Raw genomic sequence first — 54,951 nt, forward strand, 5'->3', positions numbered from 1 at the left:
GGATCAGTGCATCCGCCTGGGCGATGCCGTAGGCGTACCCGGCGCAGGCGGCGTTCATGTCGTAGGCGGCGGCCGGGTTGGCGCCGACGCGGTCGGCCAGAACTGCGGCGATGGAGGGCGTCTGCTGCACGTTCGAGACGGTCGCGACGATGACCGCGTCGATCAGCTTCGGGTCGACGCCAGACTTCTCGATGGCCTCCTTCGACGCCTCGGTGGCGAGGTCGACGGCGAGCACGTCGCGGCTGGCCCGCGTGCGGGTGACGATGCCGGTCCGCTGGCGGATCCACTCGTCGGACGAGTTGATCGGGCCGACCAGGTCGTCGTTCGGCACGACCAGGTCTCCGCGTGCCGCGCCGATCGAAAGGATGCGGGTGTACTGCGGGCCGTGCGACTGCTGCAGGGTGGGGTGGGTCATCGGGGGAGCTCCTTGCGGCCTTACGCGGCCTGGTCGATGAGGTCGAAGGCGGCCGGCAGGTCGTCGGGGGTCTTGATCGCGACGGTCGGCACGCCCTTCAGGCCGCGCTTGGCGAGGCCGACGAGGGCGCCGGCGGGGGCGACCTCGATCAGGCCGGTGACGCCGGCCTCCTCGAAGGCCTTCATGTCGAGGTCCCAGCGCACCGGCGAGGAGACCTGGCCGACGAGCAGCCGCAGGAACTCGGCACCGTCGGTGACCTCGGAGCCGTCCTTGTTCGTCCAGAGCCGCAGCGTCGGGTCGTTCGTGGTCAGGGTGGCGGCGAACGCCTCCAACGCAGGGACGGCCGGAGCCATGTAGCGGGTGTGGAAGGCGCCGGCGACCTGCAGCGGGATGACGCGAGCGCGCGCTGGGGGGTTCTCCGCCAGCTGGGCCAGCGCATCCACGGCGCCGGCGACGACGATCTGGCCGCCGCCGTTGTAGTTCGCGGGGGAGAGGCCCAGCTCGTCGAGGCGGGCGAGCAGTTCGGTCTCGTCGGCGCCGATGACGGCGCTCATGCCGGTGCTGACCTCGGCGGCGGCTCGCGCCATGGCGGCGCCGCGCTCGCGCACGAACGCGACGGCGTCCGTCTCGCTGAGAACGCCCGCGCCCGCGGCCGCGGTGAGCTCGCCGACCGAGTGGCCGGCGATGCCACCGACGCGCTCGCGCCGCCCGTCGGCCAGCAGGGCGGACAGCGTCAGCAGTCCGGCGGACACGATGAGCGGCTGGGCCACCGCGGTGTCGCGGATGGTGTCCGCGTCGCTGACGGTGCCGTGGGCGACGAGGTCGATGCCGACCGCGTCGGAGATGCCGGTCAGCTGATCGCGGAACGAGGACTCGGCGAGCCAGGGCTCCAAGAAGCCGGGGGTCTGGGATCCCTGCCCCGGGCACACGATGACGATCACGGTTTCCAGTCTGCCAATCTTCCGCGACGCGGATGTGTCGATTCGATACGAAGTATTCGGGTATTGCTTGTGGTTGTCTACAACTCAGCTGCTGCGGCGCGACGAATCCGGCTCGTTGATGGAGCCGACGATGAGCGCCGCCTGGAGGATGAGTGCCTCGCGCGCTCCCGTCGCATCCCAGCCGATGACCTCCGACACGCGCTTCAGGCGGTACCGCACGGTGTTCGGGTGGACGAACAGCTCGCGCGCCGTCGCCTCCAGCGATCGGCCGTTGTCGAGGTAGCACCAGAGCGTCGTCAGCAGCTCGGTCGAGTAGCCCTGAAGCGGGCGGTAGATCCGGCTGATCAGCGTCGCTCGGGCGAGCCCGTCGCCGGCCAGCGCCCGCTCGGGCAGCAGGTCGTCGGCATGCACCGGACGCGGGCAGTTGCGCCACGCCTTCGCAACGGCGAATCCGGCGAGGGCCGCCTTCGCGCTCTTGGAGGCGTCCACCAGGCTCGGGACCTCGTGACCGAGGACCAGGTGGCCTGGACCGAACCCGGGCTCCAGCTGCTGGGCGATCTCGAGGAACGAGACGACCGGCGCGGGGCCGATGGCGTCCTCCGGCGTGCTGTTGCTCGGCCAGGCGCGGCCGATGACCAGCACGAGCCGGCTGCCCTGCACGCCGATCAGCACGTCCGCCGACATGTGGCGGGCGGTGCGGCGGAGCTGGTCGACGTCGAGCATCTTCGGGGCCGTGCCGACGAGGACGCTCACCTCGCCGTGCCCGTGCCAGCCGAGGGCCGCGATCCGGCTCGGGAGTTCGTCGTCGTACTCGCCGGTCAGGATGCTGTCGACGACCAGAGCCTCCAGCCGCGCGTCCCAGAGCCCGCGGGCCTCGGCCGCGCGGGCGTAGACGTCGGCAGCGGCGAAGGCGATCTCGCGCGAGTAGAGCAGGATCGCCTCCCGCAGGTCCTCGCCGCCCGCGCTCTTCACCCGCTCCTCGACCACCTCGACGGTGATCTTGATGAGCTGCAGCGTCTGCTGCAGGCTCACGCTGCGGAGCAGCTCGCGCGGGGCCGCGCCGAACACGTCGGCGGCGATCCACGGCGTCGACCGAGGGTCGTCGTACCAGGAGATGAAGGACGAGATGCCCGCCTGGGCCACCAGGCCGACGGCGCTGCGCCGGCCCGGTGGCATGTCGCGGTACCAGGGGAGGGTGTCTTCCAGCCTCTTGAGCGTGGTCGTCGCCAGCTCACCCGAGATCTTGCGCAGCCACGCGAGCGTCTCGGGCTTCGTCCTCTCCACCGGCTTGCCGGCCACGGGAGGCGTTACGCCTCGCCGCCCGCCGTGCCGGTGGTTCCGGCGTTGACGTCGTGCAGCAGGTACTTCTCGATCGCCCAGGCCGGCGCGTTCGGGTCGACCCTGCCCTGCGCCGCGAGCAGCTCCAGGGTTCGGACGACCATCGACGGCCCGTCGATCTTGAAGAACCGGCGCGCGGCCGGGCGGGTGTCCGAGAAGCCGAAGCCGTCGGCTCCGAGGGTGGCGTACTCGCCGGGGACGAACTGACGGATCATGTCCGGCACCGCGTGCGAGTAGTCGGTGGCGGCGACGAACGGACCCTCGGCCCCCTGGAGCTTGCGGGTGACGTACGGCACCTGCTTCTCCTGCTGCGGGTAGAGGAAGTTGTGCTCCTCCGCGTTCAGGCCGTCGCGGCGCAGCTCGCCCCACGAGGTGACGCTCCAGACATCGGCCGACACGCCCCAGTCCTGCGCGAGCAGGTGCTGGGCCTCGAGCGCCCACGGAACCGACACGCCGGAGGCGAGGAGCTGGGCCTTGGGGCCCTGCTCCTGACCGGCGCGGAGCAGGTGGATGCCGCGGACGATGCCGTCCACATCCACGCCCTCCGGCTCGGCCGGCTGCACGATCGGCTCGTTGTACACCGTGAGGTAGTACATGACGTTCGGGTCGGGGTGGTTGCCGCCGTACATCCGCTCCAGGCCGGCGCGCACGATGTGGCCGATCTCGTAGCCGTACGCCGGGTCGTACTGGACGACCGCGGGGTTCGTCGACGCGAGCAGCGGCGAGTGGCCGTCGGCGTGCTGCAGGCCCTCGCCGGTCAGCGTGGTCCGCCCTGCGGTGGCGCCGATCAGGAAGCCGCGGGCCATCTGGTCCCCGGCCGCCCACAGTGCGTCACCGGTGCGCTGGAAGCCGAACATCGAGTAGAAGACGTAGACCGGGATGAGCGGCTCGCCCTGCGTCGAGTACGACGTGCCGACGTTGGTGAACGCGGCCAGTGCGCCGGCCTCGTTGATGCCGACGTGCAGGATCTGCCCCTGCGGGCTCTCCTTGTAGGCGAGCAGCAGCTCCCGGTCGACCGACGTGTAGTGCTGGCCGTTCGGGTTGTAGATCTTCGCGTTCGGGAAGAAGGCGTCCATCCCGAAGGTGCGTGCCTCGTCCGGGATGATCGGGACGATCCGGTGGCCGAACTCCTTCGACCGCAGGAGGTCTTTCAGCAGGCGGACGAACGCCATGGTGGTGGCGACCTCCTGCGTGCCCGACCCCTTCTTCGAGATCGCGTACGCCGAGTCGTCCGGGAGGTTCAGCTGCGTGTACTTGACGCGGCGCTCCGGCACGTAGCCGCCGAGCGCGCGGCGGCGGTCGTGCAGGTACTGGATCGCCTCGTCCTCCGGACCCGGGTTGTAGTACGGCGGGAGGTACGGGTTCTCTTCGAGCTGGGCGTCCGAGATCGGGATGCGCATGGCGTCCCGGAACGTCTTCAGGTTGTCCAGCGTCATCTTCTTCATCTGGTGGGTCGCGTTGCGGCCCTCGAACGACGGGCCGAGCCCGTAGCCCTTGATGGTCTTCGCGATGATGACGGTGGGCTGGCCCTTGTGCTCGACGGCCGCCTTGAACGCCGCGTAGACCTTGCGGTAGTCGTGGCCGCCGCGCTTCAGGTTCCAGACCTGGTCGTCGGTGTAGTCCTTGACGAGCTCCAGCGTGCGCGGGTCGCGGCCGAAGAAGTTCTCGCGGACGTACGCGCCGTTCTCGGTCTTGTACGTCTGGTAGTCGCCGTCCGGCGTCTCGTTCATGAGGTTGACGAGGGCGCCGTCGTTGTCGCGGGCGAGCAGCTCGTCCCACTCCCGGCCCCAAATCACCTTGATGACGTTCCAGCCGGCGCCGCGGAAGAAGCTCTCCAGCTCCTGGATGATCTTGCCGTTGCCGCGCACCGGGCCGTCGAGGCGCTGCAGGTTCGCGTTGATGACGAAGGTCAGGTTGTCGAGCTTGTCGTTCGCCGCCACCTGGAGCTGGCCGCGCGACTCCACCTCGTCCATCTCGCCGTCGCCGAGAAACGCCCAGACGTGCTGGTCGGAAGCGTCCTTGATGCCGCGGTTGGTGAGGTACTTGTTGAGCTGCGCCTGGTAGATCGCGTTGATCGGGCCGAGACCCATCGACACGGTCGGGAACTGCCAGAACTCGGGCATGAGCCGCGGGTGCGGGTAGCTGGACAGGCCGCCGCCGGCGTGCGATTTCTCCTGGCGGAAGCCGTCGAGCTGGTCGCCGCTGAGGCGGCCCTCGAGGAAGGCGCGGGCATAGGTGCCGGGGGAGGCGTGGCCCTGGATGAAGATCTGGTCGCCGCCGCCCGGGTGGTCCTGGCCGCGGAAGAAGTGGTTGAAGCCGACCTCGTAGAGCGCCGCGCTCGATGCGTAGGTCGAGATGTGGCCGCCGACGGCGATGCCGGGACGCTGCGCACGGTGGACGAGGACGGCCGCGTTCCAGCGGATCCACGCCCGGTAGCGGCGCTCGATCTCCTCATCGCCCGGGAAGTCGGGCTCGTTCTCCGGTGAGATGGTGTTGATGTAGTCCGTCGTCGGGACCATCGGGACACCGACGTGAAGCTCTTTGGAGCGCTTGAGCAGGCTGAGCATGATCTCGCGAGCACGCTCGTGGCCATGGGCCGCAACCAGTTGGTCGAGGGATTCCCGCCACTCGGCGGTCTCCTCCGGGTCCGAATCGATGTTGTTCATCGAGTACGGGTCCTGGTCGTTTACAGTCACCCTCGACCTCTTTCTTGTGTCGGATGGATCGTGGACGTGCCGGAGTGCTGTCGGTTCTCGACAAGCGCGGGCACCACCTTTCAGCCTAGCCGCACTCCGGGACTCCTGTTGACCGTCGCTTGGCCCTCCCGGCGAGCGGGTCTAAGCTGTGGCTTCGTGCCTGCGGCGAGTCACGTCACGCAGGCGTGAAAGGACGACCGATGGCCCTCGAGAACGACACCCAGGCACCCGACTTCGAGCTGCTGAACCAGTACGGGGAGGCGGTGCGGCTCAGCGACTTCCGCGGACGGAAAGCGGTCGCGCTGGTGTTCTTCCCTCTCGCGTTCTCCGGCACCTGCACCGGCGAGCTGTGCGCGCTCCGCGACAACCTCGGCCTGTTCGAGGACCACCGCGTCGAGATGCTCGCGATCTCCGTCGACTCCAAGTTCACGCTCCGCGCGTGGGCGGAGCAGGAGGGGTACGGGTTCTCGCTTCTCGCCGACTTCTGGCCGCACGGTGAGATCGCGAAGGAGTACGGGGTCTTCCTGCCCGAGAAGGGCTTCGCGAACCGTGCGACGTTCCTCATCGACGAGCGCGGCATCATCCGTGCCTCGTTCATCACCGCCCCCGGCGAGGCCCGCTCCATCGACTCCTACCGCGCCGCGCTGGACCGCCTCCCGGCCCACGTCTGACCGCCACGTCCACTAGGCTGGACGGGCATTACGGGCCTTTAGCTCAGCTGGTAGAGCGCCACGTTTACACCGTGGATGTCGTCGGTTCGAACCCGGCAGGGCCCACTTTCCGAGACGGAGTCGTCGGTTCGATGCTGTGCCCGAAGGCGGGGCCCACTTTCCGAGACGGAGTCGTCGGTTCGATGCTGTGCCCGAAGCCAGGGCCGACTTCCCGAGACGGAGCGGGTGCGGCAGCCAGCAGGGCGAAGAGGGCGTCGAGGGTGGCGGCCATGTCGACCGTCGGGTCCTGCAGCCACTGCAGCTGGAGGCCGTCGGCGACCGCCTGCAGGATGCGCGCCAGGGTGTCCGCATCCAGTGCGGTCGTGACCCGGCCCTCCTGCTGCTGCCGCTCCAGCGCGCGGGCGAAGGTGTCGCGCAGCGCGAGGCTGCGCTCGGAGAAGTAGGCGTGGGCGGGGTGCTCGGGGTCGCCGGCCTCCACGGCCAGCCGGGAGAACAGCTGCACCAGCCCGGGAACCTCCGCGTTGTGGCGGACGATGCCGACGAATCCTTCGCGTAACCGCTCGGGCGTCGTCTCGTCGTCGATCACCCCGAAGCGGCGGGTGTCGACCTCGTCGCGTTTGCGCAGGATGGCCGTGAACAGCTCGTCCTTGCTGTCGAAGTAGTGCAGGAGGCCGGCCTGGCTCAGCCCGACCGCATCGGCCAGTTCTTTCACCGATGCGCCGCGGTAGCCCTCGCGCGCAATCACGTCGAGCGCGCGCTCCAGGATCTCCTCCCGCTTCGCCACGCCTTTCGCGTACGCCCCTCGCCGTGCCATGTCACGAGGATAAACCGAACATCGCTTGATTTCTGAAAACCGAGTGTCGTAAGGTTTTGCCACCCGTCCACGGTGGACGGTGAGAGGACCCGCACGACAATGACGTCAGACACCTCCGTCCCGACCGGCGAACCCGCCGCCGACCCGGCCGCCCCGATCACCACCAGCACCTTCGTCGGAACCGCCTCCGGCAACGACGATCCGCCCGCTCCGATCAGGGGCCTCCGCCGCCTGATGGCGTGGATCCTTCCCGCCAACATCGGCATCTACCTGATCTGGGGAGCGCTGCCCGGCATCCTCCTGCCGCAGCAGATCACCGTCCTGTTCGGCAAGGAGGACCAGGTCGCCAACCTCACGATCGTCGCGACGATCGGCGCGTTCGCCGCCATGGTCGCGCAGCCGATCGCCGGACAGATCTCCGACCGGACGCGGTCGCGGTTCGGCCGGCGCGCGCCGTGGATCCTGATCGGCGCCCTCGCCGGCGGTCTCTCGCTGGTCGGGCTGGCATTCGCGAACACTCTGATCGGCGTGACGATCGCCTGGACGCTGGTGCAGATCAGCTACAACTTCGCCCAGGGACCGCTCACCGCCGTGATGCCCGACCGCGTTCCCCTCAAGCGCCGCGGCACCTTCGCCGCTTTCATGGGCATCGGCCTGATGGTCGGCGCCCTCGGCGGGACCATCGTCGGTGCGCTCTTCTTCAACAGCATCGCCGTCGGCTACGTCTTCTTCGCGGTGTTCGCCCTGCTCATGCTGAGCCTGTTCGTGGTGATGAACCCGGACTACCCGAGCACGAAGCTGGAGCGCGAGCCGTTCACCTTCGTCGAGTTCCTCAAGACGTTCTGGGTGAACCCGGTCGCGCATCCCGACTTCTTTTGGGCGTTCACCGGCCGCCTCCTGCTCTACACGGGCTACTTCGCCGTCACCGGATTCCAGCTGTTCCTGCTGACCAACTACTTCCACGTCGCTCACCCGGAGCAGGTCATTCCGATCCTCGGCCTGCTGAGCCTGGTCGGCATCCTCGTCTCCACCATCGTCGCCGGCCCGCTCTCCGACCGCTTCGGCCGCCGCAAGCCGTTCGTGTTCGCCTCCGCCGCGGTCGTCAGCCTCGCGTTCCTGCTGCCGTGGATCTGGCCGGACATCACTGCCTGGGTGATCATGACCGTCATCTCCGGCTTCGGTTTCGGGATGTTCCAGGCCGTCGACACCGCGCTGATGAGCGAGGTGCTCCCGTCGGCGAAGTCGTTCGCGAAGGACCTCGGCGTCGTCAATATCGCCGCGACGCTTCCGCAGACGCTCGCTCCGGGCGTCGCCGGCGCGATCGTCCTCACCCTCGGGTACGCCGCGCTCTTCCCCATCGGGATCGTGCTGGGCATTCTGGGGGCATTGGCCGTCTGGCCCATCAAGGCGACCCGCTGACCCGATTCTCGACCCCGCTTCACGCGACACACACCACGCACCACGCAGCACACGAAAGGAACCCCATGACCGACACCACCACGACGGCTTCCGCAGACCTCTCCGCCCTGTCCCTCGAGCAGAAGGCGTCCCTGCTCAGCGGGGAGAGCTTCTGGCGGACCAAGGCCGTCGGCGACGTCCCGTCCGTCATGCTGACCGACGGGCCGCACGGCCTGCGGAAGCAGCGGGAGGGCGGTGACCACCTGGGCCTCGGCGACAGCGTGCCGGCCACCTGCTTCCCGCCGGCGGTCGCGCTGGGGTCCGCGTGGGATGCGGAGCTGGCCGAGCGGGTCGGCACCGCCCTGGGCGTCGAGTCGTCCATCGAGGATGTCGCGGTCATCCTCGGGCCCGGGATCAACATCAAGCGCTCTCCGCTGTGCGGCCGCAACTTCGAGTACCTCAGCGAGGACCCGATCGTGTCCGGCGTGCTCGGAGCCGGCCTGGTCCGGGGCATCCAGTCGCAGGGCGTCGGCGCCTCGCTGAAGCACTTCGCGGCGAACAACCAGGAGGACGACCGCATGCGGTCGTCTTCCGACGTGGACCCTCGGCCGCTCCGCGAGATCTACCTGCGCGGGTTCCAGCGCGTCGTGGAGGATGCGCGGCCGCACACGGTGATGTGCTCGTACAACCGCATCAACGGGGTGTTCGCGTCCGAGAACCGCTGGCTGCTGACGGATGTGCTCCGCGGGGAGTGGGGCTTCGAAGGGCTGGTGGTCTCCGACTGGGGCGCGGTGAGCGACCGGGTCGCCGCATTGCGGGCGGGCCTCGACCTGGAGATGCCGGGATCGGGCGGCGACACGGACGCCCGGGTGGTGGCGGCTGTGGCCGACGGCAGCATCGACGCGGCACTCGTGGATGCGTCGGCGCAGCGGAACGCCGACCTCGCCGTGCGCTGGGCGGCGACGCCGCGGGTCGACGGCCCGCTCGACGTGGATGCGCACCACGCGCTCGCGCGCGAGGCGGCCTCCCGGTCGATCGTGCTGCTGAAGAACGACGCGCCCGAGCAGGGCGGACAGCCGCTGCTTCCCCTCCGTGCCGGGCAGTCGCTCGCGGTGATCGGAGCCTTCGCCGAGAAGCCGCGGTATCAGGGCGCCGGGTCGTCGATGATCCGCCCGACCCGGCTGGACGACGCGCTCACGTCGATCCGCGTCGCCGCCCACGACGTGACGTACGCGCCGGGCTTCTCGCTTGCGGCCGATGCTGCGGAGGAGGAGACCGCGCGCCTGCGCGGGGAGGCGGTGTCGGCCGCCGCCGCCGCCGACGTCGCGGTCGTCTTCGCAGGCCTGCCCGCACGGCTCGAGTCGGAGGGCTACGACCGCGAGGACATCGACCTCCCGGCCGAACAGCTGGCGCTCATCGACGCGGTGGTCGCGGCGAACCCGCGGACCGTTGTCGTCCTGTCGAACGGGGGAGTCGTGGCCCTGCCGTTCGCCGGGCGTGTCCCCGCGATGGTCGAGGCGTGGCTGCTCGGCCAGGCGGGCGGATCGGCGACAGCGGACGTGCTGTTCGGTGCGGTGAACCCGTCCGGCAAGCTGGCCGAGACCATCCCGAACCGACTGGAGGACACCCCCGCGTTCCTCGACTTCCCCGGCGAGGAGGGGCACGTCCGCTACGGCGAGGGCCTCTTCGTCGGCTACCGCTGGTACGACGCGCGCCGGATGGACGTCGCGTTCCCGTTCGGCCACGGACTGTCGTACACGACCTTCGGGTACGGGGAGGCGACGGTCACGGCGGTCGACGGCGGGGATGTGGAGGTGCGGGTCACGGTGACGAACAGCGGCGACCGGGCCGGCCGGGAGGTCGTGCAGGTGTACACGTCGCTTCCGGGATCCGCGGTGCAGCGGCCGACGCGCGAGCTGAAGGGCTTCGCGTCGCTGGAGCTCGCGCCGGGGGAGTCGCGGGACGTCGCCATCCGGCTCCGGCGCGCCGACCTGGCGTACTGGCACGTCCGCGCCGAGCGCTGGGTCGTGGAGGGCGGCGAGTACGTGGTCGAGGTCGGTGCGAGCAGCCGCGACCTGCGTTCCCGCGCGACCGTCGCGGTGGCCGGCGATGAGCTGCGGCTTCCGCTGACCCGCGAGTCGTCCCTCGGCGAGGTGCTCGCGCATCCCGTCGCCGGCCCGATGGTGCAGGCGGCGATGGCCGGGATGGCGCAGATGCTGGAGGGCGCCTCCGCGATCATGCCGGAGGGAGTGTCGATGGAGCGGATGATGGCGTCGTTCCCGATCGGGCGGATCGGCATGATGGCGGGCGGCCAGGTCACGCCGGAGATGATCGACGGACTGATCGCGGCGGCGAACGCCCCGCAGGGCTGAGCACGCATCCACTGGTCCCGACATGCCGCCACGCTCGGTGCGATGACGGCATGTCGGGACCACTCGTTCGCGCGACCCGCTAGCCTTGCCGCATGCCCGAGGGAGCGTACCGCTGGTTCGTCTACGCCGAGCTCGCGCTGGCCCTGGTGACGTTCGTCGCCCTGCTGTTCATCGTCGCGCCGTACGGCGGCCGTCACGGGCGCACGGGCTGGGGAGCCACCGTTCCGGCGCGCGTCGGCTGGGTCGTGATGGAGGCGCCAGCGGCCGTCCTCTTCGTCGTCTTCTACGCGCTCGGCACGCACCGCTTCGACCTCGTACCGCTGCTGTTCCTGGCGCTGTGGCTGGTGCACTACGTCTACCGGGCCTTCGTGTACCCGTTCCTGATGCGCTCGGGATCGCGGATGCCGGTGCTGGTGATGCTCCTCGCCATCGCGTTCAACCTCCTCAATGCGTGGGTGAACGCCCGCTGGATCTCGGAGTACGGCGTCTACCCGGCGAGCTGGCTCGCGGACCCGCGATTCTGGATCGGACTCGTCCTGTTCGCGGGCGGGCTGACGCTGAACATGCGGTCGGACCGCACGCTGCGGCGTCTGCGCGGGGACGGCTCGGGCGGCTACCGCATTCCGCACGGCGGCGGCTTCCGCTACGTGTCGAGTCCCAACTATCTGGGCGAGATGGTGGAGTGGACGGGCTGGGCGATCGCGACCTGGTCGCTCGCCGGAACGGCGTTCGCGCTGTACACGATCGCGAATCTGGCGCCGCGGGCGTTCGCCAACCACCGCTGGTACCGCGAGACCTTCGCGGACTATCCGCCGGAGCGCCGGGCGCTGCTGCCGTTCGTGCTCTGAAGGGTCGGCGCGCCTCCCGCCCTCGGCCTGCCGCGCACTGCCGGTCCTCCGATGACGGTGGTCGTGCCTACGCTTGCCCTCGGGAGAAGGGATGCGCTGTGCCGGAGAGCGTCGAGCAGTGGTGGGCGCGCCGCCGATGGTCGAAAGGCGCCGCAGTGCCGTACCCCATCGGCAGCTACCGCACCGATTGGGAGCGCTACCCCGTGCTCATCCGGCAGTACCATCCCGACCTCAACCACGGCATCACGCTGACCCAGGTGCCGCCCGCGGCCGACGTCTACCTGGTCTGGGAGTGCGACGCGGGGCACCGCTTCGTCGCGACGCCGGAGGAGCAGCGCTCGCGTCCGGGCGGTACGCGGAGGCGGTCGGCCTGGTGCCCGCAGTGCGCCGAGCTGGCGGCCCCGCGACCGGTGCGGCAGCCGGAGCCGGACGCGGGGACGCACGTCTGCGGCCATGCCCGCGACCCTCGCCGGATCGAGGCCGACCCGGCCGACGACCGCTGCTACCTGTGCAGGAGGCTCGACCGCGAGAGCCTGACGCGCGAACAGCTCGTCAGCATGGCGGCCCCCGGCTCCCGTGTCGCGGTGTCGGCCGAGAACGGCACGGCGGGCGCTTATTCATGGCAGTGCCCGGACGGGCATCCCACCTACCAGGCGAAGATCGAGCGCATCCTCGGCGGGAAGAGGTGCCCGGTCTGCCGCCACGCCCGCGCCGGAGCGGACCGGGTCGCGGTCGGGGAGGCGTTCGTCAGCCGGTGGGCGCCCTCGCCGGCCTCCGCTGCCGAGCCGGAGCTGAAGCGGCGCCTGACGGAACGCCTCCAACTCGATCTCGGGATGAACGCCGTCCGCGTCGCGACGCCGTTCCACTCCCACCTGGAGGTGTGGCCCGACATCCTCCTGCCCGAACTCCGCGTCGCGGTCGAATACGACACGACCGGGCGGCACGGCCTCGAGCACGTCGGCCCGCGCGAGACCTCGGATCGCCGAAAGGACCGGCTGCTGCGCGCGGTCGGCTGGGAGGTCGTGCGGGTGCGCTGCGGCAAGCTGCAGCCGATCGGACCCTACGACCTGCAGGCAGGCAGCGTGACGGACACGCTCGTGGACCGCATCGTCGACCGGCTGGGGGAGATCCGGGGCGAGCTGTTCGTGGCGGCCTATCTGCGCTGATCGCAGCCGCCACCTCTGGCCAGTGCGGTGCGCCCCTCGCTACCCTGGACGGCGAACCGAGGAGGACACCATGCCGTCGATCCTGAACCCCTACCTGAACTTCCGTGCCCAGGCGCGCGAGGCGTTGGACTTCTACCAGTCGGTGTTCGGCGGGGAGGTGCAGCGCAGCACGTTCGCCGAGTTCCAGCTCGCGCAGGACCCGGCCGACAACGACCTGATCATGCACTCGCAGCTCACCACGCCGGGCGGCTTCACCCTGATGGCAGCCGACGTCCCCGCCCACATGGAGCTGAATCCAGGCTCGAACATCTCGATCTCGTTGAGCGGCGACGACGAGACGGAACTCACCGGCTACTGGAAGAAGCTTGTCGAGGGCGGCACCGTGCTCGAGCCGCTGAACAAGGCGCCCTGGGGTGACAGCTTCGGGATGGCGATCGACAGGTTCGGCATCCAGTGGCTCATCAACATCGCGGGGAGCCCACGTGAGGAATCCGCCGTCTGAGCCGGCCGCTCGGAGTCGGCGGGCGTACCGATTCCCCCGCGCGACGCTTCAGCCGTGCAGTTCGTCCAGCGCGGCGTCGAACGACCGGAAGTAGGTGCGGCGGCCCGGCCGGCCGATCTGCGTCACCTCGAACATCGCGTCCAGCTGGAGGATGAACCCGACGACGGGAGGGGCGCCGAGCGCGGCGACCCGGGTATCGCTGACCCGCCATTCGTGGTCTGAGATCTCCGACACCTCCAGCCCCTGCCGGACGAACCTCACGTGCGTTTTCATGACTCAAGTGAAGTAGACCGGCTGGTCCGCGGCCAGGGCTTGACACCGCTGCTCCGGAGGAGTCGCCGACGGATTGCTCCCTTCCCGAAGCGCTCGGAGCGGAGCTAGGGTTCAGCCGTCCGCATCCGGATCTCGAGGAGGAAGTCATGTGCCGCTGGCTCGCATACACAGGGGAGCCGCTGAAGCCCTCCGAACTCATCCTGAACACGCAGCATTCGCTGGTGGCGCAGTCGCTCAACTCCGAACTCGGAGTGGAGACGGTCAACGGTGACGGTTTCGGCTTCGGGTGGTACCCCGAGGATGCGTCTCACGGCAACATCCCGGCACTGTTCCACAGCATCGAGCCGGCCTGGAACGACGAGAACCTGCGGGAGCTGGCGGGCGCCGTCGCCAGCCCGCTGTTCTTCGCGCACGTGCGCGCGGCGGCCGGGCCGCCCATCCAGCAGACCAACTGCCACCCGTTCCGCTACCAGAACTGGCTGTTCATGCACAACGGCTTCCTCGACGGCTTCGCCGAGATGAAGCGAGACCTGGCCTTCGCCATCGACGCGTCGCTGTACCCGCTCATCCACGGCACCACCGACACCGAGGTGCTGTTCTACCTGGCCATCTCGCTCGGCCTGCTGGACGACCCGGTGGCCGGGCTGAGCCGGGCGGTGCGGATGGTCGAGGAGGTGGGCCACGCCAAGGGGATCCGCTTCCCGATGCAGGGCACTGTGGCGGTGTCCGACGGGCACACACTGTGGGCGTTCCGCTACTCCACCTCGCACAACAGCCGCAGTCTGTTCCACTCGGTGGCGCTCCCAGAGCTGCGCGAACTGTATCCGGACGCCGACCGGCTGAACGTCTTCGGCGACAAGGCGAAGGTCGTCGTCTCGGAGCCGTTCGCCGACGTGCCCGGGGCGTTCCTGGAGGTGCCGGAGTCGACCGTCGCCATTCTGGACGACGACGGCTACCACCACGAGCCGTTCCTGGAGGAGGTGGTGGCGGCCTGAGCGGCCGCCACCACCGGCCTCAGTCGCCGTCCATCACCCTGCGGACGAACGCGTCGACATGCTCCCGGAGCGCCTCGATGCGGTGCTGCCGGGCGGCCTCGACATCGAAGCCGACGTACGCGGTCGGCTGCCGCCGCCTGACGTTCGCCGAGCACTCGAAGCCGGCGCAGACGAGCGTGCCCAGGGTGTTGCCGCTGCGGCCGGCCTTCCCCGCGCGCTTGGCGATGAAGAACAGGACGTCGTTCGGCAGGTGCACGTCTTCGCACCAGGAGCACTGCGGGCGGGAGCGGGCCCGGCCCTCGGCCTGCCGGAGGAGGACGCCGACGGGCGCGCCGTCGATCTCGGCGACGACGTAGCCGACGGCGGGCTGCTTGCGGTCGCGCCAGCCGAGGTAGTCGAGGTCGTCCCAGCGCAGCTGCGCCAGGTCGGGGAGGGTGAGCTCCTTGCGTTCGCGCTGGGACGCGTTGACGAAGGAGGAACGGAGCTGCTGCTCGGTCAGTGGAAGCATGGGTGAAAACCTGACTGTCGTGAATCGGTCGTTGACGGACGGATCGTCCGCGAAGGCGTCGCCGGGCAGGCCGGATCGACGGGAGCGCGCCGGAGCGGCGGAATGCGCCGTGGCTGCGATGCGCAGTGGCACGGGATGTGCTCGCGCGGGAATGGCCGGGAAGGGACAGCGCTATCTCGCGCCGGCGCTGAGCGCGCCGACGACCTCCAGACGCCCGGCGGAGGACCGCGTGGGCTGCGAGATGAGCGGATTCACGCTCTCCACTGTAGCGCGGCGATGTCGGTGGTGCAGGGGAGGCTGAAGCCACACGACCGAAGGGATGCATCATGTCCGCCGAACCGACGCCCGTCGACCCGCCGCAGCTGTACCGGAGCCCCGCCTTCGCGCAGGGGATGATCATCCCGGCCGGCCCGGTGCTGGTCGTCGGAGGGCAGAACGGAGTGGATGCCGAGGGCGCCCTGCTCGACGGCCTGCAGGCGCAGACGGAGCAGGCACTGCGGAACCTCCTCGCCGTGCTGGCCGAGGCGGGATGCGGCCCCGAGCACGTCGCCCGGCTCACCATCCACCTGGCGCCCGGCATCGACCCGACCGAGGCGTACGGCGCCACCCGCACCGTGTGGGGCGACCACCGCACAGCGGTCACCGTGCTGACGGTCGCGCCGGCCCGCCCCGGCGCGCTCGTCGAGATCGACGCTCTGGCCTCCGTCCCCGCCTGATCCCGGCGTATGCTCGCCGGGCACGAGCGGAGAGGATGACGGATGGTCTCGTTCGCACGCAGCCGGCCGGAGCCGGAGTCCACCGTCCCCAGCGGGGTTCGGGCGGCATCGGAGTGGTCGTGGCGGCTGCTCGCCATCGTCGCTCTTGCGGCGGTGGTCGTATACCTCGTGACGATCTTCTCGGACATCGTCATTCCGCTGCTCGTCGCGCTGCTGGTGACGGCACTGCTGCAGCCCACAGTGGCCTCACTGATCCGGCGGCACTGGCCGAAGTGGCTCGCGATCCTGGTCTGCCTCGTCGCATTCGCCGCCGTGGTCGCCGGGCTGGTCCTGCTCGTGGTCTGGCAGGTCCGTGCCGGTCTCCCACGGCTGGAGCACGAGTCCGTCGCTGCCTACGACCGAGCACGCAGCGCGCTGCGGCAACCGCCCTGGAACGTGAGCGACCGCGACTTCGCCGGCTATATCTCCAGCGCCGGCCAGATGCTGCAGAGGGACAGCGGCGCACTGGTCGGGGGAGCGGTGCGCGTCGGCTCGACGGCCGGTCACCTCCTCGCAGGCACGTTGATCGCCCTGTTCGCCACGATCTTCCTGCTGATCGACGGCGGCGGCATCTGGCGCTGGATCACGCGGCTGCTCCCGCGCAACGGGCGCCCGGCGCTGCAGGCCGGGGGAGAGGCCGGGTGGCGCACGCTGACCAGCTTCGTGCGCGTCCAGATCCTGGTCGCGGTCGTCAACGGCGTGGGGATCGGACTGGTCGCGTTCTTCCTCGGGCTGCCGTTGGCCATCCCGATCGGGGTGATCGTGCTGCTCGCGTCGTTCATCCCGGTGATCGGTGCGATCGTCTCGGGGATCATCGCGGTCGCGATCGCGCTCGTCTTCGCCGGGCCCGTCCAGGCGCTCATCATGCTGGCCGGGGTGCTCCTGGTCCACCTGCTCGAGGCGCACGTCATGCAGCCCCTCCTCGTCGGAGGCGCCGTCAAGGTGCACCCACTGGCCGTCGTGGTCGCTGTCGCGGCCGGCACGGGGATCGCCGGGGTGGCCGGCGCGCTGTTCGCGGTGCCGCTCATCGCCGTCGGCAACGCGATGGTCAGCGCCATGCTGCGCACGGTCCGTGGACGTCCTCCGGCGAACGACCCGGGGCCCTCACCCGTCCGGGCCGCGGGTCCGGATGCTCCGCCCGGTCCGGCGCGGGCTCAGGCCGTCATCCGTCGCGGTCGCGTCTTGCTCGTCGCGGTCGCGTCCCACTGGTCGCGGTCGCGTCTTACTCGTCCCGGTCGTCGGGGCCGTCGAACTCGCTCAGCTCCTCGACGATCGCCTCACCCTCCGCACCGGTATCGTCGCGGCCACCGTCGTCGGCCGCCTCGTCGCCGGTCGGACCCTCCTGGAACGCTCCGGTTCCCTCGTCGAGGGTTCCCGAGCCGTCGGGGTAACCGGCGTCGTCGGGGTACTCGCCGTCGCGCCGGTTCGCTGCGGAGTCCTGGGTGTCGCCTGCGTCGCTCATGCCGCCTCCTGATCGGTTCGGTTGCTCTCGACGGCATCATCCACCCCTGCGGCGCCGTCGCACACCCCTGCCCGGCAGCGGCGACCCTGTCGATCCGGAGCCTTCCCGTTCGACGTCTGGGCAGGAGATGATCCGATACAAGGAGGCAGTGCACATGAGTCAGTTCATGATCCTGATCCAGGGCGACGAGTCGCGCTGGGGAACGATGACCGAGGCCGAGCGGGAGGAGATCGACTCCGCCCACCGTGAGTTCCGGCGGCAGGCGGGAGATGCGATCGTCGCGTCCGGCGAGCTGGAGCGCTCCGCGACAGCAGTCACGGTGCGCCGCGGGGACAACGGGGAGCCGACCACGGTCGACGGCCCGTTCACCGAAGCGAAGGAGGTCGTCGGCGGGTTCTACCTGCTCGACGCACCCGAGCGGGAGGCGGCCGTCCGGCTGGCGACCCTGCTGGCGGAGGCGCGGCACGATCACAGCGGTGTCCAGGTGCAGCCGCTGGTCGATCACAGCGCCGGCTGAGGGAGGGTTCCCCCGGGATGCCGATCCGTTCGCGTCGGGTTGAGACGTCTTCGTTTGAAAGAATTCGTTTCCGCGTCGGTTCCGGCATCCCCGGGCCTCGACCACGCTAACCGGCCGGGGCCCGTGTCCTCAATTCTGCGGACAGAAACCGTCAACAGTTGACGGGGAGCCTGTCATCGGCAAGCCCGCTCACCGGCCCAGCCGGTCGAGCGCGAGGTTGAGCTGCAGGACGTTGACGACGGGCTCCCCGAGGTAGCCGAGGTCGCGCCCGATCGTGTTCTGCGCGACCAGCACCTCCACCTGTGCGGTGGTGAGACCGCGGGCCTCGGCGACCCGGCGCACCTGGATGGCCGCATACGCGGGACTGATGTGCGGGTCGAGACCGGAGCCGGAGGCAGTGACCGCATCGGCGGGAACCTGCGCCTCGCTGACGCCGTCGAAGGCGGCGACCGCGGCCTTCCGCTCGCGGATGGCCTTCACCAGGTCCGGGTTCTCCGGCCCCAGGTTCGACCCCGAGGACGCCGCGCCGTCGTACCCGGAGCCTGCGGCCGAGGGCCGCGGCTGGAAGTACTGCGGCAGGGGCTTCCCCTTCGCGTCGGAGAACGACTGACCGAGCAGCGCGGAGCCGACGACCTTCCCCTCCTCGTTCTTCACGAGGGAGCCGTTCGACTGCGCCGGCAAGGCGAGCTGGCCGATCCCGGTCATCACGACGGTGTAGCCGACGCCGAGGGCGACGGTGAGCAGGAGCATGGCGCGGATCGCGACCCACGTGATGCGACCGGTGGAGCGTGTGGTGATGTTCATCGGAGATCTCCTCGAGTCTCAGAAGCCGGGGATGAGGCGCACGACCAGGTCGATGAGCCAGATCCCGATGAAGGGCGCGACGATGCCGCCGACGCCGTAGACGAGCAGGTTGCGGGTGAGCGTCGCGGAGGCGTCCGCCGCCCGGTAGCGCACCCCGCGCAGCGCGAGCGGCACCAGCAGCACGATGATGATCGCGTTGAAGATGATCGCCGAGAGGACCGCGGACGCAGGGGAGTGCAGCCCCATGATGTTGAGCACGCCCAGCCCTGGGAAGACGCCCATGAACATCGCCGGGATGATCGCGAAGTACTTGGCGACGTCGTTGGCGATGGAGAAGGTGGTCAGTGCACCGCGGGTGATGAGCAGCTGCTTGCCGATGCGGACGATGTCGATGAGCTTGGTCGGGTCGGAGTCGAGGTCGACCATGTTGCCCGCCTCCTTCGCCGCCGAGGTCCCGGAGTTCATCGCGACCCCCACATCCGCCTGGGCCAGCGCTGGCGCGTCGTTGGTGCCGTCGCCGGTCATCGCGACGAGGTTGCCGCCCTCCTGCTCCTTCCGGATGTAGGCGAGCTTCTGCTCCGGCGTCGCCTCGGCGAGGAAGTCGTCGACGCCGGCCTCCTTCGCGATCGCCGCAGCGGTCAGGGGGTTGTCTCCGGTGATCATCACCGTGCGGATCCCCATGGTCCGGAGCTCGGCGAAACGCTCGACGAGGCCCGCCTTGACCACGTCCTTCAGGTGCACGACACCGAGCACGCGACCGTCGCCGGTGGCGCTCATGGTGGCGACGACCAGTGGAGTTCCGCCGGTCTGCGAGATCCGCGAGACCTGCTCGTCGAGCTCGGCGGTCACCGCGGCGGACAACTGCTGCCCCTCGTCGCGCAACCAGGCGACGACGGCGGACCCCGCGCCCTTGCGGATGCGGGAGCCGTCCGGGAGGTCCAGCCCGGACATGCGCGTCTGGGCGGTGAACGGGACGATCAGGCCCGGAGCCGTGCTGCCGACGTCGACGCCCTCCTGCACCGCGAGCTCGACGATGGAGGTGCCCTCCGGCGTCGGGTCGGCGAGCGACGAGAGGGCGGCCGCGCGGATCAGCTCCTGCTCCTGCACGCCTCCCAACCGCACGAACGCGCTGGCCCGCCGGTTTCCATAGGTGATCGTCCCCGTCTTATCCAGGAGAAGCGTCGTCACGTCGCCCGCGGCCTCCACCGCTCGGCCCGACATGGCGAGCACGTTGCGCTGCACGAGCCGGTCCATCCCGGCGATGCCGATCGCGCTGAGAAGGGCGCCGATGGTGGTCGGGATGAGGCACACGAGCAGCGCCACCAGCACGGTGATGCTGACCGGCTTGGCGGCGTACGACGCGATCGGGTTCAGCGTCAGCGCGACGACCACGAAGACGATCGTCAGGGCCGCGAGCAGGATCGACAGCGCGATCTCGTTCGGGGTCTTCTGCCGGGCTGCACCCTCCACGAGGGCGATCATCCGGTCGACGAAGGTCTCGCCGGGCTTGGAGGTGATCCGCACCACGACCCGATCGGAGAGCACCCGGGTGCCGCCGGTGACGGCGCTGCGGTCTCCGCCGGACTCGCGGATGACCGGAGCCGACTCACCGGTGATCGCCGACTCGTCCACCGACGCGATGCCCCAGACGATGTCGCCGTCGCCCGGGATGAGGTCGCCGGCGGTGACCACGACCATGTCGCCGAGCCGCAACTCGCCGGACGGTACTTCTTCGGTGACGCTGCCCTGGGCGGACGCGTCCTCCGATGGGTCGTACGAGACGACACGGCGGGCCAGCGTGCTGGTACGGGTCTTCCGCAGCGTGTCGGCCTGCGCCTTGCCCCGGCCCTCGGCCACCGCCTCCGCCAGGTTGGCGAAGAGGACGGTCAGCCAGAGCCAGATCGCGATCGCCGCGGTGAACGACCAGGGCACCGCCGTTCCGCCGGAGGTGCCGGGGCCGCCGATGAACGGCTCGGCGATGGCGAGCGCCGTCGTCAGCACGGCCCCGACCCAGACGACGAACATGACCGGGTTGCGCCACTGCTGCCGAGGGTCGAGCTTGCGGAAGGTTCCGGGAAGGGCGCCGACCACCTGCTTCCAGGAGAATGCGCCGCCGGGTGTGCGGGTCGAGCCGTGCTCCGGAGTCCGCGTCGCGGTGGAGTCGTCGGTTGTGATGGTGGACATGGTCAGTGCAGCCCTTCCGCCAGGGGACCCAGCGTGAGAACGGGGAAGAAAGTGAGCGCCGTCACGAGGATCGAGACGGTGGTGAGGAGGCCGACGAACTGCGGCCGGTGCGTCGGCAGAGTGCCCGCGGTGGCCGGGACGCGGTCCTGGGCGGCGAGCGAGCCGGCGAGGGCCAGCACGAAGACGATCGGGACGAAGCGCCCGAGCAGGACGGCGACGCCGAGCGAGGTGTTCATCCATGGCGTGTTCGCCGTGAGCCCGGCGAAGGCGGAGCCGTTGTTGTTCCCGGCCGAGGTGAACGCGTAGAGCACCTCGGAGAGGCCGTGCACGCCCGGGTTGAGGATGGATGTCTTCTCCACGCTCTCCCGGACGCCGGGGATCGCGAAGCTGAGCGCGGTCCCGGCGAGGACGATGGTCGGCGTCACCAGGATGTACAGGCTCGCGAGCTTGATCTCCCTCGGCCCGATCTTCTTGCCGAGGTACTCCGGCGTGCGCCCGATGAGGAGCCCGGCGATGAAGACGGCGATGACGGCGAGGATGAGGATGGCGTACAGCCCCGACCCGACCCCGCCCGGCGCGATCTCGCCGAGCATCATGTTGACCATCGGCATCATCCCGCCGAGGGCGGTGTACGAGTCGCCCATCGAGTTGACCGCACCGGTCGATGTGAGGGTGCTGCTCGTCGCGAAGAGGGTGGATCCGGCGATGCCGAACCGGTCCTCCTTGCCTTCCATCGCCGCTCCGGCCAGCTGTGGAGCAGTGCCGAGCCCGGCCTCCTCGAGCGCCGTCAGAGCGGTGAGGGAGGCGACGTAGAGGATTCCCATCACGCCGAGGATGGCGTAGCCCTGCTTGTGGTCGCCGACCATCTTGCCGAACGTGCGGGGGAGCGTGAACGGGATCAGCAGCAGGAGCACGATCTCGAGGATGTTCGTCCAGGCCGTCGGATTCTCGAACGGGTGCGCCGAGTTGACGTTGAAGAAGCCGCCGCCGTTGGTCCCGAGCAGCTTGATGGCCTCCTGGGAGGCGACGGGTCCGCCCGGGATGGACTGGGTCGCGCCGGCGACGGTGGTGACGTCGGTGAACCCGTTGACGTTCTGGATGACGCCTCCGGCGATGAGCACGACTGTCGCGACGACCGAGAGCGGCAGCAGGATACGGACCGTCCCGCGGATCAGGTCGACCCAGAAGTTGCCGATCGTGCCGGAGCGCAGGGAGGCGAAGCCGCGGACCAGCGCGATCGCCACGGCGAGACCGACCGCGGCCGAGACGAAGTTCTGCACGACGAGGCCGGCGGACTGCACGGTGTAGCCGAGCGTCTGCTCGGGGGAGTACGACTGCCAGTTGGTGTTCGTGACGAACGACGCGGCCGTGTTGAACGAGAGGTCGGGCGATGGCGCCTTCAGGCCGAGCGAGTAGGGCAGCCACTGCTGCACGCGCTGGAGCACATACAGCAGCACGAGACCCACAGCCGAGAACGCGAGGACGCTGCGCAGGTAGGCCTGCCACGTCTGCTCCGCGCGCGGGTCGACGCCGATCAGGCGGTAGACGCCGCGCTCGATGCGGGCATCCTTCGCGGTGGTGAAGACGTGTGCCATGTAGTCGCCGAAGGGGCGGTACAGGATCCCGATGATGAGCGCGACGGTGAGGAAGGACGCGACGGCCCCGAACCACTCCATCAGAACCGCTCCGGTTTCAGGAGGGCGACCACCAGGTAGACGAGGGCGGCGAGGGCGAGGGCGGCGGCCAGGAGAGTGAAGACGATCACAGCTTCTCCACCGCCCTGCCGAGCAGTCCGACGATCACGAACAGGGCGATGGCGCCCAGCACGTAGACGACGTCAAGCACGAGAGACTCCGTTCGGAGGACGGCGACGGCCCGGTCGGACCGCCGCGCGCCGTGGGGCGCAATCCCCGATCCAACTCCGCTGCGGCCTCCCCGACCCCGTTCCTCACGCAATCCATACGCCTCCCGTTCCGATCCTGACGCCCGCCTTACGCCCGCTCCTTCCACGCGTCGGCAGGCGTCCGATTCGTGACGAATGTGGCAAAACCGCGCGCCAGAAACCCGATTCGTCACGAATCGGCTGAATCGCGCGGCGGGCACATTCGTCACGAATGTGGCGAAATCGCCCGCCAAAGCCCGCATTCGTCACGAATCGGTGAGTGCGTGGCCGCGGACTGGGGCGCGAGCACACAGAATGCCGCCCGCCTCGGGGGAGGCGGGCGGCATCGGTGGGTGCTGCGGTCAGTTGAACTTGCGGCGGTACTTCGCGATCGCGAAGGCGTACGCGACCACGAGGATCCCGACCAGCCAGGCGAGCGCCACCCAGATGTCGGTGCCCACCGGCTGCCCGGAGAACAGAGCCCGCATCGTGTCGACGATCGACGTGACCGGCTGGTTCTCGGCGAACCAGGCGACCGGCGCCGGCATCGACTCGGTGGGGACGAACGCCGAGCTGATGAACGGCAGGAAGATCAGCGGGTAGCTGAACGCGCTCGCGCCGTCCACGGTCTTGGCCGAGAGCCCCGCGATCACTGCGATCCAGGTCAGGGCCAGGGTGAACAGGATGAGGATGCCCGCGACGGCGAGCCACGCGCCGACCGACGCTCCCGTCCGGAACCCCATGATCAGCGCGACGCCGATGACCAGCGCCACCGAGATCACGTTGGCGACCAGGGACGTCAGCACGTGGGCCCAGAGCACCGACGACCGCGCGATCGGCATGGACTGGAAGCGCTCGAAGATCCCGCCCTGGAGGTCGAGGAACAGCCGGTAGGCCGTGTACGCGATCCCGGAGGCGATGGTGATCAGGAGGATGCCCGGAAGCATGTAGTCGATGTACGACTGGCCGTTCCCGATCCGGATGGCCCCTCCCAGCACGTACACGAACAGCAGCATCAAGGCGATCGGCGTGACCGCGGTGGTGATGATCGTGTCCGGACTGCGGAGGATGTGGCGCAGCGACCGCCCGGTGAGGGTGCGCGTGTCGCTGAGGACATAGGTGCTCATGAGAGTTCCTTTCCTGCCTGCTGTGACTCTGCCGACGCTGACTCTGCCTGCTGGGGCTCGTCGTCGCCGACGAGGGCGAGGAAGACCTCCTCGAGGGTGGGCTGCTTCTCCACGTACTCGACCTTCGCCTGGGGGAGGAGCTTCTTCAGCTCGGCGAGCGTGCCGTTCTGGATGATGGTGCCCTTGTGCAGGATCGCGATGCGGTCGGCCAACTGCTCGGCCTCGTCGAGGTACTGCGTGGTGAGGAGGACGGTGGTGCCGCTCCGGGTCAGACCCTTCACGGTCTCCCACACCTCCAGCCGGGCCTGCGGGTCGAGGCCGGTGGTCGGCTCGTCGAGGAAGATGATCGGCGGGTCGCCGATCAGGCTCATCGCGATGTCGAGCCGGCGCCGCATCCCGCCGGAGTAGGTGCCCGCCTTGCGGTCTCCCGCGTCGTCCAGGGAGAAGCGGGAGAGCATCCGGTCGGCCACCTCCCCGGCGTTCTTGAGGTGCCGGAGCTTGGCGACCAGGATGAGGTTCTCCCGCCCGGTGAGGACTTCGTCGACCGCCGCGAACTGCCCGGTGAGGCTCAGTGACCGGCGCACGTCCCCCGCGGAGGAGGCGACGTCGAATCCGAGGACGCTGGCGTTGCCGCCGTCCGCCTTCAGCAGGGTGGCGAGGATGCGGACGAGGGTCGTCTTGCCGGCGCCGTTGGAGCCGAGGAGGGCGAAGATGCTGCCGGGCGTGACCTCGAAGTCGACGCCGCGCAGCACCTCCAGATCCTTGAACGACTTGGTGATGCCCTGCACCCGGATGGCCGGGTCGAGTGTTGCGGTGGTCATGACGTCTTCCCCTTCGCTTCCTCGTCGACGGCCGTGTCGATCGCCTTGGCGAGCCGGTCGCGCTCTTTGTCCATCCAGCGCCTGCCCGTGTACGCCTCGACGAACGTCTCGGCGAACTCCGCCGGGTCGTCCCCGACGACCTCGCGGATCGGCGTGCCGTCGGCGGCCGCCCGCTCCCACAGGTCGGTGAAATCGCTGAACATCGTCACCAGGACGTCTCCGTCGACCAGGCCGCCCTGGTACAGGAAGTAGCGGTGGAACGCCTTGGCGGAGCCGCGGTAGGGCTCGGGGAGCGCGTCGATGCGCGCGACGGACTGCCGGTACTGCTTCTTCTGCTCGAGCGAGCCCGTGAGGGCTTCGATCCATTTCGCTGCCATGATCAGTCGTTCCCTTCGGTGTGTGCCGTGCTGTCGTTGTCGTCGGTGTTGCTGCTGTCGTTGCTCTCGTCGTGGAGCTCGCCGATGCGCTCGGCGAGGAAGCCCCAGGTCCGCCAGAACTCGGCGAGCTGCTCGCGGCCCGTGGCGTTCAGCGAGAACACCTTGCGGGGCGGTCCCTTCTCCGACGGGACCTTGGTCACGTCGACGAATCCGCGCTGCTCGATCCGCACGAGGAGCGCGTAGACCGTGCCCTCGACGAGGTCGGTGAAGCCCTGGTCCCGCAGCCGCGCGGTGATCTCGTACCCGTACGCCGGTCGGCCGGCGAGGATCGCGAGGACCATGCCTTCGAGAGTGCCCTTCAGCATCTCCGTCATCTGGTTGCCCATCGGGTCACCTCCTACTCAGTGATGTTGACTACTGGTAGAAAGTAACACTGAGTACCGGTACTTGGCAACACTGATTACCGGAAATTCTCGAGCGGGAGATGGACAGCGGGGCGGGGGAGCCCTCAGCTGCGCTGGCCGAGGTGCTGACGGGTCAGCTCCGCCATCTCATCGTCGGTCAGCTCGTCCAGCCGCTTGCTCTCGCGCCGATCGAGGCGCATCCAGCGCACGAAGAGGAGCACGAGCACCGGAACGTCGGCGATCTCGGCGATGAACCAGAGCAGGTCGCCGGACAGGTGCTGGTCGTGGAGCGGCGATGGGAACCACAGCGGCAGGCGACCCAGGATCGCGGGGGCGTGGTCGAGAACACCGTCGTTCAGGCGCAGCAGAAGTCCCGGGATGGCGTCGAGCAGCAGCTCGACGAACGCGAGCAGGAACTCGACCGTGATGAAGAACCCGGTGCGGATGATCGAGTGGGCCGCGATCGGAAGAACGAGCAGCAGACCGCACAGGGGCACGAGGACGGAGATCGTCCACTCCGACCAGGGGGAGTCGCGCAGGATCGCCGAGACCGGTGTGAGGAACACGAGGAAGACGGCGCAGGCGAACGCGGGCGCGAAGATCGCGTTGCCGAAGACGCGCGCCGGCCACGACCGCGTCGCCCGGTCCGCGCGACGTCGCCCGGCCGGGCCGAGAGCGACCCGCGCGAGCGCGATGGGCCGGCCGAGGCTGACGAGCGCCGGGACCACGAAGAGGAGCAGCGCGATCCGCGTGGTGAACGCCCAGCGGAGGTCCGAGCTCTCGGCGCCGAGGAAACCGAAGGACACGACCGCGTACGACCCGAGTCCGAGGCCCAGAAAGGCGAGGGTCAGCCGCGCGGGCCAGCGGTGACCGCGCGCACGGAGCCGGAGGACGCCTCCCGCATAGAGCCCGGCGGCGGCTATCAGCAGGGCGGCGGCCGCGGGGTCGAACGACCACGTGCCGAGGAACACGGACAGGGGAGGCGTGGCGGCTCCAATCGCGACGGGATGCTCCTGCCATTCTGGCTGCCGTGAACCTGGGACTCAGCCCGGCTGCTCCAGCCCCAGCACCGGGTAGAGCAGCTTGATGCCTCCGGTCAGGCCTCCCATGAGCGCACCGCGGCCATGACCGCCGGTGGGTACGTCGACGAAGGCGGAGTCGATTCCGGCCCCGCGGGCGGCGGCCTGCGCCCGCAGAGCGACGTGGTGGTAGGGAGGGTCGTCGCGGCACGCCGTGAAGATGGCGGTCATCCCGGGATGTGAGAAAGTCCGCAGCTTCACGAAGGGCTTCGTCGCCTCGTACGCCGCACGGTCGCCGTGGAACGCTTCCTTCAGAGTGGCGTCTGGGTGCTCGGCACCGGGGAACTCCTCACCCGAGATGTCGAGGATGCGGCTGAAGAGGTTCGGGTGGTCGATCGCGAACGAGAGCGCGCAGAGCCCGCCGTTGGAGTATCCGGCGGCGGTCCAGAAGCGGTGGTCCTTCGTCACCGGGAGGTTCTTCTCGGCCCAGGCGGTGACATCCCGCGTGATGTACGTCTCAGCCTTGCCGAACGTGGCGGTGTCGAGGCACAGCGTGTCCTGGTACGGGCTGCCGAGCTGGTCGGCCACGACGACGACCGGGGCCAAGCCGTGGTGGGTGGCCGCGTACGCGTCGAGCACCTCGCCGATCGGCTCGGGGTCGGGGTTGCCCGGCTGACCCATCATCATGACGATCAGGGGGAGTGCGGGAGGGTGTGCGACCTGCGCGGCCGGCGGAAGGTAGAGCCCGGCGTCCCTGGCGTGGAAGCCGCTCATGGTCGCCGGGATCTTCGCCGTGCCGAGGAGGCCGTGCTCCGGCATATCGGCCGGCGGGGACCAGTGCTTCCAGAGGGAGGCGTCGTACGCCTCGGACACGGCGGGAGGCGGTGCGAGCTTGACCGGGCGCGGCACCGCGATCGCGAGCACGCTGCCGACGGTGCGGTTGAGGCCGTAGTTCGCATTGATCCCGATCGCGGCGCTCAGCAGGAACACCGGCACCGCGGCGATGGCGACGACGGTCCGCCACGCCGGGCGCCGCCGGATGCTGACCAGGGCGACGGCCACGGCGACGAAGGCGCCGGCGAGCCAGAGGTAGTTGCCGAAGCCGAGGGATTCGCCGAACAGGTTCAGCCAGCGGATGCACACCAGCCAGGTCACGACAGCGGCGAGAACCCCCGCTGCGGCCGCGGCCGCCAGCCGGATCAGCCAGCCCCGCGTCGGCCGCCGGAGGAGCACCCCGGCCAGTAGGCCCAGCGCGCAGGCGAACACGACCACCGGCACCGGTCCATCCACGACATCGACGCCGAGAAGCCCGTCGAACACTCCCCACCCCCTGCTCCGCCTCCGCCCTCGCCCCGCGAAGCAGTCCCGAGCATAGCGTCCCCCGGTGACGCGCCCGCTTACGACCCGTCGAGTGGTGAGCAGATGTCGCAACTGGCCGAGAATTCCGGCATCTACCCACCGCTCGAGGGAGTGCTCTCAGGGCACGACGATGTTGAAGTCCGGATCGCCGGCGTCCAGGACTGCGGTGAGGCGGGCGAGGACTGTCGCGTCGCCCTCGAAGGTCAGGCCGTCGGAGGTGGTGTCGCCTGCGGCCAGGGCCAGGAAGCGAACGCGGGTCGACGTCAGGTGCAGTTGGGCGTCGTCGGCCGGTTCCGCCTCGACGTAGACGAGGACTCCGTTCCGCAGAGTGACGCGGAAGCTGCGGGCCGAGTCGGCGAAGGTGATGTCCAGCGCGAGATCCAGCTCCCAGGCCGCCGGGCCGTCGACCTGGATGGCGATGGCGTCGAAGATCTGTTCCGGGGACAACTGGCCGACGATCGTGGGAGCGTTCGCGCCGATGGGCGTCCCGAAATTGCCGTCACGCAATTCGGTGGCGCCCGACAGATAGAAGTTGCGCCAGGTGGCGTTCTCCGCACCGTACCCGAGCTGCTCGTACGTGTCGGCGAGGAGCGCCTTCGCCTCGGCGTTGTCCGGCTCGGCGAAAACGGCCGTGTCCAGCAGCGTCGCGGCCCAGCGGAAGTCGCCGGCGTCCGAGGCGGCGCGGCCCGCCTCGACGAGCTTGTCCGCACCGCCCACCAGGGCGGCCCAGCGTTGCGCCTGCTCCGCCGGCGGATGCGGCCAGAGCCGCGACGGATTCCCGTCGAAGAACCCCATGTAGCGCTGGTAGATCGCGCGCACATTGTGCGATACGGACCCGTAGTAGCCGTGAGTGCTCCACTCGGCCTCCAACGCCGGTGGCATCCGGAAGGTCTCCGCGATCTCCGCACCGTTGTAGCCCTGATTGAGGAGGCGGAGCGTCTGATCGTGCAGATAGCCGTAGAGGTCCCGCTGCACGCCGAGGAAGTGGAGTACGCGCTCGGTACCCCAGGTGGGCCAGTGGTGGGAGGCGAACAGCACATCCGACCGCTGCCCGAAGCGCCGGATCGCCTCTGTCAGGTACCGCGACCACATGTGCGGGTCCCGCACCAGCGCTCCGCGCAGGGTGAGGAGGTTGTGGAGGTTGTGTGTGGCGTTCTCCGCCATGCACAACGCCCGGTAACGAGGAAGGTAGAAGTGCATCTCGGCAGGCGCCTCAGAGCCGGGCGCGAGCTGGAACTCGAAGCCGATGCCGTCGACCTCGTAGGTGAGGCGGGAGGGGGAGATCTCGACCGTAGGCGGGAGGATGCCGGGCGTCCCGACCGAGTTGGTCTGGCCGAGGCCTGCGCCGACCTGTCCGAGCGGGCCGCGGGCGAGCACGGCGCCGTACATGTAGCCTGCCCGGCGCGCCATCGCAGTCCCTGCGTACACGTTCTCCTCGACGGCGTGCTCCAGGAAACCCTCGGGAGCGACGATGTCGACCCGGCCCACGGCCACGTCAGCCGGGTCCACAACACCCAGGACCCCGCCGAAGTGGTCGATGTGGGAGTGCGTGAAGACGACCGCCTGAACTGGCCTGTCGCCGCGGTGAGCCCGGTACAGCTCCATCGCCGCTGCGGCGGTCTCCTGCGAGACCAACGGATCGACCACGACGACGCCGGTGTCGCCTTCGATGAACGACATCACCGACAGGTCGAAACCCCGCACTTGGTAGATGCCGTCGACCACCTCGAACAGGCCATGCTTGCGGATCAGGGTGCCCTGGCGCCACAAGCTCGGATTCACCGAGTCCGGCGCGTCACCGGTCAGGAACTCGAACGCCGACGGGTCGAAGACCACCCTCCCGTCGGCCGCCGTGATGGCCGTATTCTCCCACGTGCCGAGGAATCCGCGTTCCGCATCCTCGAAGTCCTGGGTGTCGCTGAAGTACTCACGTTCCAGCCAGGCGCGATTCGCGGCGACGATGGGCTCCGAGGGTTCGTTCTGACGCATCTTCCAGCCTCCCGACCTGTGACCGACGCTCACAGGATCGCGGGTGGGCTTCGGCGGCGGCTAGTCCCGATTCGGCCGGCGCTGCGTTTCGGCGCTAGAGGGTCAGGCGGCGCTCGACGATGGCCGACGCGACATCCGAGATCCCGATCCTGTTGCGTCGAGCGTAGGCCCGGATGAGTTCGAAGGCCCCGTCGATGGGCACGCTGCGGGTCTGCGCGACGACGCCCTTCGCCTGCTCGATGATGATCCGGCTGTTCAGCGCGAACTGGAGCTGCTGGCGCACAGCGTCGCTCTCGGCGAGGCTGCGCTGGTGCAGGATCCCGATGGTTGCGACATCGGCGAACGCCTGCGCCGCGACCATGTCGTCCTCCGGCAGGTCGCCCGTACCGGTCCGGAAGAGGTTCAGCGTGCCGATCGTCTGCTCGCGGAGGCGCATCGGGATGGCGTCCATCGACTCGAAACCCTGCTCCAGCGCACGTTCCCGGAAGGCGCGCCACCGATCGGGGGTGAGCGAGATGTCGGGCACCGAGACCACGACACCCGTGGTGAAGCTCTCGATGCACGGCCCGGCGTAGGCGCTCAACTGCATCATCTCGACGAGCCGGCTGGCCTCGCTGGTGGAGGCGATCACATCCAGTTCGCCGTTCTCGTCGGCCAGCATCACTCCGGAGGCCGTCGCACCGAGCAGACCGCTGGTCAGGTCGACCAGCGACTGCAGCAGGTCGACGACGTCGTAGTCGGCGACGAGCGTGTCCGCGAGTTGCGCGAACGCTCGCAGCATGCCCTGTTCTCGTGTGAAGGTCATCGCTGCCGGCTGCCGTTCGGGTCGAGCTTGGAGAAGTCGAGGTGGCCGTCCAGCACCTCGCGGGAGACCTCCATCATCGACCGGTTCGTCGCGAAGGCGTGCGCCTGGATCACCATGCGGGCGTCGTCCGCACTCACGTCGAGTTGAGCGAGGACCATGCCCGTCGCCTGGTGCACGATGCGGCGGGAGAACGGGTTATTGTCCTCCTGCAGCTCGTCACCGGCCCGGTGGAGTGCGTTCTGCAGGAGCCGTCGTCCCGCGATATCGGCGAGCCGCGTGGCCTCCTGGGTGTGGGCGTCGTCGAGGGTGACCGGCTGCCGCGCGTACATGTCGATCGCGCCGATCTGCAATGGGCCGACCAGCATCGGGAAGGCGAACAGGGCGACGACGCCCTGTTCGAGGGCTGCCGCGCTGAACGCGGACCACGTCTGTCTCGGCCGTGCGCGCATGTCCGATTCGAGGACGGGGCGGCGGAGCCGGAGGGCGTCCCAGCACGGACCCTCGCCCAGGTCGAACTGCAGCTCGTCCAGCCGTGCCGCGACCGCGTCGCTGGCAGAGACGGTCTCCGTTCCCAGCAGGTCGCCGATGGTCGAGACGGACGTGCCCGCCACCGGCAGCGCCTCCAGGAACGGCCGCCAGTAGTCGGGGTGCGGGGTCGGGCCGCCGCCGCGGGTGCTGCCGTTCATCGAGGTGCCGTTCTCCACACCGCCAACGCTACCGAATGGGCAGCGTCAATACGCTCTACTGCGGAAGTCCTGCAGGTGCGGAGTCGCCGTTGCCAGCGTGACTCCGGAGCCGTCTTCCGCGCTGATGCTGTCCTCTGTCATGATCAGGAGGCCCTTCGAGCTGTTCGCGCTGGCCATCAGCGCCTCCACCCAGGCCGGGTTGATCTTCGGGAACCGGCTGCCGCTGAACTTGAAGTACAGGTTCTGAGCCGGGTGGATCCAGATGGAGCTGTGGCCGTCTCCGGTCTCGACGGAATCGCGCCAGGCCATGAAGAAGCTCTCGCCGCGCCGGATCTTCTGCGCGATCACGATCTGCAGGTGGGCCAGCAGGCGGTCCTCGAATTCGATCACGATTCCGTCGTACCTGAGTGAGCCCATCTGCGTCCTTCCCCTGCCATGCACGTGCACGTGCACGTGCACGTGCCGTCCCCCTTACAGTGCACTCACTTGGGCGTGAAGTCCATATCCAGGTCGGGCCAATCGCCCGCCAGGTCGGCGATGGAGAACGGTTCGGCCTTCGGCATCACGAGGAGCTCCGCGCGCAGGCGGAGGTCTGCCACCGTTTCGGAGTCGATCAGCTCGGGATGGTCCGTGACGGCTGCCTCTGTCGTCGCGTCCATCAGCCAGCCGACAATGAAGGAAGCGCGGCCGGAGCCGCCGTCGTCACGGATCACCGGGATGTCGACGACATCCACATCGCCCTTGCGGGCGAGAGCCAGCCCGTAGTGCTGCACGGCCTCCGCGATGGCGGAGCCGGTGAGGAACGACGCGGAACGCGTCGATACGGTCTTCATGAGTACCCCAATCCTGCGAGATCTCGCCGGGGTCTGGGGCGCTCGACTCGAAGATTAGCAGCGTCAGCCGGGGAGTCAAGGGAGGGGGCCTCCGAGCATCCTGTCAACGGGCTGCGCGGAACTTTCTGCGGCCTACCGTGTGAGGCATGAAGCACGTGACCTACGCGGAGAAGTCGTTGCTGATCGGGAACGCCGCGGCCGACCTGCTCATCCAGTACGCCCGCCTGATCTCGGAGCGCGGCGGCTCGGATGTGGTCACGGTGCGGGCCATCGGCACGGACGGCAACAGCGTCGATGCGTCCTTCCTGCTGAACCAGGCGACGGTCCTGATGGTGGAGTCGGCCAGCACGGACGCCAGCGAGCCGGACAACCACGAAGTGGTGGAGTACCTCCACAACCGGGTCGAGGAGCTCAACCGCCCGTTCGAGCCGCCGACCCAGGAGTGAACGTCCCGCGAGGCGCGAATGGTGCGGTCAGAAGTCGCCGATGCCTTTGCCGATGAGCACGACGCCGATGACGAGGAGCAGGACGGCCATGATCATCGCGTTGTTGTGGACCAGCCAGGTGCGGAGTGAGCTCAGCGGGGCGGCCATCCTCTGCGACGCGACGAGGTAGGCGATCACCGGGATCGCCACGGTGGATGCCGCGATCACGGCGAACACGACCACGACGATGACGATCTCGCCGGCGTTCAAGCCTCCGGAGCCGATGGCGATGCCCGCGGCGATGCCCATCAGCAGGTTCTTCGGGTTGACCGCGGCGAGCACGAAGCCGAGCACGAGAGCGCGGCCGGCCGTCATCGTGTCGATCGCGCCCATCCACTTCGGGAGGGTCGCCTCCGCGTCACCGGTCGGTCGTGACCGCCACTGGCGCACCGCGAGCAGGAGCAGCAGCAGACCGAGGACGATGGTGACGACGCCGACGATCGGCTTCGACTGGTCTCCCTCGCCGCGCGGGAGCACCGATGACAGCAGGGTGAACACGACGACCGCGACGACGATGCCGAGCACCCAGCCGAGCAGGAATCCCAGACTGCTTCCGCGCGCCTTCGGGGACAGCAGCATCAGGATCGCGGCGATGATCGGGATGGGGCTGATCGCGATGCCGACGGCGAGCGGGAGGATCGCCCCGATGACTGCGCCCATGCTGATCTCCGCCGCTCACCTCTTGGGCAGCGTGCCGACCTTCTGACCGCCGTTGGCGTAGATCACCAGGTCGCTGCCGGACACCTTCGCGGTGTTCGCCCGGCTGAGCCACGGATTGACGCCCTCGCAGGCCTTCAGCGTGGACGCGAACGGCCCGAAGGTGTAGGTGTCGCCGCTCACCGATCCTTTGCCCGACATGGCGTTGCAGCCGTCCGAGCCGGAGAACGAGCCGTCGTCCTTGATGGTGAGGTGCGGTTGCCCGGAGGCGGTCGAGCCCCAGTCTCCGGTGAAGGCGGAGCCGGACGACGAGCATCCGGTGAGTGCCGCCGCTGCGACGAGGAGGACTGCCACGGCGGAGAGCCGGAGGGTGGGCACGCTGTTCATGCGCTCACGGTAGCGGGTCAGGTGCGCCCACCAGTAGGGGTGATCGCGACGGCTTCAGCGACACGCTGGAGGGGTCGTAGAGCACCCGGTGACCGTCCTCCAGCACCCGCCGCGTTCCCGTGTCGAGGGGGACCGCCGCCCAGGAGACCGGCGCGAAGTCGAGCTCCACCTGGAGCCCGGAGCGGAGCCGGTACCGGCGCTCCCGGACGGGACCCCAGTCGCCGTCCCGGAGGTGACGGGCTCCGTGGAACTCGCGAGGAAACCACTCGGAGTCGGCGAGCCGGTCGACCTCATCGCTGAGGATCATCACGTCGAGGTCGCTGGCGAGGCGCTCCGACCCCCGCGCGTACGAGCCGACCAGAAGCACGACCTTCACGGTCGGCTCGCCTTCGCCCCATCGGGTAAGGCGGCCGAGCAGCCGCTCCGCCTCCCGCCGCCGGCCCTTCAGCCGGGCGGTCATGCGCCGAGTGGTGAGCAGATGTCGCTACTCGACGGGAAATGGGGCATCTACTCACCACTCGGCGAGAGGTAGCGCCGCATCAGCCAGCGGGTCGCACCGCCGGAGTGGGCGTCTGTCTGCTGGATGCGCTCGAAACCGTGCGCCTCGAAGAGTGAGACCGTTCCGACGTAGCCGCTGATGACATCCACGCGCGTGCCGGCGGTATCGACCGGGTAGCCCTCGACCATTGCCGCGCCCGCCGCCCGTGCGTGCGCCACCGCGCCGTCCAGGAGCTGGTGCATCAGTCCGCGCTTGCGGAAGCCTCCTCGCACCACGAAGCAGACGATCGACCACGGGTCCTGGTCTTCGTCGAGGTGCGGGATCGTGCGCGAACCCATCAACCGGCGATACGTCGACTTGGGCGCGACCGAGCACCAGCCCGCGACCTCACCCTCGACGTAGACCAGCACGCCCGGGCCTGGCTCGGACGAGCACTCGGACCGCATGTGTTCGATCCTGCCGGGCATGTCGAGGCGCGAGTCGCGGTACGACATGCAGACGCACCCTCCACCCCCGGGTTTTCGCGGGACCATGAACGACGCGAAGTCGTCCCACCGACCTGTCGCAGGCAGCACCTCGATGGACATACGGGAATCGTACGGGGACGCACCGACATCCGATGGACTGGCCTCATCGACGCTTGCGGGCTTCCTGGGCGGATCTCCTGCATTCAGGAGGTTCGCGCTCGTGTTTTCAGGAGACTCGCGCTCCTGTTTTCAGGAGATCGGACCTCCTGAATTCAGGAGATTCGTCGTCCTGTTTTCAGGAGATCGGAGCACTGGGTACCCTCTCCCTCCTGAATACGGGACGTGGAGAGCGCTCCTGACCAGAATCTCCTGAAAACAGGACGCCTTACATCTCCTGAAAAAAGGAGCCGATCTCCTGAAAAGACGAGCCGATCTCCTGAGAAAAGGGGAGCCGATCTCCTGAAAACAGGGCGACGCCCGCAGCGCTACCCCAGCGGAGCCTCACCACCGGTCGAGACCTCCGGTTCGGTGAGCGGCCGCCGTGGCTGAAGACTGCTCGTCTTCCGTTCCAGCTCGGCGATCACCGCCGGATCGTCGAAGCTTTCGCCGACGAACTCGATCGGCGCACTCACGATCTGGCTCGCGGGGCCGATGATCACTTCGACGATGCCCGCATCGCCGGTCGCGCTCCGCCCCGGGACGGCGACGGTGTCCGCGACGTTGTTGTAGGCCAGCGCTTTCGCATAGTAGAGCAGCGCCTCCGCGATGTCGTCGCCGGTGTCGAACCACGTCCCGGCGTAAGTGATCCTCCGCATAGCTCATTACCTCGCGCCCGAGCATGACCTGTCAGCCACTTGACAACGGAGTGATTTCGTATCTCGGGACCGATTCGGGAGGCCCGAGGGCGGTACCCGGCAGCCTCCCTCACCGCAGCAGCGCCGTCATCGGCGTCGCCGCCGCGTCCTCCGCTGTGAGAGGCGGCAGCCCCCAGGCGTCCTCCACCGTTCGCAGCAACGAATAGTGCGTGAACGGCGTCGCCGACGAGGTCTGCGGCCGAGCCGCAGGCCCGGCGAAGACGCACGGGATGACGTTGTCGGCCGCGTCGCCCTCGTCGAACGTGACCACGAGGAGCGAGCGCTGCTTCGTGAAGGCAGGGGACGACAGGATGCGCGGGACGGCCGACGCGAGCCACGCATCCCCGGTCGCCACAGAGCAGTTGTGCATGTCGTCGCACAGGTTCGGGCTGACGAACGAGAAGTCGGGGAGGCTCGTCGTCGTCGCGAGGTCGGCCTCCAGCTGCGAGTACGGCACGTCGTGGGCGGCACAGGAGGCCGGGTCGTCGGTCACACTCGGGAAGTACAGGAACGGGTTGTGCTTCACCGCATACAGGTCCGTGTTGGCAGTGGTGCAGGGAGCGGGCATGCTTTCGGCGTACATCTTCCAGGAACGGTGCGCACGGTCGAGAGCCTGTGCGAGGTTCGGTCCTGTCACCAGGCAGGAGCCGCCAGGCGGGTTGCAGTCGGTCGTGATGCCCGCAGTCGTTCCGCTGGTGAGCGCCAGATAGTTCGGGAGGCTCGGGTGCGTGATCGCCGAGTAGTGCGTAGCCTGCGCGTAGGTGCGGGCGAGGCCGTTCAGATAGGGCGCCGCGGCGTTGCCGATCACCGACGTCGCCGGCTTGTTCTCATCGACGATGATCACGATGTGCGCGAGCGGACCGGAGCTCACGGCCGGCGCCGGGGAGGCTGCCGGGCTCGGCGCGCTGGGGGAGTGCGTGGCCGGTACCGTGGCGGGCCGGTTGCGGGAGTCGCCACCGACCGAGCAGCCCGCGAGGAGCGCCGGGACGATCACCGCGATGATCACGGCCAGTCCGGCCGCACGAATTCGGCGGCTCATGCGCGCACCGTACCCCCGCCGGACCCCAGGGCCAACCGTCGGGCAGAGCCCCGCGGTGCGCGGAGAGATGCGTTTCTGCAACAGTCACCCCAACTTCTCTTCTTTTCAACGGGGTGAAGAGAGGTCGCACCACTTCTACCGTCGCTCGCAAGCGGGCTGAACACCGTGCAACCGATGCCGAGGAGAGGGGGCGCTTCATGCCGACCGCAGACGCCGACGGGCCCGAGATCGTCAACGAGCTGGTGCTCAAGCATCTGGGCCTGGCCGGTGCGATCGCGCACCGCTACTGCCACGGCCGGCACGACAGCAGGGACCTCGAACAGGTCGCCTACCTGGGCCTGGTGAAGGCCGCCCGCCACTTCGACCGCCGCAGATGCGACGACTTCGTGCTGTACGCGGCCCCGACGATCGCCGGGGAGATCAAGCGGTACTTCCGCGACTCGGGGTGGTTCATCCGTCCGCCCCGTCCGGTCCAGGAACTGCGCTCCCGCCTGTCCTCCGAGTCGAGCCGGCTTTCCCAGCAGCTCGGGCACCAGCCGACACCGGCCGAGCTCTCCGACTCGCTCGGAGAGGACCTCGCGCTCGTGAACGAAGCGCTACGGGCCCACGAGAGCATGCAGCCGTCGTCGCTGGACGCTCCGGCCGGCGGTGACGACGACAGCCCGGTCCTCGGCGACACCCTGGCCGCCGCCGACCGGAGGATGGAGCGCGCGGAGACGATGGCGGCCATCGCCGTCGCCTGCCGTGGGCTCAACCTCCGCGACCGGCGCATCCTCTACCTGCGGTTCTTCCAGGACAAGACGCAGCAGGAGATCGGGGAGGAGCTCGGGGTCACGCAGATGCAGATCTCGCGGCTGCTCACCCGCATCCTCGCCGAACTGCGCACCCGTCTCTCAGCGGACGACGCGGACGACGCGAACGACGCGAACGACGAAGCAGAAGCCGACGGGAACGACGGAGCAGACGACGGGCCGGCGGCCGCAGGCGCGGTCAGCTGAGCAGGCCCCGGACCGCGGCCAGCACGTCGTCTGGCTGCACCGCCAGCAGTGCGGGGTCGGGCTCCGACCCGAAGGTGTCGCCCACCCGCAGGCGGGCGTCGGTCAGCACGACGTGCGGCCCCGGTGGAGGCCCCCATTCCTCGACCGGCGCCGGCCCGAAGACGATCACGGACGGAACCGCGTAGGCGGACGCAAGGTGCGCGGCGCCCGTGTCGGCCGAGATCACGATCGACGCATCGGCGATGACCGCCGCGAACTCGCCGAGGCCGATCCGCCCGGCCAGCACACGATCCTCGGGCAGCCCGGCCAGCTCCGCGACCTCGAGGGCGCGCGGACGCTCCGCCTCGCTGCCGGTGAACACCACCTGCAGCCCGTCGCGTTCGAGGGCGCGGGCCACCTGCCCGAAGCGGTCCGCCGGCCAGCGGCGGCAGCCGTAGAACGCACCGACATGGACCACGGCCGCTCGAGGGCGGAGGCTCGCCCCCGGCAATCGCAGGCCCACCTCGTCCTGGTCGGCCGGCATCCCGTGCGCCGTGACGAGTCGCGCCCAGCGGTAGCGCTCGAGCAGCCCGTCCTGCCACTCCGGCCCGTCCCAGCCGGGGGAGCGGTGGCCGACTTTACGGCGAGCGCCGAGAGCATTTAGGAGGCCGCGGCTCTCCGGGCCCGACCCGTGGAGGTTGACCACGGTGTCGACGCGCCCCGGCTCGATCCGGAGGGGCTCATCCAGTCCGGGCGTCGGCAGCAGCGCATCCACGCCCTCCACCAGGTCGAGGATGGGGTCCAGCCAGCCGGGCACGGCCAGGATCACCCGGTGGTCGGGGTTGGCGCGCTTGATCGCGCGGATCGCGGGCACCGCCACCAGGAGGTCGCCGAGCTTGAGCGCGCGCAGCGCGAGGAGTTCCGGTGTGCCGTCGGGGTCGCCAAGCAGTCTCACTCCGCCCACTCTCCCACGGCCGGTCCGAGGTGCCCAGGACGCCCCGACGTTTACCGGCCGAGATTCCGGGGAACACCAGCAGCATGGCTTCTTCCCGTCTCGCGGATATCGCCGCCGTCCTGTTCGACCGAGATGGCACGCTCATCCTCGACGTGCCCGGCAACGCCGACCCCGACCGGGTCCGTCCGATGCCCGGCGCTGTGGAGGGTGTCGCCCTCGCCCGCGAGCGGGGACTCGCCGTCGGCGTGGTCAGCAACCAGGCCGCGGTGGGCGACGGAATCCTGGCGGCTGCGGATGTCGACCGCATCAATGCTCGGGTCGACGCGCTGTTCGGTGGCTTCGACGTCTGGGAGGTCTGCCCGCACCGGGCGGACGACGGCTGCGCGTGCCGCAAGCCGCGACCCGGGATGGTGCTCTCGGCCGCCCGACGGCTGGGCGTCGACCCGGCTCGGGTCGCCGTGATCGGGGACGTCGGCAGTGATCTGGGTGCCGCGGCCGCCGCCGGGGCGCTGGGCGTCCTGGTGCCGAACAGCCGGACGCGTCGCGAGGAGGTCCGGGACGCCCCGATGGTGGCGGCGACGCTCGCGGACGCCGTGACGCTCCTCCTCGCCCCCGCGGAGGACGACGCCGCCGCGGAGCGCGTCACGGCGGGAGGCGAGTCCTGGTGACCCGCCGCGTCCTCGTCGCACGCCTGGACAGCCTGGGCGACATGATCGTCTCCGGGCCCGCGATCCGCGCGGTCGCGGCATCCGCCCGGGTGACTCTGCTGTGCGGTCCGGTCGGGGAGTCAGCGGCCCGCGCGCTGCCCGGCGTGGATGACGTGGTGGTCTGGGACTGCCCCTGGATCAGCAACCCGGCTCCGCGTGCGACGCCCGAGAGCATCCAGCAGCTGACCGACCTCCTGGGAGACGACATCCCGGAGGAGGCCGTGATCCTGACCTCGTTCCATCAGTCGCCGCTGCCGCTCGCCCTGGTCCTCCGGCTGGCCGGCGTCGGGCGGGTGAGCGGAGCCTCCGTCGACTACCCGGGCAGCCTACTCGATGTCCGGCTCCGGCCGGGCGAGGACCTGCAGGAGGACCAGCCCGAGCCGCTGCGTGCCCTCCGGATCGCCGCAGCGGCCGGCTTTCCTCTGCCGCCTGAGGACGACGGCCTCCTCCGGGTGCGGTACGACGATGATGTGTCGGACCTCCTCGGAGACGACACGGAACCGTTCGTCGCGGTGCATCCCGGCGCCTCCGTGCCGAGCAGGCGGTGGCCGGCCGGCCGCTACTGGGCGGCGGTGCGTCTGCTCGCCGAGAAGGGGGTCCGTGTCGTCGTGACCGGGAGCCCGGCCGAGCGTGAGCTGACCGCGTACGTCTCGGGCGGTCTGGCGACGGACCTCGGCGGCCGCACCGATTTCGGGAGCATGGGCGGTGTGCTCGCCCGGGCGGGCGCGCTGATCGCCGGGAACACCGGCCCGGCGCACCTGGCCGCCGCGGTCGGGACGCCGGTGGTCAGCCTCTTCTCACCGATCCTCCCGGCGATCCGCTGGGCGCCGTACGGCGTGCCGGTCGTGCTCCTGGGCGACCAGGAGGAGGCGTGCCGGGGGACCCGCGCGCGGGAGTGCCCCCTCCCCGGGCACCCCTGCCTGGCGGGCGTCACCCCGGAGGAGGCGGTGGACGCGTGCCTGCGCCTGGCCGCCCCACGACTCGCGGAGATCCCGCGGGTGCAGCTACAGAACGGACAGCTGTCATGAGAATCGCAATGGTCTCCGAGCACGCGAGCCCGCTCGCCGTCCTGGGCGGCGTGGATGCGGGCGGACAGAACGTGCACGTCGCCGCCGTCTCCACGGCGCTGGCGGCACGCGGGCACACGGTCACCGTCTACACCCGGCGGGACGACGCGGCCCTGGAGGAGCGCATCCCGCTGGCGCCGGGGGTGGAGGTCGTCAATGTCACGGCCGGCCCGGCCCGGTCCATCCCCAAGGACCACCTGCTGCCGTACATGGATGGCCTCGCCGACGGCATCCGTGAGGACTGCAGCCGAACGCGGCCGGACATCCTGCATTCTCACTTCTGGATGTCGGGGGTCGCCGCGATCCGCGCGGCCGGCGCGCTCGAAGCCGGCGGAGGGGACAGGATCCCCGTCCTCCAGACCTTCCACGCCCTCGGCACCGTGAAGCGCCGGTACCAGAAGGCCGACGACACCAGCCCGGCCGAGCGGCAGCACCTGGAGCCGTGGGTCGGCCGCACGGCGGACGGCGTGTTGGCGACCTGTTCCGACGAGGTCTCCGAGCTGGTCGCCATGGGCGTCGACCGCGCCCGCATCAGCATCGCGCCGTGCGGTGTCGACACGGAGCTGCTGCGGCCGGACGGTCCGGCGGCCGTGCGCGGCCGGCGGTTCCGGATCGGCGTGGTCGGTCGCCTGGTGCCGCGGAAGGGAGTGGAGCTCGTCATCCGGGCTCTCGCCCTGCTCGCCGCAGAGGGCCGGGACGACGTCGAACTCGTCATCGTCGGCGGCGGCGATGCAGGACCAGGAGGCGGTGACGAGGAGGCCGGCCGCCTCCGTGCCATCGCCGTCGAGCAGGGTGTCGCCGATCGGGTGCTGTTCGCCGGCCGGATCCCGCACACGGACCTGCCCGAGACCATCCGCTCCTGCGACGCGATCGTCTGCGCGCCGTGGTACGAGCCGTTCGGCATCGTCCCTCTGGAGGCGATGTCCTGCGGCGTCCCGGTGGTCGGGGCAGCCGTCGGCGGTCTCCTCGACTCGGTGGTGGACGGCGTCACGGGCATTCTCGTGCCCCCGCAGGACCCGGCCGCGCTGGCCGCGGCGATCGGCCGCCTGCTCTCCGACCCGGAGTTCGCGCACCGGCTCGGACTCAACGGGCGCGACCGCGCCGTGTCCCTCTACAGCTGGGACCGCGTGGCCGCCCTCACCGAGGAGTGCTACGTCGGGCTCCTCGACAACGCGCGGCGAACTCAGATGGCATCGATGACGAATGGAGGACAGGGATGAGCAGCAGCGAGCAGAATGGACCCGGCCGCGTCCTGATCACGGGAGGTGCGTCCGGCCTCGGACGAGCCGTGGCCGAGGCGGTGGAGCAGGCGGGAGGGACCCCGATCGTCTTCGACCGCGACGCTTCACCGGGCGGCGAGAACCAGTACCAGGTGGATGTGAGCGACACCAGGGCCGTGGAGGAGGCCGTCGCAGGGGCGGTCGACCGCGTCGGCGGCCTGGATGCCGTGGTGACCGCGGCGGGGATCGACAAGCCGGGCCGCCTCGACGAGATCGCCGCAGACGACTGGGAACGGATCATCCGGGTCAATCTGCTCGGCACGGTGAGCGTGGTCCGGGCCACGCTGCCGTCGCTGATCCGCTCCCACGGGCGCGTGGTGACCATCGCCTCGTCGCTCGGGATCAAGGCCGTCTCCGAGGCGACCGCCTACTGCGCGTCCAAGTTCGCGGTCGTCGGCTTCACCCGGTCCCTGGCGGCCGAGCTCCGGGGCGAAGTCGGCGTGACCACCATCATCCCGTCCGGGATGAAGACGCACTTCTTCGACGGCCGCACCGAGCAGTACAAGCCGCAGGACGACTCCAAGCTCAACGACCCGCGGAATGTGGCCGCCGCGATCCTGTTCGCGCTGTCTCAGCCGTCGGACTGCGAGGTGCGGGAGCTCGTGATCTGCCACGAGCTGGAGGAGTCCTGGCCCTGAGCCCCTGAGCCCCTGAGCCGCTGAGCCGCTGAGCCGCTGTGACGCTGAGGCACTGTGACGCTGAGCCGCAGCGGCCGGCGAACCTCCCCTCGGTCAGGCGAGACCCGCGAGTTCGGCCACGTCCGCGTGGACCGGCCCGGCCTCCACATCCCCGACGAAGGAGACGTCGTGCTCGCAGCGTTCCGCGCCGCCCGTGCAGTCGCGACCGCACACCGGGCAGCGGATGATCCAGGAGACGTGCACGCGATGCTTCGACCGGCCCAGCGGTCCGGCATTGATCACGTTGCCGATCCAGAAGATCGAGACGGTCGGACGGCCGAGGGCCTGCGCCAGGTGCCGAGGGCCGCTGTCGTTGCCGAGGAAGACGTCCGCCGCGTCCAGCACCCCGACCAGGTCGCTGAGCGACAGCGCTCCGGCGGCCGAGCGGATCCGGTCGGGCCCGACTTCCGGCGCCGAGCGTCGCGCCAGCCCCACGATCTCGTCCGCGGCGGGGACGTCCGATGCATCGCCGACCACGACGACGCGGGCGCCGGCCGCAGCCAGGCGTCCGGCGACCGTCGCGAACCGCTCGGCCGGCCAGCGCCGTCGGGGGTCGGTCGCGCCGGGGTGGACGACCACCAGCGGCGCGCCGTCGGACGGAATGGACTCCTGCGCCCTGGATCGCTCGTCCGGCGTGGGCTGGAGGCGCGGCTCGAGTTCGACCGGTCGTGCGCCGACCATCCCGACCACCTCCAGCGCGCGCATCCACTCGTGCTGGTAGTAGGCGTAGGGGACCGTCCGATCGAGTGGGGCCGCCTCCGGCGTCGTGAGTCCCGCCGTGACCCGCGCGCCGAGGCGACGGACGAACGCGTTCGAGTATCCGCCGCCGCCATGGACCTGCACGGCCAGGTCGAACCGCCGCTCCCGCATGGCCTCGACGAAGGCATCCGCCTCCGCCGGGTCCTCGTCCGCGCCGGGCGGCAGGTAGACGCCCCGGACGCGGGGGAGGACCGCGACTTCGTGGACCGGCCCCGGCCTCCCCTCGAGGAGGGCGGCGTGCATCGGCGTTCCGAGCAGGGTGATCGTCGCCCCGCGGTACGCGGCCTCGAGCGCGGCGAGCGCGGGGAACGCGAACAGCAGGTCGCCGAGGCCTCCGCCGCGGAGGACGGCGATCCGTTCGACGCCCTCGACCCGTTCGCCTCCGGGGCCGATCGCGACGACCGGCTCCCGCTCTTCCGAGGTCCTGGATCCCATGCGCACCCCTTCCGTGTCTCTTGCTCAGTGCCCAGCGGCCGGCGGACGCAAACGCCCCGGCTCCAACTGATCGAGATGGGAGGTGTAGACCGTGGCGGTACCGGGTATGAGGTCACTGACGAGTGAAGTGGAGGAGCCCGTGTCCGTGACCCACATCCTCGAGGCGAAGCTCGACGGCGCCTCGATCACGATCACCGATCCCCGGGACGGCCGATTGGTCGGGACCGTCCGTTCGGCCGGGTCGGAGGAGGTGGACACCGCCGTCCTCCGCGCCGGGGCCGCATCGACGGACTGGTCGCGGCTGCCCAGCGAGGAGCGCGGGGCGATGGTGCGCCATGCCGCAGGCCTCGTCGCCGCGGCGGCCGCCGAGCTCGCGGAGCTCAACAGCAGGGAGACGGGGAGGCCGGTCGGCGACGCGTTGGGGAGCGTGCAGGCCGGGGTCCGGACACTGCTGCAGTTCGCGGAGCTCGGCCCGGTGCACCGCGGCCACAGTCTGCGGGGCGACGTCGATGCCGCGGACTACACCATCCCGGAGCCGCGCGGCGTGGTCCTCGCCCTCACCCCCTGGAACGACCCGGTGGCGACGACCGCCGGACTGGTCGGTGCCGCGCTTGTCACGGGCAACTCCGTCATCCACAAGCCCAGCGAGCGCTGCCCCCATCTCGGCGCCCGGCTCGGCGAACTGCTCGCCCGAGCCCTACCGGAGGACGTCCTGCAGACCGTCCTCGGCGGTCCGGCCGTGGGGAACGCCCTTGCCGAGCATCCTGGGATCGACCTCATCGCCCACGTCGGCTCCACCCTCGCCGGAGAGCAGATCGCCCGCACGGCGGCCTTCACCGGCAGCCGCGTCGTCCGCGAGAACGGCGGGAACGATCCGCTGATCGTCGACGCGGACGTCGACCCCGAGTGGGCGGCCGCGCAGGCCGCCCTCGGCGCCTTCGCGAACGCCGGCCAGCTCTGCACCTCGGTCGAGCGCATCTACGTCCACGAGGCCGTCGCCGGTCCGTTCACCGAGGCGCTCGTCCGGGAGGCGGTCGAGCTGGAGGCATCGGGCGACCTCGGCCCGCTGGTCGACGAGGCGCTGCGCACGCAGGTGCACGGGCAGGTCGCCGACTCCATCGCACGCGGCGCCGTCGTCCAGCACGGCGGCAGCATCCCGCCCGGCGCCGGGTGCTTCTACCCGCCGACCGTGCTGACCCGCTGCACGGAGGACATGCCGGTGATGACGGAGGAGACGTTCGGCCCCGTGGCGCCCATCCAGGTCGTCGGCAGCTTCGAGGAGGGCCTCGCCCGCGCCGCCCGGGGCAGATACGGCCTGGCCGCCACGGTCCTGACCGGGTCCATGGAGCACGCCCAGCGGGCCATCGCCGAGCTGCCCGTCGGCACGGTGAAGGTCAACGCGGTCTTCGGCGGAGCGCCGGGAGGCTCGGCCGAACCGCGGGGCGACAGCGGCAGCGGATACGGCTACGGGCCGGAGCTCCTGGACGAGATGACGACGACGAAGGTCGTGCACCTCGGCCTGCCCGGCACGGGCGGAAGGGACTGACATGCGCAGCGAACCGATCCTGTCGACCTGCTCGGCGCTGACCCCCGAGATCCCGGTGCGCCTGCGCTACATCTCGCCGGTGATCACCGTCATCGGCGACGCGATGCTCGACGGCTGGTGGCACGGCCACAGCGAGCGGATGGCCCGGGAGGCGCCCGCCCCGGTGGTCGCCCTGCGGAAGAAGCTGTTCGTCCCCGGCGGAGCAGCCAACACCGCCATGAACGTGGCCTCCCTGGGCGCCCGCGTGCGCTTCGTCGGCCTGGTGGGCACCGACGAGAGCGGGCTCCGCCTCCGCGACCAGCTGGATGAGGCCGGCATCGACATCTCGGGGCTGATCCTCCATCCCGCCGTGAAGACCATCACCAAGACGCGCATCATCCTCGGCGACCAGGTGCTCGCCCGCCTCGACGAGGCGCAGCCCGGCGAGTACCCGCAGGACGCGCTCGAGCAGGTGGCGGAGGCGGTGGCCCGGGCGACGTCCGGTGTCGCCGCCCAGCTGGTCTGCGACTATCGCACGGGGATGCTGCGCGGCCCGGTGGCCTCGGCCGTGATCGCCCAGCCGCACCGGCCTCCACTGACCGTCGTGGACGCCCACGACCCGGCCGAGTGGGCGGCCTTGCGACCCGACATCGTCACCCCGAATGCGGAGGAGACCGCGCAGCTCGTGGGCGGCACGCTCAACCGCTCGACCGACCGCGTCCAGACCGTGCTGGAACGCGCGCCCGAACTCTTCGAGAGGACGGGGGCGCACTCGGTCATCGTCACCCTCGACCGGGACGGCACCGTGATGATGGAGCCGGACGGACGCCAGTACCGGACGTGGGCGCAGCCCGCGGCGGACAAGCAGGCGTCCGGCGCGGGCGACACGTTCGTGGCCGCCCTCGCCGTCGGTCGCGCGTCCGGCCTCCCGCTGACGACCAGCATCGACCTGGCCCAGTGCGCCGCGGACGTGGTCGTGAGCAGGTTCGGCACATCGGTGTGCTCCACGACCGACCTGGTGACGCACCTGTCCCAGTTCGCCGACGGCGCCCTCGAAAACGACGAGCTGGTGCGCCAGCTGGATGAGCAGCGCAACGCGGGCAAGCGGATCGTGCTCACGAACGGCTGCTTCGACGTGCTCCACCGCGGCCACACCGCCTACCTCAACCAGGCGAAGCGGCTCGGCGACGTGCTGGTGGTCGCGGTGAACAGCGACGACTCCGTCCGTCGCCTCAAAGGGGACGGGCGCCCGATCAACACGGCGGCCGATCGCGCCGGCGTGCTCGCCGCCCTCAGCTGCGTCGACTACGTCACGGTCTTCGATGCCGACACCCCGAGCGCGCTGATCGAGCGCATCCGCCCGGACATCTACGCGAAAGGCGGCGACTACCGGGCGGAGGACATGGCCGAGACCGCGGTCGTCCGCGGCTACGGAGGCGATGTCCGGATCCTGGACTACCTTCCCGCGCACTCGACGACGGCCGTCGTGAAGCGGATCCGGTCGCACGATGCGACGAGGCACGAGTCGGGCAGGCACGAGTCGGAGAGGACGGGATCGGCATGAGCGCGGCGACCACCACCCGACTGGATGCGGGGGAGCGGACCGTCTCACGCCGCTGGTCGGGCGACTGGGGCCGGCCCCCGGTTCCGGTCCGCGCCGACGTGGATGTGCTCATCCCGACCGTCGGACGCATCGCCGAGCTCGCCGTCACCCTCGCGGGGCTCTGCGGGCAGGACGACCCGCCGTTCTCGGTCATCCTGAGCGACCAGTCGGAGGACGGCGCAGCCTTGGAGGCGCCGGCCGTGCAGGCCATGGTCCGGGTCCTCCGCGCGCAGGGCCGGGAGGTCCGGCTGTTCCGCCACGAGCGGCGCGGGCTCGCCGAGCACCGGCAGTTCCTGCTCGACCAGGCCCAGGCGCCGTACTGCCTGTTCCTGGACGACGACGTCTGGCTCGAACCCGGCAGCATCCGGCGGATGGCCGACGCGCTCACCGAGCTCGGCTGCGGGTTCGTCGGGAGCGCCGTCCAGGGGCTGTCGTTCCTCGACGACCGGCGTCCGCATCAGCGGACCAGCTTCGAGGCGTGGGAGGGCCGGGTCGAGCCCGAGCGGATCCGCATCGACCAGCCCAGCATCGAGCGCGCCTCGCTGCACTCCGCCGCCAATCTCGTCCATGTCGCCGAGGAGGTGCCGGTGGAGCGCGACGGCTGGCTCGCCTACAAGATCGCCTGGCTCGGCGGCTGCGTCCTCTACCGGAGGCAGGCCCTGGTCGACTGCGGAGGGTTCGACTTCTGGAGGCTGCTGCCGCCCATCCACTCGGGTGAGGACGTCGCGGCGGAGTGGCGCGTGATGGAGCGCTTCGGGGGAGCGGGCATCCTGCCGAGCGGCGCCGTGCACCTGGAGGCGCCGACGACCGTGCCGGACCGCCGGGTCGAAGCGCGGGACGTGATCTTCTAGGCGAGCAGCTCCGCCAGCTCGCCGGCGGTACGCGCGACCGGCGTGCCGGCGGGCGCAGTGCCCTCCGGGTTCGACCAGGCGGCGCGGATGGCTCGCATCCCGAGGGCCGCCGCGGCCTCCAGTTCGCCGCCGACGCCGTCCGCGACGTAGAGGGAGGCCGAGGGCGGGGCCTTCACCTCGGCGAGCGCGAGCCGGAAGAACTCGGCGTCGGGTTTGACGCGGCCGGCGTCGCACGACAGCAGGACGAGGTCGAAGGCGTCCGTGACACCGGCGCCGTCCAGCGCGAACCGCACGCTCACGGAGCAGTTGCTGAGCAGCGCAAGGCGGACGTCTCGGGCCCGCAGGTCGGCCAGCAGCGGCAGCATGCCCGGAGCCGGGTGAGCAGCCGCGCGAAGGAACTCGTGCTCCATGGCGGCGAGTTCTGCAGGGTTGCCCTGCGAGATCCCGGCGCGAGCCATCACCTCCCGGAACCTGTCCTCCGTCGGCCCGATCCGCCCCAGGTTGCTCGCCCGGCTCGTCGCGTTCCAGTGCCCCAGGAACGCGGGTGCGGGCATCCTGAGCCGCCGGGCCAGCGCCTCCTGGTGCGCCCGCCGGAGCGCCGGGTCGACGACGATGACCGTGTCGTACAGGTCGAAGACGACCGCCTCCTGGCCGCTCCGTCCGCCGCCGGTCACTCGGGCGCGCCGTTCATCATCCGCAACATGCGGCCGCTGCCGGAGCGGACGAACACGGTCACCAGACCCGCGGCGAGCACCAGGAACACGAGGTTCAGCCAGGTGGTGTAGTTCCAGCTGATCCCGCCCTGCGCGATGGTGAGGTTCCGGTTCTCCGGAACGAGCCCGAGGGGCGTGAAGACGAGCTCGACGACGTAGCCGGCGATCACCATCGCGCCGTAGAAGGTCGCCGTGATCCGCAGCGCCGGCCTCCACCCGTAGTACTTCCGGTAGATCAGGATGATCGGGATGATGATCAGGTCCGCGAAGAGGAAGCTGACCACGCCGCCGAAGCTGATCCCCCCGTTCCAGAGCACCGCGGCGAGGGGCACGTTCCCGACCGAGCAGACGAAGCTGATCACGGCGATGAGCGGCCCGATCAGCGGCCCGAGGATGAACGCGGCGACGGGGTCGTGACTGAGGAAGATGGACTGCAGCCAGTCCTGCGGGACCCAGGCGGCGAACGAGCCGGCGATCAGGAGGCCGAGGACGATGTCACGCAGCACGGCGGCCCAGTCCATCACGAAGTAGCGGGAGACGGCCGTGACGCCTTCGGGGGAGAGGAGGCGGCGCCAGAATCCGCCGTCGCCCTGCACCGACATGTCCATGGCGGCGTGGCCCTCCATCGACCCGGCGAGGCCCTTGTCGGCCTGCTCTTTCGCCGCCTCCACGATCCGGCCGCGCATCCACACCCGGAACCCGAGGGCGATGAGAACGATCATGATGGGGCCTCCGACGAATTCGGCGGCGGTGAACTGCCAGCCCATCGTGAAGGCGAGCACCAGCCCCAGCTCGATCACCAGGTTGGTCGAGGCGATCTCGAACGCCATCGCTGCGGAGAAGTGCGCTCCCTTGCGGAACAGCGCCCGCGCCAACGCGACGGCCGCGTACGAGCAGGACGAGGACGCGGCGCCGAACAGCGCCGAGATGCTGATCGACCGCGGCGAGTCGTCACTCATCAGGCTCGTGATCTTCTCCGTGCGGACGACCGCCTGGATGACCCCGGAGAGCGTGAACCCGAGGATCAGGGGCCAGAGGATCTGCCATCCCATGGTGCCGGCCATCGCCAGCGCTTCGCCGATCGCACCCAGCACGTCCATCGATTCCTCCTCCCACCGCGGATGGTGACCTGTGCTCGACCGCCCAAAGTACCCGCGGGGCCGGGGGAGAAGAAGCGGAGCGTCCGTCAGCGCCGCTCGACGGCGTCGTCGGCCCGGCGCAGGACGATCTCCGCGCGCTGGACGCCGCGGCGGACACTCGTGACCAGAAGGAGCGACCGGACGGCCACGGCGAGGATAACCACGGTGACCAGCGCGACGAGCAGCCACGCCACGAGCTGCCAGCCGGGGAAGGCCGCGACCGACGCCCATTCGGCGCCGTACCCGCCGGCGGCCGCCAGCGGGAAGGTGAACGACCAGAAGCCGAGCGTGAACGACAGGCGCCGGTAGCGGGGGAGGAGCGCCAGCTGCTGGAGCGCCATCAGCACGAGAAGGCCGAGCAGCGCCATCGAGACGAGGTCGGCGTGCTCGCCGTTGATCGTGAACCAGGCCGTGCCGGCGACGGCGGGAGGCGCGAGCAGGATGGCGCACGTCGGCGTCAGCGCATCGGGCAGCGGCGAGAAGAACGCCAGCCGCGCCAGCAGCACGGTCGAGATCACGACCCAGAAGAACACGCCGACGGCGAAGGCTCCGATCGCCAGGGCGGGCACACCGATCCGGTATGACGTCGTCGCAGCGATCAGGCTCGCTGCCACCGTCGGCAGGAGGTAGCCGCCGTGGAACGCTTCGGGGGGCAGGCTCCCGCTGTGCCAGAAGGCGAGGATCCACCCGGCGAACCCGGCCGCGACGACGATCGACGCGATCACGAGGATGACGCCGGCGAGGGGGACGAACCGGTACAGGTCGGCGCCGAGCAGCATCCCGACGACCGGGACCAGCGCGGCGATCGGACCCTGCGCGGGGTGGCGCAGCTGGTCGGCCAGGGACTCGGCGCTGCGGGCGCCGCGCCGCAGGTGCGCGACGATCAGCCACAACCAGGCGACGGCCACGACGACCCAGAGCAGCTGCCCGACGAGCTCCGGCACGCCGAGGAGTCGGGCGGCGACGGTCCACACCGTGGCGAGCCCGGCGAGCCCGAAGGCGATCGCCAAGGTATTGAGGGGGATCCGCTGTGCCGGGCTCATCATGGTCGGGTTCCTTTCGACGACCGCCCGACTCTAGCGGTCTGTGTCTAACCTGTCAAGTCTGTTATAGTGGTTAGATGATCGACGAGAGGGAGCAGGACCTGCTCGAGCTGCTGAACAGCGCTCCTGTCGTGGACGGCCGCATCGTAGAGACCCTCGACGACCCCGAGACGGCGCGGCTGCGGGATGCGCTGCACGCTGTCATCCGGGGGGAGGCGGAGGCCGGCGTCCTCTCGCCGTACCTCGAGGGCGTGCGTCGCCGGCCGGTCGTCACATCCTCCGGCATCGAGTGGGTGCTCGATGCGCCGGAGCCGGCGCGGGGAAGGGCGGAGCTGGTCCTCGAGTGGGCGCGCGTCCAGGAGGAGCTGCCCGGCCGCCTGCGTCCGTGCGCCAACCCCGAGTGCAACAAGTTCCTGATCGACCACAGCAAGCCGAATACCGCCCGCTGGTGCTCGATGGCCGGCTGCGGCAACCGCATGAAGGCACGCCGCCACTACGCCCGCCGCCTCGCCTGACCGCCGGACGCCCGCTGCGACTGCTGCGTCCCGTCACGTATGCGCTTGCGCGCCGCACCGCACTCGTTACGCGGCACCGCACTCGTTACAGGACGCCATTGCACGCGGTGCGCCGAAGCTCCTACGGTGATCTCGCGAACACCCCTCGGGAATGGAGACGGCCGTGAGCGGACTTCTGGATGGCGCCGTCGCGCTGGTGACCGGCGCGAGCAGCGGAATCGGGGCCGAGACGGCGCGCCGCCTGGCCGTCGAGGGCGCCGCCGTCGCCCTCGTCGCCCGCCGTCGCGAACGATTGGAGGCCGTCGCCGGTGGGATCGCCGAGGCCGGCGGGACGGCAGTGGTCGTGGAGGGGGATGTCGCCGAGCGCGCCTCAGCGGAAGCGGCTGTGGAGGAGACCGTCGGCGCGCTGGGCCGCCTCGACATCCTCGTCAACAACGCGGGTGTGATGCTGCTCGGCCCCGCACGGCAGGCGAGCGTCGACGACTGGGAGCGGATGCTCGCCATCAACGTCACCGGGGTGCTGGCGGTCACGCACGCCGCGCTGCCGCACCTGGTACGGGCCGCGGCGGATTCCGGCAGGGGAGTGGCGGACGTCGTGACGATCAGCTCCACGGCCGGGCGTGTCGCGCGCCCGGGCAGCAGCGTCTACAACCTGACGAAGTTCGGCGTCAACGCGTTCTCGGAGGCTTTGCGGCAGGAGCTCGTGCCGCAGCGCGTCCGCGTCGGCGTGATCGAGCCGGGGACGGTGGACACCGAACTCGTCACGCACAACTCGGATGCCGTCCGGGAGGCCGCCGAGCGGCAGGTCGCCGCGATCGAGGCGCTGCAGCCGTCCGACATCGCCGACGCCGTCGCGTACATGGTGACGCGCCCGCGCCGCGTGGCCGTCAACGAGCTCCTCGTCCGCGCCGCCGAGCAGACCTGGTGACCGGCACGGTCAGCGCAGCAGCGCCTCGACCATGTCCTTCCCGAGTCGCGCGGCGGTGACCGTGTCGAAGGTGTAGACGACGTAGCGACCGTTTCGCGTCGTCGTGAGGAGGCCCGCCTGCTTGAGGACGGCCAGATGGCGGGAGACCTCCGGCGCACTGATGCCCCAGGCCTCGGCCAGGTCGGCCGTGGTGTGGGGGCCGCGGATGAGGCTTCGCGCGAGCCGGAGCCGCACGGGGTGGTCCAAAGCGCGGAGTCGTTGCGCAACCGTATCGATGGAGGTGGTGGGCGCGGGTGCTTGACCGGCAGCGAACGGGTACTGGATGACCGGCTTCCAGCCCGGGGCGTGGACGACGAGCAGGTGGGGGTGGCCGAGCGCGCTCGGCAGCAGGGTGACACCGCGCTCGTCGGCCGTGGTCGCGTTGTCCTGCAGCTTGTCGACCACGATCCGGGTCTCAGCGTCGTCGACGGCGAGCGCGGGGGAGACGGAACCGATCATCCGCCGCAGTCCGGAGGTGTCGAGCACGTCCTGTTTGAGGCGCGCATCCGCGGTGAGCCTGGGGCGCAGCTGGCGCCACGCGTCCGCGAAGAAGGCGGCGTCGCAGTCCTCCAGCAGCCTCCGCACGTGCGACCGTGCGCGCGCAGGGTCGTCGAGGACGACGTCGACGAAGCCGATCTGGCGCGGACCTCGCGCGAGCGCTCGCTCTCGGGCGAGATCGCGAGCCGCTGCGTCGACCAGCGGTGAGCCGAGCTCCCGGAACAGCGGAACCGTTCCACAACTGCTGGTCAGCAGGGCGGCCGACACCCACGTCTCGTCGTCGAGGGCATCCACAGCGTCGAGTTCGTCGGACAGGCTCCGCCCGGGCTCGGCAGGGAGCAGCATGTCGGCTCGGGACGTCCGCCAGAGGTAGTCGGCATCGATGAGCCGGTCCAGCAGTTCGGGAGGCATGGAGGCGGTCACCGACGCGACCCAGCCGCTGTGGGCGGGATGATGGGTCGGCTCGACGAGCAGGTGGATGGCCGACCCCAGCTCGGCCAGTGGCGACGGGGCGATGCGGTAGCTCTCGTTCGGCACTCTGGCCACATCGATGGACACGCTCATGGCCTCATCTTGGCAAGCTCGAGCCCGACTCGCGTTACCGATTGACGATTTCCGTCAATCGGCGCACACCGCAGGGGAGAGGTGCCCGATGGTGGCCACATGACCATCCGACCAGCGTTCTTCCCCCTCCGGACACCTCGGCGCCTCCCGACGTGGCGTCTCCTCTTGCGGTTCCGTTTGGACCAGGCTGACGCGCTCCGTGTGGAGGCCGAGCGACGCCGCCTCTGGCTATGACTGCGAGTATGGCCCCATGCCGCACGAGCTGACATAATGTGCATTATCAGCTATACAGAATCGCTCCAGGAGGACTCCTGACAGCGTGAGTCCTGAGCGCTAGTGTCAGCATCAACCGCCACGCCGGCGGCGCCACTGCGAAGGGATGAAGCAATGAGCGTCAACGACCCCACCGACCCGATGCTGCACGAGTTCTCCTTGGATGCCCGTGGCATGACGCGCTCTGCCATCGCCGCCATTCGGACCGTTCTCGGGATCAGCGGCGGCGTGAGCCTGATCCTCGGCATCGTGCTGCTGTTCTGGCCCGAGAAGACGATCTCCGTGCTGGCCGTCTTCCTCGGCATCTACTTCCTGGTGGCCGGCATCCTCCGGCTCGGCGTCGGGATCTTCGGGCGCGGGATGCGTGGCGGCGCCAGAGCGCTCAACATTGTTCTCGGAGTTCTGCTCATCTTTGTGGGCATCGTCGCCTTGAAGAACGTCTCCGCGGCCGCCGTCACGCTCGTCATCTTCGCCGTGGCGTTCATCGGCGTCGGATGGATCATCGAAGGCGTCATGGCGCTGGCCGAGTCCGGCCGCTCCGCCTCGGCCGGATGGTCGATCGCCTTCGGCATCCTCAGCATCATCGCCGGAATCGTCGTCCTCGTCCTGCCCGTCTCGTCCGCCGCGTTCCTGCTGCTGTTCGCCGCGATCGCGCTCATCGTCCTGGGGATCATCGGCATCGTCCGGGCCTTCACCTTCGGCCGTGACGTGCTCAAGGCCACCGAGGCGACACCGGCCGCGCCCCGCGTCGCCTGAAGCGACCCATCCGCCGCGACCGCGGTCAGCGGTGGTTGCTCCGGCTGGGCAGGTGCTCCGCCCACCAGTCCAGGATGATGTCGAACCGCTCACGGCGGTGCCGGGGCCGTCCGCTCCGGCTCAGCTCGTGGTCCTCGCCCGGGAAGATCACCAGCTCCGTCTCGACGCCCCGCCGCTTCAGCGCCGCGTAGTAGCGCTCGGCCTGACCGAGGGGGCACCGCAGGTCGCTCGACGAGTGCAGCACCAGGGTCGGCGTCCTGACCCTGTCCACGACCGCCTGCGGGCTCTGCGACCGCATCAGCTCAGGGTCGGTGCCGGTGTACTCGTCGCCGAAGAAGCTGCCGATGTCGCTCGTACCCACGAAGTAGTCCGGGTCGAGGAACCCGCGCTCCACGATCGCGGCGGCGAACCGGTGGTCGTGCGCGATCGTCCAGGCCGTCAGATAGCCGCCGTACGAACCGCCCATGATCCCGACACGCTCGCGGTCCAGCCCCGGGACCTGCGCGATGGCGCCCTCGAGGAAGTCGAGAACATCCGCGAGATCGACCGTGCCCATCCGCTGACGGATGACGCGCCCGTGCTCCTGCCCGTAGCCGGCCGATCCGCGCGGGTTGCACATGACGACGGCGTATCCGGCTGCGGCGTACACCTGCGCCTCGTCGAACAGCGCACCCGTGTAGGCGGCGAACGGCCCGCCGTGGATGTTGAGGAGCACAGGATGCGGCCCCTCCCCCTCCGGCACGAGCACCCAGCCGTGCACCGGGTAGCCGTCGCGACCGGTCACCGTCAGCTCGACGGGGTCGATGACGCCGGCGGACCGCAGCGGAGCGGACAGATCGGTCAGCCGCTGCAGCCCCTCGCCGTCCACGAGCGCGACATCCCCGGTCGTCCGGGCATCCGCGAAGGTGACGACGGTCGTGTCGCCCGCAACCGCCACGCCTCCGACCACGGTCCGGTCGTCGGTGAGCCGGCGGCTCTCCCCTCCGCTGGTCACCTCGGTCAGCACCAGAGCGCCGCGTCGGCGGTCCTGCAGGAGCACCACATCGTCCCGGACGGCGACGATGGCCGACTCGGTGAAGTCCACCGTCTCCGGGTCGGTCAGCCGTCGCGGCACCGCACCTGGGGAGTCGATGACGTAGAGGGCGGTGTTCTTCGCAACGAAGTCCCGGCCGCTCTCCCCCACATCCTGAGCCGTGAAGAACAGCACGCCGTTGCGGGCGTACCCGGCGTCGATGACGCTGTACGACCCGTGCTGACCGGTGAGGTCGCGGGCGTCGCCACCCTCCAGCGGAACGGTG

The 54,951-nt window shown here is 70.0% G+C and carries 58 protein-coding genes, 1 tRNA gene and 1 pseudogene (2 of these 60 cut by a window edge); 24 read left to right on the forward strand and 36 right to left on the reverse strand.

The window, feature by feature from the left end:
• From SB754_RS07420 to aceE, 4 genes are all read right to left on the reverse strand, one after another.
• Window positions 1-415, reverse strand: partial view of a beta-ketoacyl-ACP synthase III gene (locus SB754_RS07420; protein WP_410781694.1) — the beginning only. The gene continues 590 nt to the left of window position 1, outside the view; only the first 415 of its 1,005 coding nucleotides appear in the window; the start codon lies at window positions 413-415; the stop codon falls past the left edge of the window.
• Between the two features lie 20 nt (window positions 416-435).
• Window positions 436-1,356, reverse strand: a complete 921-nt coding sequence (locus SB754_RS07425; protein WP_410781695.1) for an ACP S-malonyltransferase — start codon at window positions 1,354-1,356, stop codon at window positions 436-438.
• Window positions 1,357-1,440: 84 nt separating this feature from the next.
• A complete protein-coding gene (locus SB754_RS07430) occupies window positions 1,441-2,640 on the reverse strand; it encodes a PucR family transcriptional regulator (RefSeq protein WP_410783281.1) in 1,200 nt (399 codons plus the stop codon).
• A gap of 23 nt (window positions 2,641-2,663) precedes the next feature.
• Complete coding sequence (aceE, locus tag SB754_RS07435) at window positions 2,664-5,390, reverse strand: pyruvate dehydrogenase (acetyl-transferring), homodimeric type (RefSeq protein WP_410781696.1); 2,727 nt, start codon at window positions 5,388-5,390, stop codon at window positions 2,664-2,666.
• Between the two features lie 200 nt (window positions 5,391-5,590).
• Here aceE and SB754_RS07440 point away from each other — a divergent pair, with 200 nt between their 5' ends.
• The 3 genes from SB754_RS07440 (at window position 5,591) to SB754_RS07450 (ending at window position 6,617) form a co-directional block, all read left to right on the forward strand.
• Window positions 5,591-6,061: a peroxiredoxin gene (locus SB754_RS07440; protein WP_410781697.1), complete on the forward strand. Its 471-nt coding sequence runs from the start codon at window positions 5,591-5,593 to the stop codon at window positions 6,059-6,061.
• A gap of 32 nt (window positions 6,062-6,093) precedes the next feature.
• Window positions 6,094-6,166: transfer RNA gene (locus tag SB754_RS07445), tRNA-Val, on the forward strand.
• Between the two features lie 82 nt (window positions 6,167-6,248).
• Window positions 6,249-6,617: a hypothetical protein gene (locus SB754_RS07450; RefSeq protein WP_410781698.1), complete on the forward strand. Its 369-nt coding sequence runs from the start codon at window positions 6,249-6,251 to the stop codon at window positions 6,615-6,617.
• Between the two features lie 81 nt (window positions 6,618-6,698).
• On the opposite strand, the pseudogene SB754_RS07455 reads toward SB754_RS07450, so the two are convergent.
• Window positions 6,699-6,875 (reverse strand): annotated as a pseudogene (locus tag SB754_RS07455) (helix-turn-helix domain-containing protein); the annotation flags it as partial.
• Between the two features lie 99 nt (window positions 6,876-6,974).
• Here SB754_RS07455 and SB754_RS07460 point away from each other — a divergent pair.
• From SB754_RS07460 to SB754_RS07480, 5 genes are all read left to right on the forward strand, one after another.
• Window positions 6,975-8,294 carry an MFS transporter gene (locus SB754_RS07460; RefSeq protein WP_410781699.1) on the forward strand — a complete coding sequence of 440 codons (1,320 nt, stop codon included), beginning with the start codon at window positions 6,975-6,977 and terminating at the stop codon, window positions 8,292-8,294.
• A 65-nt stretch (window positions 8,295-8,359) separates the two neighbouring features.
• Window positions 8,360-10,645, forward strand: coding sequence for a glycoside hydrolase family 3 C-terminal domain-containing protein (locus SB754_RS07465; protein ID WP_410781700.1), 2,286 nt, complete (start codon window positions 8,360-8,362; stop codon window positions 10,643-10,645).
• A 92-nt stretch (window positions 10,646-10,737) separates the two neighbouring features.
• The gene (locus SB754_RS07470; RefSeq protein ID WP_410781701.1) at window positions 10,738-11,493 is read left to right on the forward strand and encodes a DUF1295 domain-containing protein; all 756 of its coding nucleotides are present in this window, start codon (window positions 10,738-10,740) and stop codon (window positions 11,491-11,493) included.
• Between the two features lie 98 nt (window positions 11,494-11,591).
• Window positions 11,592-12,659: a zinc-ribbon domain-containing protein gene (locus SB754_RS07475; protein ID WP_410781702.1), complete on the forward strand. Its 1,068-nt coding sequence runs from the start codon at window positions 11,592-11,594 to the stop codon at window positions 12,657-12,659.
• 70 nt (window positions 12,660-12,729) lie between these two features.
• Window positions 12,730-13,161: a VOC family protein gene (locus SB754_RS07480; RefSeq protein ID WP_410781703.1), complete on the forward strand. Its 432-nt coding sequence runs from the start codon at window positions 12,730-12,732 to the stop codon at window positions 13,159-13,161.
• Window positions 13,162-13,209: 48 nt separating this feature from the next.
• On the opposite strand, the gene SB754_RS07485 is transcribed toward SB754_RS07480, so the two are convergent.
• Entirely contained in the window at window positions 13,210-13,434 is a 225-nt protein-coding gene (locus SB754_RS07485) for a hypothetical protein (protein WP_410781704.1), read from the reverse strand.
• 146 nt (window positions 13,435-13,580) lie between these two features.
• Between SB754_RS07485 and SB754_RS07490 the strand changes: the two genes are divergently transcribed.
• Entirely contained in the window at window positions 13,581-14,429 is an 849-nt protein-coding gene (locus SB754_RS07490; protein ID WP_410781705.1) for a class II glutamine amidotransferase, read from the forward strand.
• 19 nt (window positions 14,430-14,448) lie between these two features.
• Here SB754_RS07490 and SB754_RS07495 read toward each other — a convergent pair whose 3' ends face one another.
• Window positions 14,449-14,937 (reverse strand): FBP domain-containing protein, encoded by a 489-nt coding sequence (locus SB754_RS07495; RefSeq protein ID WP_410781706.1) that lies wholly within the window; start codon window positions 14,935-14,937, stop codon window positions 14,449-14,451.
• A gap of 326 nt (window positions 14,938-15,263) precedes the next feature.
• Between SB754_RS07495 and SB754_RS07500 the strand changes: the two genes are divergently transcribed.
• Genes SB754_RS07500 through SB754_RS07510 form a run of 3 tightly spaced genes read left to right on the forward strand, consistent with a single transcriptional unit; the run spans window position 15,264 to window position 17,671 of the window.
• On the forward strand, window positions 15,264-15,653 hold the full coding sequence (locus SB754_RS07500; RefSeq protein WP_410781707.1) for a RidA family protein: 390 nt from the start codon (window positions 15,264-15,266) through the stop codon (window positions 15,651-15,653).
• A 42-nt stretch (window positions 15,654-15,695) separates the two neighbouring features.
• Window positions 15,696-17,285 carry an AI-2E family transporter gene (locus SB754_RS07505; protein WP_410781708.1) on the forward strand — a complete coding sequence of 530 codons (1,590 nt, stop codon included), beginning with the start codon at window positions 15,696-15,698 and terminating at the stop codon, window positions 17,283-17,285.
• 23 nt (window positions 17,286-17,308) lie between these two features.
• Complete coding sequence (locus SB754_RS07510; protein WP_410781709.1) at window positions 17,309-17,671, forward strand: YciI family protein; 363 nt, start codon at window positions 17,309-17,311, stop codon at window positions 17,669-17,671.
• 189 nt (window positions 17,672-17,860) lie between these two features.
• Here SB754_RS07510 and kdpC read toward each other — a convergent pair whose 3' ends face one another.
• The 16 genes from kdpC to SB754_RS07590 form a co-directional block, all read right to left on the reverse strand.
• Window positions 17,861-18,475: a potassium-transporting ATPase subunit KdpC gene (gene kdpC, locus SB754_RS07515; RefSeq protein ID WP_410781710.1), complete on the reverse strand. Its 615-nt coding sequence runs from the start codon at window positions 18,473-18,475 to the stop codon at window positions 17,861-17,863.
• Window positions 18,476-18,493: 18 nt separating this feature from the next.
• A complete protein-coding gene (gene kdpB, locus SB754_RS07520) occupies window positions 18,494-20,659 on the reverse strand; it encodes a potassium-transporting ATPase subunit KdpB (RefSeq protein WP_410781711.1) in 2,166 nt (721 codons plus the stop codon).
• Between the two features lie 2 nt (window positions 20,660-20,661).
• A complete protein-coding gene (kdpA, locus tag SB754_RS07525; protein WP_410781712.1) occupies window positions 20,662-22,335 on the reverse strand; it encodes a potassium-transporting ATPase subunit KdpA in 1,674 nt (557 codons plus the stop codon).
• Entirely contained in the window at window positions 22,335-22,424 is a 90-nt protein-coding gene (gene kdpF / locus SB754_RS07530; protein WP_410781713.1) for a K(+)-transporting ATPase subunit F, read from the reverse strand. The genes kdpA and kdpF overlap by 1 nt, the downstream gene beginning before the upstream one ends.
• A complete protein-coding gene (locus tag SB754_RS07535; protein WP_410781714.1) occupies window positions 22,421-22,615 on the reverse strand; it encodes a hypothetical protein in 195 nt (64 codons plus the stop codon). Before SB754_RS07535 ends, kdpF begins: the two co-directional genes overlap by 4 nt.
• Window positions 22,616-22,903: 288 nt before the next feature.
• Complete coding sequence (locus tag SB754_RS07540; RefSeq protein WP_410781715.1) at window positions 22,904-23,668, reverse strand: ABC transporter permease; 765 nt, start codon at window positions 23,666-23,668, stop codon at window positions 22,904-22,906.
• On the reverse strand, window positions 23,665-24,489 hold the full coding sequence (locus SB754_RS07545) for an ABC transporter ATP-binding protein (protein ID WP_410781716.1): 825 nt from the start codon (window positions 24,487-24,489) through the stop codon (window positions 23,665-23,667). The genes SB754_RS07540 and SB754_RS07545 overlap by 4 nt, the downstream gene beginning before the upstream one ends.
• The gene (locus SB754_RS07550) at window positions 24,486-24,866 is read right to left on the reverse strand and encodes a DUF1048 domain-containing protein (RefSeq protein WP_410781717.1); all 381 of its coding nucleotides are present in this window, start codon (window positions 24,864-24,866) and stop codon (window positions 24,486-24,488) included. Before SB754_RS07550 ends, SB754_RS07545 begins: the two co-directional genes overlap by 4 nt.
• Before the next feature lie 2 nt (window positions 24,867-24,868).
• Window positions 24,869-25,252 carry a PadR family transcriptional regulator gene (locus tag SB754_RS07555; RefSeq protein ID WP_410781718.1) on the reverse strand — a complete coding sequence of 128 codons (384 nt, stop codon included), beginning with the start codon at window positions 25,250-25,252 and terminating at the stop codon, window positions 24,869-24,871.
• A 122-nt stretch (window positions 25,253-25,374) separates the two neighbouring features.
• Window positions 25,375-26,241 carry a cytochrome c oxidase assembly protein gene (locus SB754_RS07560; protein WP_410781719.1) on the reverse strand — a complete coding sequence of 289 codons (867 nt, stop codon included), beginning with the start codon at window positions 26,239-26,241 and terminating at the stop codon, window positions 25,375-25,377.
• Between the two features lie 72 nt (window positions 26,242-26,313).
• Entirely contained in the window at window positions 26,314-27,609 is a 1,296-nt protein-coding gene (locus SB754_RS07565; protein WP_410781720.1) for an alpha/beta hydrolase, read from the reverse strand.
• Between the two features lie 156 nt (window positions 27,610-27,765).
• Window positions 27,766-29,637, reverse strand: coding sequence for an alkyl/aryl-sulfatase (locus SB754_RS07570; RefSeq protein ID WP_410781721.1), 1,872 nt, complete (start codon window positions 29,635-29,637; stop codon window positions 27,766-27,768).
• A gap of 94 nt (window positions 29,638-29,731) precedes the next feature.
• Entirely contained in the window at window positions 29,732-30,442 is a 711-nt protein-coding gene (locus SB754_RS07575) for an ANTAR domain-containing protein (RefSeq protein ID WP_410781722.1), read from the reverse strand.
• Complete coding sequence (locus tag SB754_RS07580) at window positions 30,439-31,146, reverse strand: GAF and ANTAR domain-containing protein (RefSeq protein ID WP_410781723.1); 708 nt, start codon at window positions 31,144-31,146, stop codon at window positions 30,439-30,441. Before SB754_RS07580 ends, SB754_RS07575 begins: the two co-directional genes overlap by 4 nt.
• 27 nt (window positions 31,147-31,173) lie before the next feature.
• Window positions 31,174-31,518 carry an ATP-dependent DNA ligase gene (locus tag SB754_RS07585; protein ID WP_410781724.1) on the reverse strand — a complete coding sequence of 115 codons (345 nt, stop codon included), beginning with the start codon at window positions 31,516-31,518 and terminating at the stop codon, window positions 31,174-31,176.
• A 92-nt stretch (window positions 31,519-31,610) separates the two neighbouring features.
• Window positions 31,611-31,961 (reverse strand): hypothetical protein, encoded by a 351-nt coding sequence (locus SB754_RS07590; RefSeq protein WP_410781725.1) that lies wholly within the window; start codon window positions 31,959-31,961, stop codon window positions 31,611-31,613.
• A 146-nt stretch (window positions 31,962-32,107) separates the two neighbouring features.
• Between SB754_RS07590 and SB754_RS07595 the strand changes: the two genes are divergently transcribed.
• Entirely contained in the window at window positions 32,108-32,407 is a 300-nt protein-coding gene (locus SB754_RS07595; protein WP_410781726.1) for a hypothetical protein, read from the forward strand.
• Window positions 32,408-32,434: 27 nt separating this feature from the next.
• Here SB754_RS07595 and SB754_RS07600 read toward each other — a convergent pair whose 3' ends face one another.
• The 6 genes from SB754_RS07600 to SB754_RS07625 form a co-directional block, all read right to left on the reverse strand.
• A complete protein-coding gene (locus SB754_RS07600) occupies window positions 32,435-33,106 on the reverse strand; it encodes a GAP family protein (RefSeq protein WP_410781727.1) in 672 nt (223 codons plus the stop codon).
• Between the two features lie 15 nt (window positions 33,107-33,121).
• The gene (locus SB754_RS07605) at window positions 33,122-33,490 is read right to left on the reverse strand and encodes an META domain-containing protein (protein WP_410781728.1); all 369 of its coding nucleotides are present in this window, start codon (window positions 33,488-33,490) and stop codon (window positions 33,122-33,124) included.
• A gap of 4 nt (window positions 33,491-33,494) precedes the next feature.
• Window positions 33,495-33,950: a nucleotidyltransferase domain-containing protein gene (locus SB754_RS07610; protein WP_410781729.1), complete on the reverse strand. Its 456-nt coding sequence runs from the start codon at window positions 33,948-33,950 to the stop codon at window positions 33,495-33,497.
• A gap of 47 nt (window positions 33,951-33,997) precedes the next feature.
• Window positions 33,998-34,576, reverse strand: coding sequence for a GNAT family N-acetyltransferase (locus tag SB754_RS07615; protein WP_410781730.1), 579 nt, complete (start codon window positions 34,574-34,576; stop codon window positions 33,998-34,000).
• 365 nt (window positions 34,577-34,941) lie between these two features.
• Window positions 34,942-35,271, reverse strand: a complete 330-nt coding sequence (locus SB754_RS07620) for a hypothetical protein (RefSeq protein ID WP_410781731.1) — start codon at window positions 35,269-35,271, stop codon at window positions 34,942-34,944.
• 109 nt (window positions 35,272-35,380) lie between these two features.
• Complete coding sequence (locus tag SB754_RS07625) at window positions 35,381-36,349, reverse strand: alkaline phosphatase family protein (protein WP_410781732.1); 969 nt, start codon at window positions 36,347-36,349, stop codon at window positions 35,381-35,383.
• 197 nt (window positions 36,350-36,546) lie between these two features.
• Here SB754_RS07625 and SB754_RS07630 point away from each other — a divergent pair, with 197 nt between their 5' ends.
• Window positions 36,547-37,347 carry a sigma-70 family RNA polymerase sigma factor gene (locus tag SB754_RS07630; RefSeq protein ID WP_410781733.1) on the forward strand — a complete coding sequence of 267 codons (801 nt, stop codon included), beginning with the start codon at window positions 36,547-36,549 and terminating at the stop codon, window positions 37,345-37,347.
• Here the strand turns inward: SB754_RS07630 and SB754_RS07635 are convergent.
• A complete protein-coding gene (locus tag SB754_RS07635) occupies window positions 37,340-38,281 on the reverse strand; it encodes a glycosyltransferase family 9 protein (protein WP_410781734.1) in 942 nt (313 codons plus the stop codon). The genes SB754_RS07630 and SB754_RS07635 overlap by 8 nt on opposite strands.
• An 83-nt stretch (window positions 38,282-38,364) precedes the next feature.
• On the opposite strand from SB754_RS07635, the gene SB754_RS07640 reads away from it, so the two are divergent.
• The 4 genes from SB754_RS07640 to SB754_RS07655 are packed head-to-tail and all read left to right on the forward strand — an operon-like array spanning window position 38,365 to window position 41,973.
• Entirely contained in the window at window positions 38,365-38,949 is a 585-nt protein-coding gene (locus SB754_RS07640) for a D-glycero-alpha-D-manno-heptose-1,7-bisphosphate 7-phosphatase (protein ID WP_410781735.1), read from the forward strand.
• A 41-nt stretch (window positions 38,950-38,990) separates the two neighbouring features.
• A complete protein-coding gene (locus tag SB754_RS07645; protein ID WP_410783282.1) occupies window positions 38,991-40,016 on the forward strand; it encodes a glycosyltransferase family 9 protein in 1,026 nt (341 codons plus the stop codon).
• Window positions 40,013-41,275, forward strand: coding sequence for a glycosyltransferase (locus SB754_RS07650; protein WP_410781736.1), 1,263 nt, complete (start codon window positions 40,013-40,015; stop codon window positions 41,273-41,275). The genes SB754_RS07645 and SB754_RS07650 overlap by 4 nt, the downstream gene beginning before the upstream one ends.
• The gene (locus tag SB754_RS07655) at window positions 41,272-41,973 is read left to right on the forward strand and encodes an SDR family oxidoreductase (protein WP_410781737.1); all 702 of its coding nucleotides are present in this window, start codon (window positions 41,272-41,274) and stop codon (window positions 41,971-41,973) included. Before SB754_RS07650 ends, SB754_RS07655 begins: the two co-directional genes overlap by 4 nt.
• A 93-nt stretch (window positions 41,974-42,066) precedes the next feature.
• Here the strand turns inward: SB754_RS07655 and SB754_RS07660 are convergent, their stop codons facing one another.
• Entirely contained in the window at window positions 42,067-43,206 is a 1,140-nt protein-coding gene (locus tag SB754_RS07660; protein WP_410781738.1) for a glycosyltransferase family 9 protein, read from the reverse strand.
• A gap of 145 nt (window positions 43,207-43,351) precedes the next feature.
• On the opposite strand from SB754_RS07660, the gene SB754_RS07665 reads away from it, so the two are divergent.
• Genes SB754_RS07665 through SB754_RS07675 form a run of 3 tightly spaced genes read left to right on the forward strand, consistent with a single transcriptional unit; the run spans window position 43,352 to window position 47,185 of the window.
• Window positions 43,352-44,752 (forward strand): aldehyde dehydrogenase family protein, encoded by a 1,401-nt coding sequence (locus tag SB754_RS07665; protein ID WP_410781739.1) that lies wholly within the window; start codon window positions 43,352-43,354, stop codon window positions 44,750-44,752.
• A 1-nt stretch (window position 44,753) separates the two neighbouring features.
• Window positions 44,754-46,295, forward strand: coding sequence for a D-glycero-beta-D-manno-heptose 1-phosphate adenylyltransferase (rfaE2, locus tag SB754_RS07670; protein WP_410781740.1), 1,542 nt, complete (start codon window positions 44,754-44,756; stop codon window positions 46,293-46,295).
• Window positions 46,292-47,185: a glycosyltransferase family 2 protein gene (locus SB754_RS07675; protein ID WP_410781741.1), complete on the forward strand. Its 894-nt coding sequence runs from the start codon at window positions 46,292-46,294 to the stop codon at window positions 47,183-47,185. The genes rfaE2 and SB754_RS07675 overlap by 4 nt, the downstream gene beginning before the upstream one ends.
• On the opposite strand, the gene SB754_RS07680 is transcribed toward SB754_RS07675, so the two are convergent.
• The 3 genes from SB754_RS07680 to SB754_RS07690 all read right to left on the reverse strand — a co-directional run bounded on the left by SB754_RS07680 (window position 47,182) and on the right by SB754_RS07690 (window position 50,083).
• Entirely contained in the window at window positions 47,182-47,859 is a 678-nt protein-coding gene (locus SB754_RS07680) for an HAD family hydrolase (protein ID WP_410781742.1), read from the reverse strand. The two genes, SB754_RS07675 and SB754_RS07680, sit on opposite strands and share 4 nt — an antisense overlap.
• The gene (locus SB754_RS07685) at window positions 47,856-48,998 is read right to left on the reverse strand and encodes a permease (protein ID WP_410781743.1); all 1,143 of its coding nucleotides are present in this window, start codon (window positions 48,996-48,998) and stop codon (window positions 47,856-47,858) included. The genes SB754_RS07680 and SB754_RS07685 overlap by 4 nt, the downstream gene beginning before the upstream one ends.
• An 86-nt stretch (window positions 48,999-49,084) precedes the next feature.
• On the reverse strand, window positions 49,085-50,083 hold the full coding sequence (locus SB754_RS07690; protein WP_410781744.1) for a transporter: 999 nt from the start codon (window positions 50,081-50,083) through the stop codon (window positions 49,085-49,087).
• A gap of 74 nt (window positions 50,084-50,157) precedes the next feature.
• On the opposite strand from SB754_RS07690, the gene SB754_RS07695 reads away from it, so the two are divergent.
• On the forward strand, window positions 50,158-50,595 hold the full coding sequence (locus SB754_RS07695) for a CGNR zinc finger domain-containing protein (RefSeq protein ID WP_410781745.1): 438 nt from the start codon (window positions 50,158-50,160) through the stop codon (window positions 50,593-50,595).
• Window positions 50,596-50,758: 163 nt separating this feature from the next.
• A complete protein-coding gene (locus SB754_RS07700) occupies window positions 50,759-51,523 on the forward strand; it encodes an SDR family NAD(P)-dependent oxidoreductase (RefSeq protein WP_410781746.1) in 765 nt (254 codons plus the stop codon).
• Between the two features lie 9 nt (window positions 51,524-51,532).
• Here the strand turns inward: SB754_RS07700 and SB754_RS07705 are convergent, their stop codons facing one another.
• The gene (locus tag SB754_RS07705; RefSeq protein ID WP_410781747.1) at window positions 51,533-52,624 is read right to left on the reverse strand and encodes a DUF5937 family protein; all 1,092 of its coding nucleotides are present in this window, start codon (window positions 52,622-52,624) and stop codon (window positions 51,533-51,535) included.
• A gap of 387 nt (window positions 52,625-53,011) precedes the next feature.
• Here SB754_RS07705 and SB754_RS07710 point away from each other — a divergent pair, with 387 nt between their 5' ends.
• The gene (locus SB754_RS07710; protein WP_410781748.1) at window positions 53,012-53,653 is read left to right on the forward strand and encodes an HdeD family acid-resistance protein; all 642 of its coding nucleotides are present in this window, start codon (window positions 53,012-53,014) and stop codon (window positions 53,651-53,653) included.
• 25 nt (window positions 53,654-53,678) lie between these two features.
• Here SB754_RS07710 and SB754_RS07715 read toward each other — a convergent pair whose 3' ends face one another.
• Window positions 53,679-54,951 carry the 3' portion of a S9 family peptidase gene (locus tag SB754_RS07715; RefSeq protein WP_410781749.1) on the reverse strand. Its footprint extends 722 nt past the window's final position, so the window shows 1,273 of its 1,995 coding nt (coding positions 723-1,995); the start codon falls outside the window, past its right edge; it ends in the stop codon at window positions 53,679-53,681.

It is taken from the genome of Leifsonia sp. SIMBA_070 (assembly GCF_046534635.1).
In the GTDB taxonomy this organism is placed as follows: domain Bacteria; phylum Actinomycetota; class Actinomycetes; order Actinomycetales; family Microbacteriaceae; genus Leifsonia.

What these genes read in the sequence shown, in the direction of transcription:
- SB754_RS07470 (WP_410781701.1), top strand. Translation starts at nt 10,738, where the DNA reads ATGCCCGAGGGAGCGTACCGCTGGTTCGTCTACGCCGAGCTCGCGCTG.
- SB754_RS07675 (WP_410781741.1), top strand. Translation starts at nt 46,292, where the DNA reads ATGAGCGCGGCGACCACCACCCGACTGGATGCGGGGGAGCGGACCGTC.
- SB754_RS07690 (WP_410781744.1), bottom strand. Translation starts at nt 50,083, where the DNA reads ATGATGAGCCCGGCACAGCGGATCCCCCTCAATACCTTGGCGATCGCC.
- SB754_RS07655 (WP_410781737.1), top strand. Translation starts at nt 41,272, where the DNA reads ATGAGCAGCAGCGAGCAGAATGGACCCGGCCGCGTCCTGATCACGGGA.
- SB754_RS07550 (WP_410781717.1), bottom strand. Translation starts at nt 24,866, where the DNA reads ATGGCAGCGAAATGGATCGAAGCCCTCACGGGCTCGCTCGAGCAGAAG.
- SB754_RS07695 (WP_410781745.1), top strand. Translation starts at nt 50,158, where the DNA reads ATGATCGACGAGAGGGAGCAGGACCTGCTCGAGCTGCTGAACAGCGCT.
- SB754_RS07685 (WP_410781743.1), bottom strand. Translation starts at nt 48,998, where the DNA reads ATGGACGTGCTGGGTGCGATCGGCGAAGCGCTGGCGATGGCCGGCACC.
- SB754_RS07645 (WP_410783282.1), top strand. Translation starts at nt 38,991, where the DNA reads ATGATCGTCTCCGGGCCCGCGATCCGCGCGGTCGCGGCATCCGCCCGG.
- SB754_RS07570 (WP_410781721.1), bottom strand. Translation starts at nt 29,637, where the DNA reads ATGCGTCAGAACGAACCCTCGGAGCCCATCGTCGCCGCGAATCGCGCC.
- kdpC (WP_410781710.1), bottom strand. Translation starts at nt 18,475, where the DNA reads ATGAACATCACCACACGCTCCACCGGTCGCATCACGTGGGTCGCGATC.
- SB754_RS07590 (WP_410781725.1), bottom strand. Translation starts at nt 31,961, where the DNA reads ATGAAGACCGTATCGACGCGTTCCGCGTCGTTCCTCACCGGCTCCGCC.
- SB754_RS07545 (WP_410781716.1), bottom strand. Translation starts at nt 24,489, where the DNA reads ATGACCACCGCAACACTCGACCCGGCCATCCGGGTGCAGGGCATCACC.
- SB754_RS07620 (WP_410781731.1), bottom strand. Translation starts at nt 35,271, where the DNA reads ATGCGGAGGATCACTTACGCCGGGACGTGGTTCGACACCGGCGACGAC.
- SB754_RS07660 (WP_410781738.1), bottom strand. Translation starts at nt 43,206, where the DNA reads ATGGGATCCAGGACCTCGGAAGAGCGGGAGCCGGTCGTCGCGATCGGC.
- SB754_RS07610 (WP_410781729.1), bottom strand. Translation starts at nt 33,950, where the DNA reads ATGACCGCCCGGCTGAAGGGCCGGCGGCGGGAGGCGGAGCGGCTGCTC.
- SB754_RS07540 (WP_410781715.1), bottom strand. Translation starts at nt 23,668, where the DNA reads ATGAGCACCTATGTCCTCAGCGACACGCGCACCCTCACCGGGCGGTCG.
- SB754_RS07465 (WP_410781700.1), top strand. Translation starts at nt 8,360, where the DNA reads ATGACCGACACCACCACGACGGCTTCCGCAGACCTCTCCGCCCTGTCC.
- SB754_RS07705 (WP_410781747.1), bottom strand. Translation starts at nt 52,624, where the DNA reads ATGAGCGTGTCCATCGATGTGGCCAGAGTGCCGAACGAGAGCTACCGC.
- SB754_RS07615 (WP_410781730.1), bottom strand. Translation starts at nt 34,576, where the DNA reads ATGTCCATCGAGGTGCTGCCTGCGACAGGTCGGTGGGACGACTTCGCG.
- SB754_RS07595 (WP_410781726.1), top strand. Translation starts at nt 32,108, where the DNA reads ATGAAGCACGTGACCTACGCGGAGAAGTCGTTGCTGATCGGGAACGCC.
- SB754_RS07600 (WP_410781727.1), bottom strand. Translation starts at nt 33,106, where the DNA reads ATGGGCGCAGTCATCGGGGCGATCCTCCCGCTCGCCGTCGGCATCGCG.
- SB754_RS07505 (WP_410781708.1), top strand. Translation starts at nt 15,696, where the DNA reads ATGGTCTCGTTCGCACGCAGCCGGCCGGAGCCGGAGTCCACCGTCCCC.
- SB754_RS07460 (WP_410781699.1), top strand. Translation starts at nt 6,975, where the DNA reads ATGACGTCAGACACCTCCGTCCCGACCGGCGAACCCGCCGCCGACCCG.
- SB754_RS07485 (WP_410781704.1), bottom strand. Translation starts at nt 13,434, where the DNA reads ATGAAAACGCACGTGAGGTTCGTCCGGCAGGGGCTGGAGGTGTCGGAG.
- SB754_RS07605 (WP_410781728.1), bottom strand. Translation starts at nt 33,490, where the DNA reads ATGAACAGCGTGCCCACCCTCCGGCTCTCCGCCGTGGCAGTCCTCCTC.
- SB754_RS07480 (WP_410781703.1), top strand. Translation starts at nt 12,730, where the DNA reads ATGCCGTCGATCCTGAACCCCTACCTGAACTTCCGTGCCCAGGCGCGC.
- SB754_RS07710 (WP_410781748.1), top strand. Translation starts at nt 53,012, where the DNA reads ATGAGCGTCAACGACCCCACCGACCCGATGCTGCACGAGTTCTCCTTG.
- SB754_RS07510 (WP_410781709.1), top strand. Translation starts at nt 17,309, where the DNA reads ATGAGTCAGTTCATGATCCTGATCCAGGGCGACGAGTCGCGCTGGGGA.
- kdpB (WP_410781711.1), bottom strand. Translation starts at nt 20,659, where the DNA reads ATGTCCACCATCACAACCGACGACTCCACCGCGACGCGGACTCCGGAG.
- rfaE2 (WP_410781740.1), top strand. Translation starts at nt 44,754, where the DNA reads ATGCGCAGCGAACCGATCCTGTCGACCTGCTCGGCGCTGACCCCCGAG.
- SB754_RS07490 (WP_410781705.1), top strand. Translation starts at nt 13,581, where the DNA reads ATGTGCCGCTGGCTCGCATACACAGGGGAGCCGCTGAAGCCCTCCGAA.
- SB754_RS07495 (WP_410781706.1), bottom strand. Translation starts at nt 14,937, where the DNA reads ATGCTTCCACTGACCGAGCAGCAGCTCCGTTCCTCCTTCGTCAACGCG.
- SB754_RS07575 (WP_410781722.1), bottom strand. Translation starts at nt 30,442, where the DNA reads ATGACCTTCACACGAGAACAGGGCATGCTGCGAGCGTTCGCGCAACTC.
- SB754_RS07650 (WP_410781736.1), top strand. Translation starts at nt 40,013, where the DNA reads ATGAGAATCGCAATGGTCTCCGAGCACGCGAGCCCGCTCGCCGTCCTG.
- SB754_RS07440 (WP_410781697.1), top strand. Translation starts at nt 5,591, where the DNA reads ATGGCCCTCGAGAACGACACCCAGGCACCCGACTTCGAGCTGCTGAAC.
- SB754_RS07555 (WP_410781718.1), bottom strand. Translation starts at nt 25,252, where the DNA reads ATGGGCAACCAGATGACGGAGATGCTGAAGGGCACTCTCGAAGGCATG.
- SB754_RS07500 (WP_410781707.1), top strand. Translation starts at nt 15,264, where the DNA reads ATGTCCGCCGAACCGACGCCCGTCGACCCGCCGCAGCTGTACCGGAGC.
- SB754_RS07640 (WP_410781735.1), top strand. Translation starts at nt 38,365, where the DNA reads ATGGCTTCTTCCCGTCTCGCGGATATCGCCGCCGTCCTGTTCGACCGA.
- SB754_RS07630 (WP_410781733.1), top strand. Translation starts at nt 36,547, where the DNA reads ATGCCGACCGCAGACGCCGACGGGCCCGAGATCGTCAACGAGCTGGTG.
- kdpA (WP_410781712.1), bottom strand. Translation starts at nt 22,335, where the DNA reads ATGGAGTGGTTCGGGGCCGTCGCGTCCTTCCTCACCGTCGCGCTCATC.
- SB754_RS07625 (WP_410781732.1), bottom strand. Translation starts at nt 36,349, where the DNA reads ATGAGCCGCCGAATTCGTGCGGCCGGACTGGCCGTGATCATCGCGGTG.